This is a genomic window from Mucilaginibacter sp. UYNi724 (genome assembly GCF_054057495.1).
This window is the reverse complement of the sequence record NZ_JBSRZI010000012.1, coordinates 57,672-115,342: the sequence shown is the minus strand read 5'-3', so window position 1 is coordinate 115,342 and position 57,671 is coordinate 57,672. Positions and strand designations below refer to the sequence as shown.

Genomic DNA, 57,671 nt, shown 5'->3' with positions numbered 1-57,671 from the left:
CCTATTTTAAAATCATCAAACGGTGCCACAATAGCAGCCATTGTAAAATATGGCAAGGGAACCGTTTTTGCCGTTGGCGACCCCTGGCTTTACAACGAATACGTAAACGGACGCCTGCCCGCAGAGTTCGATAATGACAAGGCGGCTACAGACCTTGCTACATTCCTTTTATCTCACAACCAATCTAACCAATAAACCAGTGTTAACTAAACCCCAGAAAACCAATGACGAAGAAAAGCCCAGGAAGCCAGTGATATAATTCACCGCTGATGCCATACCCCGGCAGCCTTTAAAAAAATCAGATAACCCTTATCGGAAGCAAAAATTTGCGGTGCAATACACGCAGGGGATTCCTTTTGCCAATTTTTTTGAAAACTTAATTCTTAGCATATAAATATGAAGAATAGACCTCTACAAAAAACACTAAAAAAGTACGCTGTTTTCACCACTATCTCCTTATTGGTGGTAGCCGGGAACACCTATGCGCACAGCACTAAAGCCCGCCCGGATTGGAAAGCAAGATCTGCAAAAGCGGTGATAAAAAATAACCCCGATGCAACCCAGGCTAAAATCGCAGGCACCGTTACCGACGAGCGGAACCTGCCATTGCCCGGCGTAAGCGTACGTATAAAAGGTACAACAATAGGTATCACTACAGATGCTAACGGTAAATACTCGTTAGAAGCCAACGAAGGCGCTGTATTGGTATTCACATTTATCGGTTACAACCCAAAAGAAGTAACCGTTAGTGCCGCTACCGAATACAATGTGCAATTATTGCCAAACTCGCGCGATTTAAGCGAAGTGGTGGTTATTGGCTATGGCACACGTGCTGTAAAAGATGTAACCGGCGCAATTACCAGCGTAAAGGCAGATAAATTTGAGAACGATAATCCAACCAGCGTAACCGACGTGTTGCGTGGCGCGGTACCAGGCATCTCGGTGGGGCTAAATACTTCTGCCAAAGGTGGCGGCGCCGGCGACCTGCAAATTAGGGGTAAGGCCAGCTTATCGGGTAACGTATCTCCATTGATAGTTTTGGATGGGGTGATCTTTTTTGGTGACCTTGCCGATATTAACCCAAATGACATTGACAGGGTAGATGTGCTGCGCGACCCAAGTGCTTTGGCTGTTTATGGTGCGCAATCTGCCGGTGGTGTGGTTGCCATTACCACTAAAAAAGGTAAAACAGGTGGCCCTGTGGTTAGCATTAATGCCAATACAGGTGTTGCCCAGTTGCTGCAAAACCAGAAATTTTACCAGGGCGAGGATTTCCTCCACTGGCGGTCTGATGTGCAGCGGAGTGCAAACTCATCTAAACCAGGCTATTTCTACAGCGACCCTAGAAACCTGCCATCGGGTGTAACGCTCGACCAGTTTTTATCGGGTGCTACCGGCGATCCTGTTGATATTTACCTGCAGCGCCTTGGTTTGTTCCCTAACGAGATAACAAATTACAAAGCGGGTAAAGTTACCGATTGGTCTAAACTGATCTTTAGGGATGGCGTCCGCCAGGATTACACCGCGAGTTTATCGGGCAAAACAGATAAGGTTAGCTACTACTTTTCGGGCAACTTCACCAAAAACCAAAACTTGATACAAGGTGGCGATTACAACAATACCCGTTTCCGTGTTAATCTGGAAGGAAAAGCCGCCAGCTTTTTAACCGTAGGTGTTAACGCGCAGTACGCGGTACGCGATGAAAGCCATTCCAGCAACCCATTCAATGTTTCGGGGTATGACCTTAACGAGGCCGATTGGGGGCAGATCATCCAGTCATCGCCTTATGGTGATGTTTACAAGCCAGACGGCAGCTTAACCCGTATAGCTACTGATGACAGCGGTTTAAATCAACGTAACCCGTTTTTAGGTAACCGTTACAATAGTAATGTTTACACGCAGAATGTGTTATTTACAACCCTGTTTACCAAGGTAGACCTTCCGTTTGGGTTTAAATACACGCTGAACTTTTCGCCACAATTCGAATCGTACAAAAACTTCTTCTTCAGGCCAGGCGCAAACCCTAACGAGATAGCGGTGAACGGGCTTACCGGTACAGCTTACCGCTCTATGGAGCAACGCTACAGGTATAACCTCGATAATATTTTAACCTGGAACAAAACCTTTGGTATCCACACTTTTGATGCAACATTCCTGTTAAATAAAGAAAAATACCAAACCTGGTACACCCGTACCAATAACTCGCAATTTAGCCCAAGCGATGTTTTAGGTTACCACAACATTGGCGGCGGTACATTACCTGTAGAAAGCAGCGATGACCGCATTTACAACGCCGACGCGATAATGGGGCGTATCAACTACAACCTGTTAGGTAAATATAATTTTACGTTTACTGCCCGCCGGGATGGTTTCTCGCCGTTCGGTTTAAAAAGGCCGCGCCAAAACTACCAGGATGCAGCCGTAGCGTGGACATTCAGCGAGGAAAGCTTCTTTAAAACAGATTTCTTTAAATGGCTTAACTATGGTAAACTGCGCTTTGGTTACGGTACCAACGGTAACCGTTTAGTTAGCGGTACTGCCGACCCAAGCCTTGCTTTAGCTGTTATCAGTGGTAACAAATACCCAACTGTTGGCCCGGATGGCACAGTGGTAAATAACAACAGCATCTTAATTACATCATTACAAAACAACGACCTTACCTGGGAGCGTACAACCGGCCCTAACTTAGGTTTAGATTTTGGTTTCTTCAATAATCGCCTTAGCGGCTCGATAGATGTTTACAACCGTAAAACAACCGGCCTTATCGTAAAACGCGAGTTGCTGCAATTGCAGGGCCTGGCTACCTCAAACCTGTACACCAATATTGGCGAGGTTAATAACAAGGGTATAGAGGTATTGATAGAAGGTAAGATAATCCAGAACAGGAACTTTAACTGGAGCGCTACCGGTACATTCTATTTAAACCGTAACAAGATCAAACACCTTTATGGCGAGTACAAAACAAAAGATGCTAATGGTAACGACATCACCAAAGAGAACGACGACCGTGGTAACGGCTGGTTTGTAGGCCACGATATTGATGCCGTTTGGGATTACAAGATCCAGGGGGTATGGCAAACGCCGGAACTTGACGAAGCCAAAAAATATGGTGCCGTACCGGGCGACTTTAAGTTGCAGGACATGAACGGCGACTTTAAATTTACCAACGATGATAAGGTTTTCCTGGGTTCTACAGCGCCAAGGTTCAACTGGTCGTTACGTAACGATTTCAACTTTTTTAAGCATTTCGATTTTTCGTTCATGCTGGTATCAAGCATTGGCCAGTTAAAGCAGTTTAACCAGGCAACCAATAACGCGGGCAGCGTAGGCTACGGCCGCATGAACTCGTACGTATTACCATACTGGACACCTGATAACCCTATTAATGATTACGCCCGCCTAAACTCAGGCTCATCGGGTACAACCATTAATGTATGGCGCAAAGCATCGTTTGTAAGGCTGCAAACCGTATCGTTAGGGTACACATTTGCCCCGGCTTTGATCAAACGCGTTGGCATGAGCAGCGCTAAGCTTTTCGTAAACGCTACCAACGTGGCCGTAGCATCCGACTGGCCATTGTGGGACCCACAAAACAGCGGCCCAACCCCAAGATTTTTGGCCGCAGGTATCAGTGTCACTTTTTAAGTTTAAAGGAAATTCAGATAGAACATGAAAAAGATCAATAAAAATATAATAGCCGTGTTTGCCGTAACTGCCATGCTTGCGGCCGGCGGCTGTACCAAGCGAAGCGACCTGTTTCCCGAGGCGCCATCAAAATTTACACCAGGCAATACTTTAACTAACCCGGGCGCATTCAGGGCATTGCTGCTTAATTTAAACCTGGGCATCAGGTTCGAGTTCTTCGGCGATTCGGCACCAATGCTTACCGAGTCGATATTTACGGATGCCGCAGTAGAAGGTACCACCGATAAAACCACCCCGGCGCAGGACCTAAACATCCGCATTACGCCAACCGCTAACTTAAATAGCGACGACTTTAACAAAATAGGCCGTTATTGGCAGGTTTGGTGGCAGGGTGTGCACGATGCAAACGTTATCATCACCAGAATAAATGATGTTACCTGGCCATCTGATGATGACAAGAACAAAGTTTTAGCCGGCGCTTATTTTCACCGTGCCTACCGGTATTACCGCTTAGTGCACGAGTTTGGTGATGTGCCGTTGCTACTTAAGGAAGAGACTATCGTAAACACCGCTTTCGTAAGCACGCAACGCATCGTGATCCTTAAAAAGATGAAAACCGACCTCGAATTTGCGATAACCAAACTGGTAGACAATGGCAACAAAGGCGAACCATCCAAAGGTGCTGCTGCCCACTTGCTAACCAAAATTAACCTGGCTTTAGGTTTGTTTGATGATGCCATCGCATCTGCGAACATTGCCATAAACGGCCCGTACGCCTTAATGACAAACCGCTTTGGTATTGTTGCAGGCGATGCTACCAAAAATGTTGTTTGGGACCTGCACCGCCCCGAGAATAAGGCTATCGCTTCAAACACCGAAGCACTTTACGTGGTGATAGACCGCGAAGCCTTAGAGGGCGCTACCACAAACGGCTCGCAGGTGATGCGTAACTGTGTGCCTATGTGGCATAATGGAACCATCCTTACACCGGGCGCGCTAAAACCGGGCATCTCTGATAAAATTATAGAGGAATTCCCGCTTACACTTTTGTATGGCCGTGGTATTGGCCGTATGCGCGGTACACCGTACGCTACCAAATACATCTGGACGGACAATACCGACTTACGCCATGTAAAAGGCATGTGGGCAGATATGACCGACCTGGTTTACAACCAACCGGGGCTTAAAACATCCGACCCTGCCTGGTACGGTAAAAACCTGGAGCAATATACTGCCGCAAATGTAAACCAGCGTTTCCTGAATGGTGCGAAAGATACTATCCGCGCGTGGTTTGGCTGGCCGCACTACAAAGTGTTTATAGGCTCTGGCAAAACAGCGGTCGACAAATGGTGGAGCCCGCCACGTGGTACCAATACAGATTGGTATGTGTTCCGTTTGGCAGAAACCTACCTGTTACGTGCCGAAGCTTACTGGTGGAAAGGCCAAACCGCCTTGGCAATGGCTGATATTAACAAAGTAAGGGCACGTGCAAATGCCGCATTGCTTACCGATGACAGCAAGGTAAACATAGGCACCATACTGGATGAGCGCCAACGCGAACTTTACTGGGAAGAGCCGCGTAAAACCGAGCTTACTCGTATCGCCTTCATTTTTGCCCAAACCGGTAAAGCGGCGTACAATGGTAAAACTTACCAGGTGGGCACGTTTGCTACCAATAACTTTTTTTACGACAGGATAATGGAGAAGAACGATTTCTACAAAAATCCTAATGTTACAACCAACTCCGGCAACCACTATACCATTTCGCCTTATCACGTTTTGTGGCCGATACCTCAATCAGAGATCGACCTGAACATTAACGGGCATATCAATCAAAACAAAGGTTATTCGGGTTCCGAAAATAATGTTCCCCCTTTAGATAAAATAGTTGAGTAAGTTTTAGTACAATAATTTGAGTGAACCAGGCCCGTAATTATGGGCTTGGTTTAATTTATTTACCCCGCCCTTATGAAAAAGACACTATCCATTTTATTTTGCCTGCTTGCTGTTCAATTAAGTTTTAGCAAGGTTTATAAAGTAAAGTCGCCGGACGGGTTTACAAAGGCCGCGGCTACAGTTGTACCCGGCGATGAAATAGTGATCGCAAATGGAATTTATACCAATTGGGCGGTTACCATTAACGCCAATGGAACGGCAGATAAACCGGTTATCATCCGGGCGGAGAGCAAGGATAAGGTGATATTCTCGGGTGAGGTACATCAATCAATATTTCATATTTTGGGGAGTTGCATTTTATTGAAAGGGTTAAAGTTTGAGGATTGCCAGCTATTTAAAAACCAGGGGAAAGATGTTGTGCTGATCCAGCTGAATGCCACCAAAAACTGCCGGGTAACTGATTGTTTTTTTACGAAGATCAGCGTCAATAGTCAGTTTATGCCGATAGTGGTGATCTCCGGTGATGGGGATAATAACCGGATTGACCATAGCCGGTTCATCAGCAACAAAAACAACATGGATGTGCAGGTGAGGGTTGGTAAAGCGACCATGCCGCTGCACTCGCTGGTAGATCATAACACCTTTATGAATAAGGACAGCGTTACCTGGAAAGGCAACAACGGCGGCGAGTGTGTACAAATAGGGCAGGACCCCATCCTGCTGGGTAACTGCTACGCCTATGCTACCGTTCGGGACAACCGTTTTTATCCGTTGCAACGGCGAGCCCGAGGTGGTCAGCAACAAGGCATCGGGTAATAAATACATCAATAACTACTTTGAAAATTGCCACGGCGAACTGGTAATGCGTGGCGGGCACGAATGCCTGGTTGATAGTAACCGGTTTAAGGGCGGTATTGGCGGCATCAGGGTAAACGGTACGGGGCATACCATCAGCAATAACAACTTTAAAAATCTCCCCATCGCCATCAGGCTAATGTATGGCATGGCGAAGGGTAAGATAGATACCGGCTTTTATATCGCCGCCAGTGATTGCAAGGTAAAAAACAACAGCATCAGCCATTGCAATACAGGCATACTGATAGGCGGCGCCAAAAACGCCAACTGGACGGGTAAGTTTGATACCAAACGCTATCCATCGCGCACCGTGCAGGATATTGCACCCTACAATAATGAGTTATTGAACAATATCATCGCCGATACAAAAACACCGATAGTGCAATAAATAACGGTATCACTTCATGATTTTTACCTGCGGGTTTTTAAAGTGTAACAGACAGTTATGTAATTAATGGCAAGCAACCTTTATGGTGAAAATAACCAACCATAGTTATACTTCGTCGGGGATGAATGGTATCGGTTGCGACCTGTCGAAAGGTATATAAACGCGCACCCAGGGGGCGTCATCTATCAGTTTCCATTTATGGGCGGTGCCTGTGGTATCCATTGCTATTAAAATTTCGCCTGGTTTTAAAATGAATGTTTCGCCGGGCATAGTTTCAAACTCCAGCGTGCCAGATAGGGTGATTACGTACTGGTCGGCAGGGGCGTTGTGCCAGTCGTAAAACGAATGCGGCGGGGACTCCTTAAACCTAATGGCCGATGCCTGGTTTAAAACGCCCTCGGTTATAGTGCCTGTTTGGATATGCGAGTGGCCGTCGTCGCCGGTGTATAATTTATAAGCTTTTATCATTTGTGTGCAGATGGCAGCTAAGCTAAATATTTGCGCTTAAATAAATATACAAGTATGCAGGTATTAGATACAGATGATAATATCTATAAAAACCATCTGCCAAAATGTATGTTACCGATATATGAATAATTTTTTTAGAGGAATAATAGCTGCCTGGGGCGCTAAAAAGCTGGGCGGCGGTTGCCTGTCAACCATTGTTATATTTATTGTGATATACACCTTGCTGGGCAAATGCGGTAACCAACCTGCACGCGCTTCAGTTGTGCCCGTTAAAGCACACGTGCAGGCAATAAGGTAATAAAAAAGGCAAATGAGAATAATCATTTGCCTTTTTTGTTATGCTAACTGCTTTATAAAGCGGCATCCAATGCCTGTTTAAAATCTTCTAACAGATCTTCGCGATCCTCGATACCGACAGATAGGCGGATCATCCCTTCTGGGATCCCCATTTCGGCGCGTTTATCAGCCCCAAGTTCAAAAAATATGGTTTGCGCAACGGGAATGGCCAGTGTGCGGGTATCACCAAGGTTACTGCTTTTTATCACCACCTGCAGGCGGTTCAAAAACGCGAAAATATCAACGCCATCCTTCAACGCGAAACTCATTAGCCCGCCATGGTAGCGGAAAAGTTTTTTAGAAAGTTCGTGCTGCGGGTGGTCCTTTAATCCCGGGTAGTAAACCTTATCAACCAGCGGGTGGCCCTGTAGGTATTCGGCTAAAGCACCTGCGTTGCCACAAGCACGTTCAAGTCTTAAAGCAAGGGTTTCGGCACCTACCGATATACTGTGTGCTGCTTCCGGGGCAAGTGTGCCGCCACCATCGCGCAGGCCGCGTTTACGAATTTGGGTAATGCCCTGCATATCCGGTTTTATTTGTTCGCGGATGATAGGGGCAATGCCGGGATAGTTAGCCCAATCGTATAAGCCCGTATCGGTAACGCTGCCGCCAAGCGCGTTGCCATGGCCGCCAATATATTTGGTTAACGAGTTGATCACCAATGATGCCTTAACCGTAACTGGCTGAAAGATGTATGGCGAGGTCATGGTGTTATCCACTACGTAAATATATCCTTTATCGGCACATAGGTCGCCAATGTTCGCAAGGTCGGCAATTTGGGTGGCGGGATTAGCAATGGTTTCTACCATTACCATGCAGGTATTATCCTTGCAGGCCGCTTTTACTTCATCTACTGATGTAGCATCCACAAAAGAAATATCAAGTCCAATTTCTGTAAACGTTTGCAGCACACTGCGGGTATTGCCAAACAGGTAGCTGCTTGCAACAATATGGCTGCCCTGTTTCACCAGGGCAAAAACGGTTGCCATAATAGCCGCCATCCCGGTAGCAAAACTTACAGACGCTAAGCCGCCTTCCATCATGGTTACCTTGCTTTCTAAAGCGGCGGTAGTAGGGTTGCCCTGCCTTGAATAGGCAAAGCCTTTTGCTTTATTCTGAAAAACATCCACAAGGCCCTGCACATCATCAAAACCCCAGGTAACCGCGGTATGTATGGGCTGGTGTAAAGCGCCAAATTCCGGCTTACGAAGGCGGTCGGCATGTAACAGGGTGGTTGTAAATCCTTTTTGCTTTGTCATGATGGATGGAAAAAGATAATATTTCGCAATTATAGCCATCTGAGCCTGAAAATCCAAAGCGAAAGGTTATATCGTGGCAAAAGTTGAGGGTTGAATTACAATTGCATTCTGCCCACCTTAAAAGGATTTCTTAACTTCGCGGCACATTTATACCTGCCCCATGAAAAAGTTATTGCTGCTTATACCTGTATTGTTTGTGCTTGCCTGTAAGCAAAACCCGGCCGATACGGTTGAAGGTAAAAAACTAAATAAACTGGCGCAGGATTATGTAACCCTTGGCCTTACCATTGGGCAGTACGACGGCGATTTTGTGGATGCTTACTACGGCCCCGATTCGCTTAAACCAAAAGAAATTACGGATAAAACCTTCCCGCGGGATAGCATCCTGGCTAACATTAACAGCCTGATGAACGATATTAAGGTAGTTGCTGACAGGTCGACCGTTGATTCAAATAAGATCCGCGCTAACTGGATGTACAATCAGCTGATCGCCTTCGGCCGCCGTGTTAGGATCTACGGGGGCGAATACCGTTCGTTTGACGAGGAATCGCGCGAGTTGTTTGGTGTTGCGGCGCCATCTTATGCCGAAGAATTTTTTAAGGCCGATATAGATAAACTGGATAGCATGCTGCCGGGTAATGGCAACCTTAACGACAGGTTTCAGAAACTGGCAAACAAATTTATCATCCCCAAAGATAAACTGGATGCGGTAATGAAGGCCGCCATTGCCGAAGCGCGTAAACGTACCCTTGCCCACTACAAACTGCCCGCCGGCGAAAACTTTACACTTGAGTTTGTGACCAATAAACCCTGGAACGGCTACAACTGGTACAAAGGCAAATATCAAAGTGTGGTACAAATTAACACTGACCTGAAGATATTTATTGACCGCGCCATTGACGTAGGCAGCCACGAAAGTTACCCCGGCCACCACGTGTACAATATGCTGCTGGAAAAAAACCTCTATCACGACAGGGGATGGGTGGAGGTCTCACTTTACCCGTTGTTTAGCCCGCGATCGCTTATTGCCGAGGGAAGCGCAAATTATGGCATCGAGGTTGCCTTCCCCGGCGATGATAAAGTGAAATTTGCTAAGACTACCTTGTTGCCGCTTGCCGGTTTAGATACCGCGGGGATAGATATGTATTTTAAGGCATTGGCGATAAAAGGCCGCTTAAACTATGCCCGTAACGAGGCCGCCCGCGGCTTGATAAACGAAACCATGAGCGAAAGCAAAGCGCGCAGCTACCTGAGGAAATACTGTTTGATGAATGATGAAACAGCCGATAAATCTATCAGCTTTATCAAAAAATACCGCAGCTACGTTATAAACTACAACTACGGGCAGGACCTGGTTAAAGGCTATATTGAACACAACGGCGGCACTGCAAAAGATACCGCCAAACGCTGGGAACTGTTTGGCCATTTATTAAGCAACCCGGTTAGTCCGGCAGATTTGGTGAAGAAGTAATTTCAGTCCGCATAATTCGTATATACAATAATTTTATCTTCTCTTTTTGATACCAAGTATAAGACGTATCCAAGATAACCATGGCCAAAATCTTCTAAATAATATAGGTAGTCATTTTCGTATATAAAATGCAGTGCGTGATCTATATTGCCATTTAAATTTATAGGTGCTGGTTTAAAGTAGTGTTGTTTTAAGATATTCTTTTTATCAGCAGGCGTAATGTCGGCTACCATATAAAAATATTGGGACTCACGTACATCAGATATCATTTCAAATTTCGAGATGCCTGTTAGTTTAATAAACAGCTGTTTGTCTTGATAATTTAAATGAGCCTTGTTACAAAAGTATAAGACAGTGATGCCCAAAACAACGCCTAATAATAGCTTTAACTTTTTCATGGATTTTGGCTAAAATTCCCCGCTTGAGCCGCCACCGCCGCCCGAGCCACCGCCAAAGCGGTTGGTTTGGTGTAGTGCATGGGTTGGCAAGTGTGATGTTGCCTGGCCCACTATCAGCCCTTCTATATTTAGTTTGTCCATCTCGCTAAGTTCTTCGGGTTCGGCGTAGGTAATGCCGTTGCGTGGTGTTTTTAAATATTTGATGATAGTGTACGATGCAGCCAGCAGTATCATCCCCGCAAGGGTAAGCATTACCTCGATAGGTAGTAAATGGTAATAGTTGCGGAAGGTGGCTATAGAGGCTCCCGCCAAAATCATCCCCATCCGTAAAAACGTAGCACTTTTTTTACGGATTCCAATGAGTACGTAAGCAACCGGCACCAGCATAGTCCACAGCCAGAAGATAAAACCGAACGGGATGCTTGTGTGGCTATCGTCTAGGTTGTTAAGCATGTTATTCAAGCGGTTCACCACAAAGTAATTGCCTGCCGCGTAAAGCGTTATCAGGCTGATAATTTCGGCACCGGCAATACAGTTTTTATAATTAATGCATTTCGGATCATCGCTCAAACGGGTCAGTAAATAATATACGCCGCCCGCGGCTATCATCATTATAAAAGGCATGGTTGCCAGCCCCAAAGGCCCTGCCTTTGCCCAGGCAAAGTACACCACCGCGAAAAATGAAGCACAGGCGGTTAAGGTGGTAAGCATGTCTGCAAAACGCAGGGTTAAGTAAACGCACATCAGGCAGATAAGTATAGCGCATAACAGGTTATCGCCAGCGGAATAATACATCTTAGAGATCATCCATATTAAGCCACCGCCAAATAAACAAGCCGAGTAATACAGCAGTGCGTTATCTACACCCGAATGGAGGTAGCTTCTTTCTCGTACAAAAAATTCTAAAGCCGCATAACAAACTATCCCCAAAAAGATAGGCCAGCCCGGCGATTCGATCATGTGCGTGCTTAAACCAAGCAGGCTTAAAAGCCCCGTGCCGAATGAAGCGATTATCAGTGTAAGGATGAACAACCCCACGCGGATCACCAATCGTGGTAAATAAAAATAATAGGGGTGTGCCGACCTGATAGCTGTAAATTCTTCGGGAGTTATGCTGCCGTTCCTCAGATCGGTTTTTAGCAGATCGACAACCCGCATGTTGTGCAGCCACTCTTTGTTATAGATGATCATCGGCTTTAATTTTTTTGTTAACATATGCAATAAGATATATTAATGCCACGGCGGATAAAATAAAGAGTATCAACAGTAACTCGAATGTGCCTTCGCGGGCATCGTTACTAACCACCAACTTTACAAATAAGCAGCAGGCAGCAAAGTAGCCATACAAAATACTTAACAATACAAAGTAAAAGGAATGCTCTTTAAACCCATCCAGGTAAATATAGGCTACCAGTGCAAATACTGCCAACAGCCATAAGTAACTGTTGCCGCTGTTGTAATATTCAAAAAAACCGGCTAGTAGGGCTATAAATGTAACGTGTACGCCATAGTGGTGATAAGTAAATTTGAAGTGTTTTTTGATCTGGAACCGGCCTGTGCAATAAGCGGCAGCCAACAATATCGCCCCGAAAAGCACGTAGGTAAAAATGATCTCTCTGCTGTTAAATGTACCGTAGGCAAGCAGCGTTTTTGGTGTAACTGATACGCCCATCCATAAAGCTAAACTGGCTATGGCCATGCTCAGGATGCCTAAATGATCGAAATAGTAGGCGATGAAGAACAGGGCTACCATAGGAATAAAAGTTGCCAGGCCGTAATTGGTGCCAAATACATTGTATTGAAATTGCAGGTAACCCACAAATGTAGCCATGCTGATACTCCCCAGCAGCAAAACATAATCGAACCCCGTGTTTGGCGCTTTTACCTTGCCCTTGCTAAACGGCAGCTTGTTTTTGATGCAATAGGCAAAGCACCCTATGCACAGCAAAGCGATAAACGCTAAAATTACCTGGTGCCCAATGGTATCGATGTTTTTATAAACAAGTGTGCCTAATCCGCCGCTTAGCAGCATAACACCCAGGTAAAGCAGTATTTTTAATTCCCAGTGTACAGAGAATAACCGGGTGGCGTGTTTTTCCTTTATCTTTTCGAACGAGGCATCGCTTAGGTAGCCATCGGCATGTAATTTATTGTAGATGTGTTGTTCCAATAGGTGTTGTGTGAGGTTTTTGCTTTATAAAGATAGCAAAGTAAACTTCGCCGCCAACAAAAAAGGGGCTAAGCATTTAAAAATGCCCGGCCCCTCACACTTAACTAAAACAAAGGTTATTGTAATTTTATTTCTACGCGGCGGTTTAATGCACGGCCCGCTTCTGTCGTGTTGGATTCTATAGGTTTGCTCTCACCATAGCCTTTTGTAGCAATGTTATCGGCACTTACACCGGTATTAACCAGGTAAGTTTTTACCGCGTTCGCGCGCTCTACAGACAGGAACATGTTATGCTCATCGGTGCCTTCGGCAGATGAGTTACCGTTCAGTATGAATTTTACAGAGGCGTCTTTTTTCATTTCGGCAGCAGCCTTATCTAATGCAGGGTAAGCGTCAGTTTTTAATATACCCGAGTTAAACTCGAACTGGATGTTTTTAAAATTATAGTCGGGTTTTTCAACAGGGGCAGGTGGCGGTGTTGGTGCCGGCGGCGCAGGTGGCGGTGTAGGCGCAGGTGTTGGCCTTGTTTCTGCTACCGGCTCGGGTGCTTTAACAATTGGCTTTTTTGCCTTACACGCCGGTAACACAGCTATGGCAGTTACAATTACTATGGGCAAATAAAATGTCCTTAAAAACTTCATGTTTTGTTGGTTTGGTAATTATAAAAAACGTTTTCGGCGTGCCGATATTGTAAATGTATCAATAATGGGCACATGGCAAAGCCAAAATTTATCATAAAAACCTATAGTTTATTTATTTGGTGCGCAACGAAAATAACGCATCGCACAAGGTAAATGGTTTATGCCCTTAACCCTGGTACCCAATTTTCCAAAACTTTTTTGACCCTGTACTATGAGTTAATACACCCTGTGGTTGTGAAGAAACGGCTTAATTATACGTGGTTTACCTTTAGCTGATAGCACCCTGTATAAAGGGTTGTTAAACCCTGTACAAGCCTGCCTATTATCCGTTGCTTTACATCGATATCAATAGTTCTTATTTCATGAAAAAACTACAGCCCCTGGTTTAGCCCATGTGTGTATAATAAGCTATTGTCGCCGGGCTTGCTTGCAAAGGCAGTTCGCGCGCCTTTTGTTAATGCTGCCCGCCCGCCTTTGCTGGTTTGCACTGCTTTAGTTGTTGCAGATAGTATCAATGTGTGCTTAAGACTTCAATCGACCTCAAAAACGATATTGGTGAAAATAGCACATTACTTACCTGTAAACCCGGACAGGGCTATTACGAGTAATATTGTAAACAAAAAGGTAATCTATACGCTTACGGCCAATTCATCCAGCCCGGCCGGTAACCCCCAGCTAATTGGTGTGCTGCTTTTGCCTGCTAATCTTTTGTACACTTTATAAGCCTTGAGCGATACTGAAGTTTTTACGGGGTAGGTGATACTTAACCATTATTAAAAATTAAGCTGCCTGTAGTTTACTGATCGCTTTGTCCTGGGATTTAGCCATCAATATTACCATGCATATCGCACCTATCATGGCGTATAACATATCCGACTGGGTATCCCAAACATAGCCTTGCGTACCCAGGAATGAATCGCCGGATTGGCCCGACGCGACCGATACAAACCACTCCAAAAATTCGTACAACACACTTATGGTTGTGCAAACGCACACGGTTAAAAAAGCCATCCAGTTTCTTTTTTGTATTACGCCAAGGCGGATGAAAAGTTCGCGGGTTATCATAGCAGGCACAAAGCCCTGGGTAAAGTGGCCTACTTTATCGTAATTGTTACGTACCTGGTGAAAGGTATCGCGCAGCCAGTTAAAGGCCGGTACTTCTGCATAGGTGTAATGGCCGCCAATGAATAGCACATAGCAGTGCAACAGGATAAAAACATAGGTAAGATAATAAACCGAAAACGCTTGTAGGTAAGCGCCAGCACTATAAACCCAAGTATCGCCGGGAACACTTCCAATATCCATGTGAAATAATCGTGCGGGTTTATGGCCGAAATTAGGAGGCCTGCAAAGAAAAGTATTACCAGTAATACATGTTTATTCATATCCCAATATGGTGTTTAAATTTAACATTATACATAGTCGCCGCAATAGGTGAATTTGTTAATAATGAGTACCTTAGATTTTAAATGAAAGCTTTAAAATTATCGTTGTTTGTATTGTTGCTTACAGGGCTATTTACCGCCTGTAAAAAAGATGGTATTAATTACGACGGTTACACGCCAAACCTGCCAGCTGCAGGCAATGGTGGGACCGAACCTGGCAGCGGGAACGGCAATGTAGGTTTGGCAGAGTATTATTTTAAAGGTAAAATAAATAATATACAGCTTACCTGGCCTGTAGACGAGCCGCGCGCCCACTGGGCAGAGGGTATAACCAACAATACAACAATAAATGGAGATGTTATTACGGGTTCATACGGCGGGTCGATAACAAATGCGGAGGTGTTTATGGTTAACGAGCCCCGCATTACGTTTTACTTCCAAACCTTTCATTATGTAGGGTTTGATGACCGGGAATTGGCGTTTGAGAATTTTGTTAAAACAGGCGAGCAGGTTTTTGCGCCAAGCGGCAATTCAAATATTGGCACTAAAGATATTTTTGTACAATATATAGACAAGAATAAAGTGGAGTACACTACCGAAGGCTTCCAGACTAACAGTTTTTTAAACGTAATATCCAGAACTATTATACCCGCCCAACCCGGTGTACCCGAACGGATAAAAATAAAGCTTAACTTCCAATGTACCCTGCGCCCTAAAAGTGGTATAGGCCCGGCTATGCAGTTAACCGATGGAGAAGCTGTGATTTATATACAGCTGGATTAACAAAGGTAGATCTATTAGGTAACCTTTTCTTAAGGGCAATGGCGTGTTCACGTTCACGGCCATGAACGCTCGTGAACATTCTGTAAATAATTGATTATTAACGATATAAAGAAAAATACATTTTAGTTTTTATTTAAATGCTTGGAATACAGCTTGATATGTTAAATAGAAGTTTTCAACTTCAGCCAAGCGCTGCAAAACGACTTTTTCGCCCCTGAAACGACTTTTTTTGCACCTGATAATTAGTTCCATGTTACATCAGGGATGGAAACTTCGAGCAGTGGGAGTGGATTTTGGAGTATCCTTACGGGCCGGGCTACCTGTTCATACGTCTGCAGGCCTTATGTGCCGGGCGGGTATCCACTGCTATCCCTCACGGAGAGAAAAATCACAGTGTTAATTGTCAATCCTGTTTTCAATTCGTGAACCTGCCTGAACATCACACTGTGAGTATTTAATTTATTGACTAATAGCCTATTGTATTATGTAATCATATTCATGGCGATATGAGCTTAATATATAATTCAAAACTAATCTTCATCACTAATTACTTGGTCCGCCCAACTTCTCAATATTTCGTCAGTAACATTCAAAGTGTTTTCAGAGTTTACGTATATATTGTAAGGCGGCATGAAATGGGTATCATAGCTACTCCAATTCACTCGTAAATATTTAGCACCTAAGAATTTGAGTGATCGACCTTTTAACTGTAACGTGATCTCCCTGTTTGCTTGCTTTAAATCCCGGATGAAACTGGGAACCACCAAGATGAGAGATGCTGCAAACTCTTGTAAATTATCTTTTTTTTGATTGAGATAAGTGTCATATCCGAGTTGTACAATGGGACTTTCCAAGTTTACAATTTCATCAAATTTGGTCGCACAAAGGTAAGTTTTGTCCAAGCCGGTGAATTTAAGGCATCTGCAGTTGCTGTGCGCAGCTCTGATTTTAATATCGTTAGGTCGTTCTAAAGGTTCAAAGTCGTTTCTCAGCATCAAGACGAGGTCGTCATTCAGTAATTGGATTTGGCAAAGCCCGGTTAAAATGTTTTGAACCCAATAAGTCCAGTCAATAGGTGTGTTCTCAGTTTTATTAAATTTGGTAATATTTTCCGGAAGTTCGATGATATGATTTTTTTTATCATAAGTTTCTACAAATATGGTATCATCTGCAATTCTTACAATATTAATATCGGATATCTTAATCCAGGAGCCTTCGCTGGTAGGAAGCGAAAGATATCGTTTAATAGAATGGGAAAATACGTTATGTGGTGAGCCTCTGTAAATAAGCAAAAGTTGCCAGAATAATTCAGACGATTTTGTTTCCTGAAGGACTTGCTCCCAAAGATCGCCACTGCCAAGACTTAAAAAATACTGCAAACGGCGCCAGCCTGAAGGTTGGTTGAATAGACCGCTACTTTCCGGTTGCTCCCTCGCAGGAGTGATTTCTGGCTTAATATCACCTCTGACATCTATTGTAAAAGGATGTTCACTATGAACCATCGGATTCCGCCATCCTAAATCCATCATTTCATATCGCTCATGGAAAGATCGTCCGGGAGCCCCGCTGATTAGTATGCCGTCTAGGCAGACTGAATGTTCTTCTCTAAAATGATGGCCGAATTTATGAAATTCTCCGGTTGACTTAGTTTGAAGGGCTATTCGCAGAGGTTTATCTTTAAAATCATTGTCTCCGGCGATAATCCATTTAGCTTCATCGTTTTCCAGACAAAGTTTACCATCAGAGTCAATCAGAAAACTTTGGCGCAAATAACCATATAAATTCGGATTAATCGTTCTAAGGTCTATTTCGTATGTTCTGATTGCAGCGACTTTCCGTTCTTCTAAAAAGGTTGTTTTTTTGTCGATGATAGGCTCAATACTAACGGTGCCCCTAATGGAAGGAATATCACATTTTGCTTCAACAAGAAAATCGTTTGCCAAAACATAACCGTTAAGAACAAGAAGTAAGCGAATATTATCGGAATAGCTATCGTAAATTAAGGGGCGCTCACGGTTATACACTTTAATGGTCGTTCCAATTGGTTGATTTCCTTGACCTTCACGTATGACCATTAACCCCCCCAATCCATTGATTTCGATATTAAGCGGTTTTCCTAATTCTTTACCAGCGCCATAATCTTTTCTAGTAAAGATTTCGATGCGGTCGCCAATCATAAAACAGGACATAAATCCAATACCGAATTGGGAGCATGGTTCAAAATCTACGCCCTTTTCTTTTAGTCGCAATCGATGCCGCTGGAATTCCGGGGAGCGGTAATAGCTTCGGCCGACTTTGCCGAAAAATTTGGAAATGACTTCCACATCCATACCGCAGCCATTGTCCACACATTCAACGATGTGCTCACCGTTTTGGTCAATATAATGATGAAAAAAAACTTTACCCTGATCCCATGTCAGCCCATCCTTTTGAAAATTAGCTTTCCGTAGTCTCAGCGCATCAAGAGAGTTTTGTAAAAGTTCTCGTATAAATAGGGACGGGCTTTTATATAGATTATTGGTCATTAATAGTTTGACCACTTCATCCCGGGACAAGCTAAATTCTATATCATTAAAAATATATTTATTGCCCTTGGCCGTTAATCTATCTCTGTTTGTTTTCTCCGGAATATTTAATTGGTAACCGATAATGTCTTTTGGGGAATTTCTGATCAGTTTGTGCGCCACTGTCAACTCATAGTCGATCCAATCCAAAAAATTCCGTGCAGATTTTTCATAAACCGGATGTTCAAAAGCCATTGTGAAGCGAATCATATTCGGCGAAATCTCCCAGCCCTGAACACTTCGGTGTTTCTGCCATTCGATTACACTCACAGGACTTGTAAAATGGATGGATCTGAATAAAACGTCCGGTGTACGGTCTGCATCAAAATCCAGGATATCAGCGAGCCGTAAAACGACCGCTACAAACGCGGTATTTACTCTATAAGTGCCGATATTTTCATCAAAGTTTAAACCATTTTCCGGCGTAATCCATTCGCAGGACTGGGTATGTGACAGACAAATCACCCCCAATATGTGGCTCAAATTCATGCCACCTATTTCCAGCCGCTTATCTTGGGCATAAGTTTCGTTTATCAAATCAAAGGAGCGCTGACCATGATTTACACGCAGGTAATCCGTTAGCATAGCGGCTTCTAGGGAATGAACAATTTTGGAAACACGAGCGGCTTCTGCCGGTGATATCGTGCGATCTTCCGCCTGTGATTTAGTTTCGAAATAATTGGGATGATCTATAAACCAATTTTCTTTGAAAATAGTGAATTGATCATCCTTTTCAATCTCTGCAAATTCTATATCCGAAAAAAGCATGCCTTGATCGTGAAAAAAAGCCGATAAAATAAGCAACGTGATTTCAACATCATTTAACTGCTGAATTGAACGTCCGATAACCAGTGACATTAATTGTGTAACCCTTAAAAAATGTGTCTGATCGTGAAGCGTAAATTCAGGAAAATATTTAGGAATTAATTTTGCCCGGCTGCAAGCTTCATCACAGACCGTGACAATATTAGCTATCAGTACCTCCGTATCCAGATTATGTCGTTTTATTAATTCCTGATATAAAAGGGTTTCACGAAGGTGGTTAACTGGCAATACTTTACTCATAACATAGTTTGAAACATTAACGCTAGCTCCAAACTACGTCAAGTAGTTAAACTTACAGTAAAACTCTAATGTTAACAATAATTTATCAGATAAATTGGATTAAGTTGACCTTCGCTACTGTAAGTGTCCTCACTTGTAGTTCGGAATAACAGGCTCGCCTTCTAAGAATTGCTTGGTTCCTCGGAAAGAAGATGCGGAAGAAGCCGGCGACCTTAATCTTCCGGCTTCTCCCTCGCGTCCGCCATCCTTACTATCCTCGGCTCAAACTTAGCCAATACCTCTACGAGGTCATGCTGCGCGGCCATTACAGCATGGATATCCTTGTAGGCCATTGGCGCTTCGTCCATATCGCTGCCCATTAGGGTAATACGTTTATCAATTAAATTGGCAGCAATAACTTCCTTATCTAATACCTTAAAAGCCGCGCTTCGGCTCATGGCACGGCCCGCACCGTGGCTGGCGGAGTTAATGCTGGCAGCGTCGCCTTTGCCACGGACTAAAAACCCAGGCGTGCTCATGCTGCCGGGGATAATACCTAACACGCCTTCGCCCGCCGGGGTGGCGCCTTTACGGTGCACCATTACTTCGGTACCATCGGCCAATTGCTCTTTCCAGGCAAAGTTGTGGTGGTTCTCAATCATGCTTATAGGTTTAACACCTAAGGCACGGGCTATTTTGTTGTGGATCTCGTGATGGTTTGCACTGGCGTATTCTCCGGCAAGGTTCATGGCTATCCAGTATTCCTGTCCTTCGTCTTTGTCCAGATCTAACCAGGCTAAATGCTTGGCTTCGGCAGGGAGTTTGGTTTTGGTCATGGCTATTTTGCTGTAATGGTTAGCCACCGTTCCGCCAAACCCACGTGAGCCGGAGTGCGATAGCAAAGCCAAATATTTACCTGCAGGGATGTCGGTCAAAGCACCATCAGCAATGGTCAGTTCGCCCCATTCTACAAAGTGGTTTCCGGTTCCGCTGGTACCTAATTGCGCATAGGCTTTGTCTTTAAGCGAACGGATGATCTTAGTTTCGTTCCAGGTCTTGCTGTCAAACAGCGAACTATCAAAGTACGATTTGGTGGTGCAACCCATCCCAAAGTAGGTGTTATCAACCAATATATTCTTCAGCTTGTCGGTTTCGGTATCAATAGCCTCAGCCGGCAAATCGAAAATGCTTAAACACATACGGCAGGCAATATCCACACCCACAGCAAAGGGAATAATGGTATTTGCCGTAGTTGCCAATACTCCGCCAATAGGCAATCCGTAACCTTGATGTGCATCCGGCATTAACGCACCGGCAACCGCAATAGGTAATTGTATGGCAGTACGCATTTGTGTTAAGGCGCCTACCTCTATATTTTCTAATCCCCATACCGGGAATTCGGCTATTTCTTCTTTCAGCTTAAAATTGGTGCGGGCTTGTTTTACAAATTTTCCTTCTTTACGCAGTGCAATTACGTCTTCGGCCAGGTTTTTAAACTTGCCGGCTTTTTTTAAGGCATAGGGCATAGGGTCGTCAATTAAAGCTTCCAAATTAGCAAGGATATTGGCTTTGTCCATCACGCCATGTTTTAGCAAACCATTAGCAACGCGACTAAAGTTTACTAATACATCTACCTCGTTAATGCCTAATGCCTTTAACTCGTTGTTGCTCACTTTTTCTTTTGCTGACCCGGTTGCAATTTCGGGTGTGTTTTGCTTTCTCATATAGCTAAGCTTGTAATTTACCAATTTAAATGTCTCCGGGCCAAAACCCCTCTCCCCGGATCGGGAGAGGGGGCGTTTGTGAACGCGTTCAGCCTTTCGACAATACAAAGAGAAACATTAAGTGCGCAGTGTATTTGCGCAGTAAAAAATAATTTATAAATTCATCAAAAATATTTTCACACCACTTAGTTGACTCACCCGGTCGGCGCTGCGCTGGACCACCCTCTCTTCGCCTATGGCGGAAAGAGGGTAGGGGAAAGAAAGCCCTCTTTCCGCGGAACGCGAAGAGAGGGCAGACGAGTGAAACGATGTCGGGTGAGTAAATAAATAATGCTTATAATACCGCTATGCCTGTTAACCGAAACGCCCTGATCCGCTACCGCACTATTGACCAGTGCCTGCAAAACAGAAGAAGGAAATGGACGCTGGATGATCTGATAGATGCCTGCGGCGATGCTATTTACGAATACCAGGGCATTGATACCGGGGTGAGCCGCCGCACTGTACAGGCCGATATGGAAATGATGCGCAGCAATAAGCTGGGCTACGAAGCCCCTATTGTAGTGGTTGATAAAAAGTATTACACCTATAGCGATAAGAATTATAGTATTACCAACAGTCCGCTAAACCAGCAGGACATGGAGGTACTTAGTGAGGTATCGGGCTTGCTGAAACAGTTTAAAGGTTTTAACCATTTTACTGACCTGAACGAAATGGTGAGTAAGCTGGAAGATAAGATCTACTCGCAAAAAACGCAAAGTACTCCCGTAATTGATTTTGAGAAGAACGATAACTTGAAAGGTTTGGAATGGATAGAAGTGATCCGCAAGTATATCGTGGCTAAAAAGACGATGTGCGTAACCTACCAATCATTCAAAGCGCGCGAGGCCAGTACTTTTTGCTTTAGCGGCTATTTGCTAAAGGAATACCGCAATCGCTGGTTTGTACTTGGGGTATCGCACCAGCGCTATAAACCGTTGCTTAATTTGGCGTTGGATAGGATCCAGACCATTACCGCGCATGACGAGGATTATATTGAGAATACTACTATCGATTTTTCAACTTATTATAACGACGTAATAGGCGTAACAAAATCGCCCGGGCAGCGCGATGTGGAAGTAGTGTTTTGGATTGATTCTAAAAACGCGCCGTACGTAATTACCAAGCCTTTGCACCATACCCAAAAGTTATTGAGTGAGGATGATAACGGCAAAATATTCAGCATCCGTGTAATTATGAATTTTGAGTTGGAGCGTGAGTTGTTAGGCTTCGGTGCAAAGCTTCGTGTGCTTGGGCCAAAGATATTGGTAAAACAAATAAAAAAACAGCTGAATGAAACGTTGGAAAGCTATAAACAACCTAAAGACCAGGTTTCATAACATCGCGTTGTTATTAACCCGCCTGGTAAAGGTATGAGTAATTAAACAGACTGTTGTATAACACAAACAGCCTTAGCATATACTAAGGCTGTTTTAAAGTCTTTGATGGCGTCCTGCAGTTCCGTGTCGCTACAATTGTTATCGTCAACGTTGTAATAGGAGCTCACGATATGCCGTTTAAAAGGGGCTTACAAAAATTGGGCGCTTGGTACGTTGCTTCAATTGATGTAAATTTTAATCAAGCAGCGTCCAGGTACGTTTAGATTGTACCGTTTGTACAATCTGCTGTTCCGCAACTACAATGTTTTCTTTACGCTGGCCTATATATTCCAATGTGCTTAGTTTATTCCACAACGCGATAATTACCCTTAAAAACTCATCTACAGTTACCATTGATGAGCGTATATCATGGTGATTATAAACAACCTCAATTAAACGCGCCAACAACTCCTCAAAGTTACCCGGGGTTACATCTTTCCATTCGTAAAAGTATTTTAGCAGTTCTTCGCGCTCGGCCCCGGCAATGCTTTTTACCGTGCTGAAAAATATGTGCGCCATTTCTGAAAAATACCCTATTAGCACCAATGGCGGTTGTTGGAACGCCACATTACGGTACGAAAAGTAAATTCGGGCTATATAATCCAACATTTTATCACAAAGTAATTTAACGTTACGGCCTATCGGCGATATGGTGTCTTTTGACGTTATCTTATCTATAATCCGGAATGATAACAACTGAAACTCGTTAAGTTGGTTGCTAAAGGCTTCGTAATATTTAACCAGGTCCTGGTGGCTTAATATTGCCGCGCAAGGCGGTATGTAATCTGTAATTAACTGTATGCCCGATGCACTTCGGTTAAGCTTGCCAACCTCCAGGTAGTGGTTGTTTTTGGCACTTATTTGCGCGGCAGGCAGTATAGTTATTCCGTAAAAGCTATCTACCTCGGGGTACCTCACAGGATTTTCATCTGCATCGGGTTTGCCTACGGCTACGCGGTCGTGCGGGTTAACCGTTAGTATAATGAAAAAAGTTTCTATAGCATCTGTAGGAGCATCCTGGGTAAAGTAATGGTTAAACTCCAGCTCCTGTCCAAGCATGCCCGGCGAAATATGAATGCGGTACCCTTCTGATGTTATGGCGTTGCATTGCCTCACCTTAACCTGTATGTGGTTTGAGGCACGCTCGGTTATTTGTATATCAAGGGAAGTGTTTTCGCCGTTGAAGGGGGCAAGCAGCCCAAAATTATTGCTGTTGAGCATAATAGAATTGCTATCCCTAACAATATCTTGTACAAAATTATCTGTTTGTACAAAATGCCCGCTGGAGATCTTCATCCCATCAACCCAATTAACTGATCTATATTTTGGTGGTATATACATGTTGTACTTACTTTAAATTATAAATAAACGGCTTTATCGCCAACGCGGTCGGGCTCGGCCACAACTTCAGATACGCGTTTGGCAAATATAGCGTAGGTTTCTGTGATGTTATTTTGCTCGATATCCAACTCGGGATCTATAAAGTGCCTTTGTTTAAAAAAGGAAGGTTTGATATAAAAGATCCATTTATAACTTACGGCATTACCCCGTTTATATTGGATAGGGTTATCAGGAAACTTTAGGTTATAATCGTCAATAAATTTTTGGAACCACAGCCCAAAGTTCATGTTACGCGGGGCTTTTGCTTTAACCTTTAGCGGTTCGGCGTCGTCGGTGTTTTTATAAAGGTTAACCTCTAACACCAACAGGCGGTTAAAATCGAGGTGCTCCATGCTAATGTCGGCCGGTACAACCGGGTACTGCCACACTTTGTAAATTTCCAGCGGGATGTTCAGGAAAGCAATATAAGCCCACCAAAACAGCACCGGCAGCAAAAAAACAAATACCGATGTTGCTGCCCATAAACCGTAATGAAGATTGTTAAGCCAATCGAACCCGAGTTTAAATAGGAAGATGCCCAGCAAGCAGGATATTAAACTGCATATAAAAAAGAATCCGCGTCGTTCTAACAGTTCGTTTTCGTAATAGATGCCTGCCATCCAAACAAATAAAATACCAATTGTTAAATAGTAAAGCTGGCAAATAATATATCCCCAGGGCATAAATTGCATATCCAGGAAACCCAATAAACCGGGTAGCCCTAACACAATGCCTGTAAGTAGTAGTATTACAATAAGTTTTTTATTATTGAGTAGCTTATTCTTCTTGTTGATAATGGTCATGATAGCGGTGGCTATCACAAAAATTACCGGGAATAGGAGGTAACGGATAAAAAAGGATTTAACGTCCATAAAAGTTATAGGTTCGGTATCAAAAAACAGTTCTAAAAATAAAAATGAACTTTCTTTAATCAATTACCATTAATTGGGGTTATTGTTTTATAAAGCAGCACAAATTAAGCTAAAATGATAATAAAACAACCAAACCAACTCGATACAGATTATAAGGCGGTAACCCTTGCCGCCGAACTTATTGAGCAAGGCCTTGTTAGTGCCGATGGTGTTATTATTTTACCTGTTGGCCCTCAGCAGCGCGCCTACGCAAAAGAAATAAACGAGGTGGTAAATTACACTTCGGTGTATCGAAACCGCGAAATGCTGGCTATACACATTAACAGGGAAGGGCTGTATGATATGCTGCCCGAAGGGTTGTTTCATCAGCCGCCGGCATCAAGCGTAATGATCACCGAGCAGGCGATGATCAAAGATATTAATATCCGCCGCGAAGAAGAGAAACAAGCCCGCGCTTTTTTTGCACCCTTAGAAGCCGAGCTGTACCATATCCGCACCATTGTTGAACTTTACGAAAGCAGGCTTGATAAAAAAAGCACCTACCACGAGTTGGTAAATATATTCCTGAAGGAGTGGGAGGAGTTTAGATGCTTTAATAATGAGCAGATGGTGATACTGATGCATGTATTACCTGTGATACATGAGCAACGCAATAACCTCACGTTCATTAGTAATATCCTCAGCATTATGTTTAAGGTTGATATTGATCTGCAATACCGGTTAAGCACTGATACCTCGCCATCAAAAGAAGTACAGGCTTTAGAAACTAAACTTGGCGCGGGCGTTTTAGGTGTAAATTTTATTGCCGGGTTAGTTATTGAAGAGGAGGAAGAACTTGTTATAAATATTGGCCCCCTCACTGCCGGCCAAATGCTTATGTTTTTACCGGGTACACAGTTTGCCGGGGCTCTTGATGTTTTGCTATCGTACTTTATTCCGTTGTCAACAACCATTAATACAAACTATCTTGTTGGCCCCGAAAACCAGAAAATGGTACTGGGCTTTGGCGACGAAAATGCCTGCCTTGGGTTTACTACATACCTGGGCGCTTAATTAGCTCCTATAAATAACCGGTAATTTGCATTTATAACACTACGGCTTGTCAATTTAGATTTTAGCAGGGTAAGCAATGTGTCCCAATCATTTGTTGCCAGTTGCAAATTCGCAGCGGGCTCTAAAAATATATCTACTGTTTTTTGAAACCCTTCTTTAGGGTTGGCAGATACCATGATGCCTTTGCCAATTTTTACATTGGTTATTTTATTGCCAAGTTCGTAATAACAGTAGCTCACCAGATCGGCCTGGGTAACAATCCTGTCTTTGGTAGTAAGCCCATATTTATAGGCCTGGATCCGTTCTGTTGCGCCAAGGCTATTGCGGCCGCCAATTGTGCCGGTCATCAGGCGCAGGCTATCGGCTTTTATTTTAATATTTTCGAACTGTACCAGGCGCGACCCACGGCGGATGTGATTAGCATTATCTGCCAGTGTTGTCCAATATTGCAGGTAAAGCATGCTTGCCTTAGCGCCCGGTTTTACAATGAGATAATTGTTTAATTCGCTCCCTGTTTCTGCCTGTTTCGATTTTTTTTCTATCAGCGCCAGGTTTTGCTCAAGCGTTTTTAGGATGTTGTTCAAAAAGTCGCTGCCATAGCTGGCAAAGGCGGCTTTTTCATCGCGCAGTAATTCAAATAGGTACTCTATCAATTGTTGGGCGTTACGCGGGTCAAAGCGCTCCGCCCCACCGTTACGTATTGTGTAACTACCTTCAAAACTTTGTGTGGCTTGTGTATAGGGAATTTCACTGTAGTAAACACTGCGGTCGTCATAAAGCTCTTTAACCGACAGGAAATGATCATCTGCCGATACTTTTATTGGGATAATGTTATTCACTTCCCGCAGGCGATACTTTTGCTCGTGCCGCCTGCGGTTTACCACCGGTAAGCAATTTAACGATACCTGTAACTCATCTATTACCGCGGGTGATATTGCCGCCGGGAAGGTTAACTTAAGCCACACGCATGGTTTAAGTTTAGCCAGGTCATTAGTATTAAACTGCCCTGCAAATTCTTCCGGGAAGGCCTGCTTTTGGCCATCAATATTTGTTAGCGATGCATCGGTTAATGATATAAAACGGGTAGAATAATACTCTTTAATATCGCGCGTTATGAGGTTAATTACGTTTTGCTCGTAAAATACCGGCCTGTTAGCCACCTCCGCGTCTTCTTTATAAATGAGGCCGGGTTGTGTTTGCAATTCGGTTTTGCCACTATAACATTTTACAACCGATAATAATTTATAAAAATCATTATTGGCAGAGTATTCGGGCCATTCAAAAAACAGGGAAATATTTTGTAAATCATTAAGGGCAGGCGCACAATCTATACCCAGCCAAAGCGTATTGGGCTCGTTGATCAGATCGGAAGGGGCAGTTAAGACGGTGTTTTTGTGCATGGCCTCATCGTTTTCGTACACATTGCGGCCATTGGCTGTGTAACGTATGGCAGCGTTAAACACTTCCAGTTCGCCAGCCGGCGAAAAAAATACCTGTAACTCTTCTGCCTTTGTGTTTTCTTTAGTTGCCGGTCGTTTATAAATAAAATGATTGTTGGGGTTTATCACCTCTTTGGCCTCTATTGGCTGTGCCTTGATCACCGCATGGGCAGGTAGTGCCGATGTCAAATAATCTGAAGCAAGTATGCGGGATATTTTGCTGAGCACCCGGTTTTCCAGGTTTTTTACATCGTTAGATACATTAAACAGTTCGCTGCTTAGGGCTTCTATCAGCAGCTTTACCATGGGGTCTATATCATTGATATTGGTTGTGCCCCAATAATCCATGGCATTGCGCAGCATGCGTGTACGGATATCCTCTTTACTGTTAAAAAAAATGTTGCTCATATATTGCTTAGGCTGATAAAGGACTTAGGTATAACGATGTCGAAAAGGTGTAGTTTTCGCCGGTTTGCTGCATTTTTCCGCTCACCACAATCTCAACCCTTTTTTTTATCTCGCTTACGTTACGTAAGGGGTAAAATTTATTTACTTCTTTTATTCGCACATCAAGGTTTACATCGTAAATGCGCTGCTCATATTGTTTTATTGATCGTAAAAGAGACTGCCTCAGCTTTTCTTCCCACATACTTTCGCTAATAATCAGCTCAAAATCAAGGTCCCATATCTCGCAACCAAAGTCTGGTTTGTACCGGTGTTCGCCATACCTGGTAAAAATAATCAGCTCGATGTACTGCGAAATTGAAGCCCCAACATCTTGCTTTTCAAGGTCTTGCCCTTGAAAAATTTGGTTTAAGCGAAATGGTTTTTTGTAAAGCGGACTTGCCATTCTTTTAGTTAAATACCTAACTGTGAGTTTATTTTGTACTTACTGTAAACAAAAGTTTTCTTAAATAGTTGTATAAACATTCGTGCAGGTTGAAAAGCTGTCGATTTAGCAATGAATCGATACTTTATCCGGGAGTTATTTTTCCTCAATAATAACCGGTTTGTGCTGGGTGGTATAAATTTTACTAAACCGTTTATTGATACTTATTAATGAAGCCAGTTAACAATAATGATCTACGCCGGTCCTATATCACTTTCATCCTATATTTTGCTACCACTGTAGCGTTTACGATCCTCATCGTGTTTTTTTATTTTTTTACAGCCAACCGCGAGGTGGTGCTGCTTAACGAAAGAGTAAAAGAGTCTGATAAGCTGGTGGCTATCCGTGCCGATATTAACAATAATTTCGATCTGATTTTGCAGCGCATGCAGCAGCTATCGCAATTCACCAAAATGAATTCGGAAGAATTGAACAACCAAAGCTTGCTGCTTAATGATATCCAGGAAGCAAACCTTAGGATCCAGGGCAAATTACAGGAAAACACCACCGGTTTAAAAAGCTTTGAGCTTTACAAAAAATTGAGCGATAATATATCCGTTGCCGCAAATATTAAAGATTCGTTGTTTACCACGCGTTTCCAGATAGAGAGCCTTCGCTCGCAATTGGCGGCGTGCAACAGAACCAACACCAGTGCAGTTAACAGAATTAAAGGACGATTTGGCCGCTAATACATATGATGAAGTTTAGTATAAAAGAAAAGCGCGAGAAGTTTTTATTTTTTACAGCCCTGTTCCTGTTTACCGTAGGCTTGTTATGCACTGCTATTTTTTACAATAACCAGGATAATAGCAATATATCTAAAGAAGACTATGCAAAAAGGATTACCGAAGAAGACCGTTTTGAAGGTATGGTGGCCGAAGCAATGCCTGGTATAGACACCACATACTCGCGCATTGTGAAGTTTAACCCCGATGTGCAGGCGCTATTTTTAGAGAACGATATTAAAAACGCCATAACGGCTATCCGCTCTTACTATAACAGCAGGACTTATGATACACGTTACAAGTGCTTTATATACGCTTCAAAAGTACCCGAGAGCCTTTTTTATGATAAGCGCGAGTTACGCGGCAATTATGGCGATATAAGGCGCATCAACAAGCTTTTAGACGATTGTAAACTTTCTACACGGCAATTGCAGCAAAACATGAGCGCTGCAGGCCATTAATATAAATCCTATCCGTAAAACAAAGCACCTTAACCCAATGCAAGAAGATTACAACAGCGGCCGCCCGGTTAATACCAACAGGCAAAATTACATTTTCCTTTACATTGTAGTAAGCATCCTGCTATTAGCCGGCCTTATTTTTTTATTCAAGAGCTCGCTTTTTGATAAGCGTAACGTAAACGCCAAAATTTTAAAAGACGAGATCGCCATCAATGAAGACCTCGTTTACTCAGATAATACCGAAAACGCCAAAAACTGGCAGTGGGAGTTTGGGAATGGCGATAAATCTGACAAACAAAACGGGGCATACCGCTTCAAAAAAACAGGGGCTTATATTGTAAGGTTAACGGTTGATGGCAAATTACAACAACAATTCCCTATAAATGTAAAAGATACCGTTGCCCAACTACTAAAAGACACCTCGCTTGCCGTTAATGGCCCAACCCAGGGGATAGTTAACGAAGAAGTAAGGTTAGAGGCACAAGGCAACGCCCGCATTTACGAATGGTCGTTCGGTGAAACCGGGCGCGTAGATGTTAAAGGCCCAACTGCGCTTTACACTTACCACAATGCGGGTACTTATTTTGTAAGGCTTAATGCCGATAATGGCAGCCGCCCTGTTCTGCACAAGATCCGCATCACTAATCCCGATTCTACAGTAAATGCAATTGTTGCACCCGGCGAAGGCGAGCGAAAAGTAATAGATGATATCCGTGCACACCTGCAAGCGATAGCTAATGGTGCCGATTTTAATACTCACTACTACTATTTGGTTAACAAATACTTCTGTGGCGATGAAAAGGTAACTGTAAACCTCGACTCGAACGGGGATAATAAACAAACCGATTTTTACTCTTACTGTATGCGCCTAACCTTTGGCGGCGGGGTTAGTATTGATGAAGCACAGGTTACACTTAAGCCAAAATCTACATGCTCCAGCTTGCTCACAGTTAAGCAGCATTCATCAACCTCAAACGCGGCAGCTAAACGTTCAAAATAATCAGTCTATCCTAATTATCATGAAAAACATACTATACGTTTTAACCATATTTACAACGCTGGCTGCCAGTGCGCAGTCGCCGGTATCATTTAGTAGAAAAGTACAAACGCTGCCTGTAGCGTTCGAGAAACCAAACAGCCGTACCAACATCCACGATGACGGTAAAAAATCGTCGTTACCATGGATCGTATTTTCTGACCGAGCCGAGAACTATACTTATACGGCGCCGGGCGGCTCATTGGTGATGAAGAAAATATCATTTATGCAGCCTTTTTATGTAAGCCAGGTAAAGGGCGGCTACGCTAAACTTATTAAATACGAGCCGGGCATAGTACAAGGCCGTAAGCTAACCAATAAAAAAGCAGCACAGAGTTACGGGTGGATCAGCCTTGATAAAATGTTGTTGTGGCAATCGGCTTATGTAAACCCCGCAAGTGGCTATGCCGAAAAATCGATAACCATAGCATCCGGCAAAGGCCCGTTGACTATGCCGAAAGTGTATTTTGACAGATCAGATTCGCTCTACGTATATAACTCGCCCGAATTAGAACATAAAAAAACTAAGGTAGCATTACACCAGTTGCTGTATATCTACAAAAAATCTGCTGATGGTAAAACGGTTTTGGTTGGATCAGACGGCCAGTTAATTGCCGATAGTGCATCTCGTAGCATATATGGCTGGTTACCTGCCGATGCGGTACATAGTTGGGGTAACCGATTATATATAGGCTCGGCTAAGCAGGATGGTAATTTTGATTCTGATGATTCGGTAGCCAATGTTATAAACAACGCCATAACTTATAATGGCGTGGCTACACCATTTGTGTTTGATCCCCTGATAGATCAGGATCAGCCATTATTACGCAGCTTGCCTGTATTGGGCACCAATGGCCAAACCGGTAAATTGCAGGTGGGCGTTGCTACCGATGTTTACGATAAATCTCACAACAGTATTATCAATATCAAAGGCGGGCACCTGTCTTACCAGGATTACCTGAGCATCCGCAGGAATACACACAAAATTAATATTGTATTTGTGGTAGACGGTGGTAGCTCTATGCGTAATTACTTCTCTGGCTTAACCAACACCATTCAATCGTTCGAAAACACCTTTGACCTTTACGATAAAGGGAACCAGTTAAGCTACGCCGCAGTTGTTTATCGGGGACAAACCAATTGCACCACAGGTGGCGTAGAGCATGAGTCATTTAATACGGATTACCGCAGGGTGGTTAAGTTTTTAGATAAACAGGCGTCTATAACATCGGCATGTTCGCCGGCGCCAAATAGCCAGCCTGTTTTTGATGGTTTACGCAGCGCGTTAAATATGTTTAAAGCGCGCAAGGACGAAACTAACCTTATTGTATTAATAGGTAGTACAGGTAACGCATCTGCCGATGATATAGCTGATCTGTCGTACCAAATGGCGGCTTCGGATGCACGTTTGCTGGCCATTCAATTATATAGCGACTACAACCCTATTTACAACGATTTTGTAATACAATCACGTAAGCTGGTATCGCAATCTGCCACGTTATTGGCCGATAATAAAAAGAAACGCATGGTTATTGGCGAGGGCCTTACCAGCACACAGCAATTTAATGTATCGCTGTCTGATACCGTCTCTTTCTACCTTGATTATCCAAAGAACAGCATTATACAGGGTGCAGTGATTTTCCCGCCCAAAGGTGTGGTTAAAACTAACCAGGCTATGGTTATCGCGGTTAAACGCCTTATGGCCGAAACCCAGTTAGATATTAAAACCCAAACCCACTCATTAGACAGCGTGTTTAGGTTAACAGGCCGCGAGCATCGGTTTGTACAACCGGTAGTTACATCGCAATTTACCGCACCTGTGCCCGATAGCCTTGGCGACGATATGCCTCACAACGCCTTTAAATACTTTTTGCAAGCCAACTTACCCGCCGATGTGGTAAAAACAAACCCAAGCCAATTGCAATATTTGGTAATATTAAACGATGCCGAGTACAAGCAAATGACGGACATCTTATCAATGATGATAGGTGAGAACTTACAGCAGGATGCCGGTAATTATCGCAGCCAGTTGTACAAAAACTACGTCAACATTGTACGCAGTTACATGGGGTTAAAAGATTTTCCTAAATCAGCGATCCGCGATATGCTGATAACCGATTACATCACCAAAACTACCGGGCTTGTTGTACCAACTAATAAAAGCCTTGGGCAGTTTAGGGTAAAAGATATTAAGGATACCGATAAAATGCCACAAGGGCAGTTTGAGGCTTATATCAATTATCTTATAAAATGCCGCAATACAATTAAACAACAGGCATTGCTGCAACAGCACTTTGTATCAAACGGCCAAATTTATTATTACGTAACCCAGGCAAACTGGAACAACTAATCAACACAAACCAATGAGTGTAATAAGTTTAAGCGATTCGGTAAAAACAGGGGTAAGGGTTGCACAATCTTTAGCCAAAGAATACCATCATAAAGAGTTTGGCCCCGCGCATTTATTAAAAGGGTTGATGCACCAGGAAGTAGGGCTACGCAATTTTCTTACATCGATAGATAAGGATGCAGCCTACATCAGCGATTGGGCCGATGTGAGGATGGAGGAATATCCCAGATCTATAACGGTGCCCGATGAAATGCTTGGCAACGATGCCGTTAAACTAACTTTTGAAGAAGCCGATAACGTACGTGTAAAACTTGGCCTTGATGCTATTACACCTATTTGCGTGCTTATCGCGTTAAGCAAGCCTAATGTAGGGTTTGATGCCGGGCAGCTAAAATCATTCCCGGTAAAAGAGAAAGAACTGCTGGATGTTTACATACAGGACGAAGGTGTACAAAATGCTATCGCTCCACCAACTACGGGTGGTGATGGCGGCAATGGCGGTGGTAAATCTACCGGCGCATTAATGAAGTATTGTATTGACCGTACCGATCTTGCACGCCAGGGGAAAATTGACCCCATTATAGGCCGCGACAAGGAAACGCGGATGATCATGGAGATATTGAGCCGCCGCACCAAGCCAAACGTAATTATTACAGGCGATGCCGGTGTAGGTAAAACCGCATTGGTAGATGGCTTTGCTTTGGATATCGTGAATAACCAGGTGCCGCAATCTTTACTGAATGTAAGTTTGTTTGAACTGGATTTAGGATCGCTTATTGCGGGGGCATCTTATAAAGGCGAGATAGAAGACCGCCTTAAAAATATCCTGAAAGAAATAAAGCAGTTTGATAAGGCTATTTTGTTTATAGACGAGATTCATACCCTGCTGGATAATAAAGGCCCTATTGGTGGAGGTGTGGGTAACCTGCTTAAACCAGAACTTGCCCGCGGCGAGATAACCGTTATTGGTGCTACTACCATTGATGAATATCGAAAAATAATTGAGCCGGAGCAGGCTTTTAGTCGCCGGTTTGAGGTGTTGCAGGTAAATGAGCCTGATATTGATACCGCCATAAAAATGCTTGAAAAGCTGGTGCCTTATTACGAGGAGCATCACGGCTTGAAAATAAATAATGAAGCGGTAAAGGATTGCGTGAGGCTTGCCAAACGCTATATGAAGGACCGCCGCCTGCCCGACTCTGCATTTGATCTGATGGACCGTACCATGGCCGCCATAAGGCTTATGAACGATACATCGGACATGACCCTGGCCGAGTTGCAAGAGAAATTTACCGAACTCAAAAACGCGGAAATTGAAGCCGACAGCATCGTAGCCGATTACAAATGGCTTTACAATATAATGCAGAATAAAACCAGCGCTGTGCTTTTGGGCAAGCTGGAAGATGATACCCAGGTAAGCGCATTTGAAACGGCTGATGAGTATATCGAATACTTTAACCGTAACCTTCCATTGCTGGAAACACTTGCAAAGGATAAAACCAGCGAAGTAGATAAGCACGATATTGCCGCCATTATTTCTTATAAAACTGGTATCCCGATGGGTAAGATCCAGGCGCAGGAAAAAGAAAGGCTTTTAAACATGGAAAGCTTTTTGAAAAAACGCGTTGTGGGGCAGGATCAGGCATTGAAGGCCGTCTCTGATGCCATACTGGAATCACGCAGCGGGCTTAATAAAAAAGGGCAGCCAATCGGTTCCTTCTTTTTACTTGGCCCAACGGGCACAGGTAAAACAGAACTTGCCAAATCAATAGCCGACTTTTTGTTTAACGATGAAAAGGCGATGATAAGGTTTGATATGTCGGAATTTAAGGAAGAGCATTCTGCGGCTTTGCTATATGGCGCGCCTCCCGGTTATGTAGGATATGAAGAAGGTGGTTTGCTGGTAAATAAAATAAGGCAACAACCTTATTCGGTAGTATTGTTTGATGAGATTGAAAAGGCGCATCCATCCGTATTTGATATTTTTCTGCAGATATTAGACGAAGGCCATCTGCACGACAGGCTGGGTAAAGAGGGCGATTTTTCTAATTCGTTGGTGCTGTTTACCTCTAACATTGGCAGCGAGTGGCTTGCCGAACAATTAAACCAGGGTAATTTGCCAACATCTAACCAGTTTATGGAAGTGATGAGTAAGCATTTCAGGCCCGAGTTTTTGGCAAGGCTTTCAGAGATTGTTCCGTTTAAACCAATATCCGAAGAAAATGTAGTCAGGATCTTCGATATCCAATTGAAGAGCCTTATCGAACCTTTAGAGAAGATGGGTATTGGATTCGCTATAACGGATGATGCCAAAACAATGCTGGCTATGGATGGCTTTACGCCAAAATATGGTGCAAGGCAGTTGTCGGGTGTTATCCGTAACCGGTTAAGGCGCCCAATCTCCCGATATATAATTTCGGGCGAATTAAAAAAGGGTCAAACCATCAGTATCACTAAAAAAGAGGATTCGGACCAATTGGAATGGACTATTAATTAAATGTTAAAGTATTAAATAACAACTTGTTTAATAAAACAATTTGTTACAAAAACACATTGTAGTAATAAATTGAAGCATCTACACTTATCCCATACCTATGTATAACTACGAAATAGGAGGAAACGAAACGAAAGTTGACACCTCAGAAGCATTTGGTGAGATATCTCCCAATAAAACATTGTTTATTCAGAAACTAACCGATAATGAGCCGTTACGCCCCGAGAAAGTAGAAGGCTTGAAAACTGTGGAGGAGGTTTTTGAACATTATAAACCAAATGTAAACATCGCGCTTACTAAGCAAGATGGATCAACCATATCTGAAAACCTTAAGTTTCAGAACCTAAGCGATTTTGGCGTGAAAAAAGTTGTGCAGCAAAGTAGCTACCTGCGCAAGCTTAACATTGAGCGCGAGATGCACATGAATATCATTAAGCAGCTTAAAACAAACAAAACATTAAAGACCACGCTTGACAATGACGAAACAAGGGCTGCATTTATCAGCGCACTTAAAAGTTTTGTAAAAGAGCTTGAACAATAATTGAAGATACATAACCTTAACCAGTTAATACAAAAGCATTATGGCAACACCAAACGAGCAAGCCAGTAACGAAGCATCATCGGCACAGGGTTTTAAAACAGCGGAAAAAACTGTTGAGAAAGACCTTAACCTAAACCAAAGCCTTGAAAAATTATCAAGGGTTGGCGGTTTCGACCTATTGGAAACTACAATAGATGGCCTACAAAACTTAAACCCTGAACGTAAAGCGCGTAAACAGATATTTTTGACAGATGATGAAAAGAAACTGGAACGCGAAGAGCTTAAACAAAAGCTTAGCCAATGGATAGAAGCCCTTGAAACAGGCGGCAACGTTAGCGAAATGGTTACAAACAGTACCGAAAAGCTGCAATTAGCCGAAGAGAACCTGAATACCAATATCCACGATGCACTTGAAAGCACACGTGACCTGGAGCAGGCCTACCGCTCGTTACAATTATTTTATAAAAACACCGAGTCGGACAAGGTGAAGAATTTAGTGATCATGAACGCGTCGTTAGATCAGTTGAAAGAATTGGATAACCCACGCTTTATTGATTACGTAGGCAGCGAGCTTAAACAAAACTACGATAGGTTGGATCTGCGGAAAAACTACTCTATAATGGTTATCCCCGGTTACCTGGGGTCGAACAAGGTGGTCGAAAAATGGTCAAAGATAGCTTTCGAGAACAAAGTAATGCTGGTGACTGACTTTGCTGACTTGGAACAACCGGATGATGTGATAGACCTGTTTACATCTGCTAACCTAACCGGTGGCGATGCCTTCAAGTCTAACACGATCATGACGTGTAACTGGATGGTTGGCCGTGGTAAAGTAGCCGAGGTAGGCGAAGAGGATGACCTTTACGTACCGGGCTCATCTGCATTGGCGGGTAAAATGTATTACACGTTAATGTCGCAGGTTACCGCGGGTAAAAAACACGGTGCCGTAAACGAAGTAGATGGCGTGCGTTTCGACCTGAAGAAAAGCGAGATCTCTCACCTGGAACGTATTGGCTTGGTGCCAATGGTTAACGAGTATGGTAAAGTAATGGCGTTTTCTGCCAAAACTTTATTTAATGGCGATAATATTGGCTTACAAACCTACTCGGTAGTGCGTGTATTTGATTACATCACCAAAGTATTGTTTGACTTTTTGAACCGCCGTGCATTTGAGAACTGGAACTCTAAAACAGAGCAGGACCTGCGTTCTCAGATAGTTAAGTTTTTGGATAATATCCAGGGGCCCGATCGTTTGATAGAACGTTTCAAGATCATAAAATTTGAACGTGATGAGGTACAGAAAGACAGGATCCACCTGGATATCAATATCACTCCTTACTTCCCTGCAAAAAGTTTTGTGGTTAAGTTAGACGGCCATAAAGGTGAAGATGCCAGTGCCACCTGGAACACCGAATACAAACAACAATAATATTTATATAATATTTGTTTATGCCCCGCCTGTAATAAAGGCGGGGCATTTTAATTTAATGTTAGGTTAAGTTTAAATATTACTGCACATGTAATTAATTACTGCTTACTTTTGTGGCAGCAAATGAAGCATGTTGTTATTATAAACGCGGATGTAAATAAGGGCGAAACCACACAGGCCCTTATTAATGCCTACAGGCACGGAGCCGAAGGTGGGCAGGCGTCTGTAAAAGATATTGTAATTGCCGACCTTAAATTTAACCCTAATAAGCAGCTGCCGGGCAGTATTGGCGGGTTGGAGGCGGATTTAACGGATGCTGTTGTTAAGTTGATGTGGGCCAGCCATATTGTGGTATTTTGCCCTGTATTTAAAGATTCTATCAATTTTAAAATAAAAGGTTTCTTTGACCGCATTTTTATGCCTGACCAGGTATTTGTGGTAAACCAGCCAAAATTTAGTAATGATTTTCGCGGCCGCTCCGCACGTATCGTATCTATCCTGGATGAGGCTGCCTGGGCCGATTGGCAAGAAACACAACGCGCTACTTATCTTTCTATTAAACGATCTGTTTTAGAAAAATGTAATATTAAACCGGTGCATACAAGTGCTATTGGCCATATCTATTCCCTTGAAAATCAATACGCTCAAAAGTGGCTTAAGAAACTTTATAGCTTCGGTATCAAGCTGATATAGATAATTATAGGTTGATTTATTATTTCTCGAAACAATATATAATCTCATCTGTAGTTAATATATAAAAACCGATGGTCGGTTTTATTAATAATAACCTTTAAAATTTATCGTTATGGCTTTCAAAGCAAGATTAAATTTTTCGGGCAAAGAGTACGATGTACTTAATTGCTCGTATGCCCTAAACAGAGATGTTGATTCAAAAGGACGCCCGTCATCAGGTGTTTACGGTGGTACTATCGATGTAGAGATTGAGTCGACCGAAGACACGTCGATTATTGAATCAATGGTTAACAATCAGTACAAACCCGTTACAGGAACGTTGCTGGTAAAAAAATCTGACGAAGATTCTAAAATGAAAGAACTATCCTTTGAGGACGGTTACATTGTGAAGTATTCTGAAGGCTTAAACATTGTTGGTGATACACCAATGACCTACAAGTTTACCATATCTGCCCGCAAGTTAAAACTTGGTAATGCAGAGCATGTTAACGACTGGCCGGGACGCGCCAACTAATTCCATCTTATTTTAATTAATTGAGTTTACGCTTTGCCGAAATGGCTTAAGGGTGCCTCTGATTGTTACACAACAAAATTTATTATCATGGCTTTTAAAGCAAGAATTAACATAGGCTCGAAAGAGTTTGACGTGCTGCAGTGCAGCTACGCGCTAAGCAGAGATGTTGACGCGAAAGGTCGCCCATCATCAGGTGTTTATGGTGGTACCATCCAGGTTGAAGTAGAATCAACCGAAGATACTTCGGTTATCGAATCGATGGTGAACAACCAATACAAACCATTAAGTGGTACCATCACCTTCAAAAAATCTGAAGAGGATGCCAAAATGAAAGAACTAACTTTTGAAGATGGTTATATCATCCAATATAACGAAGGTATTTCTATAGTTGGGAACGCACCTATGACCCTTAGTTTCGTATTGTCTGCCCGCAAGCTTAAAATTGGCAATGCCGAGCACGAGAACGACTGGCCGAAATAGGCGTTAGCCGAACTCGCAAATACCAAGATACGGAGGAGATAGAAGAGTATCTTCTCCGTTTTTTTTAATCCGGTCAGCTTCTTTTTTAATCTACCTAATGAAAAAAAAGAAAAGAATAATTAAGCACGGTTCGCCTACCATTCGCAAAAAAGTTAAGTCTGTAGCCCCTACAGCTATGGAATACATATTGCTTTTTAACACGTGCGAGATCAAGAAAGAAAAGGTAGCTGCAATTGATAAAATAATTGACGAAAAAATAGTTGTTAACCGGGCACGGTACGAGGGGGTGTCAAGCCTGGTAAAAGGAGGGGGTATCAATACTTCGTTTTTAAATAAACAACCTCTGTTTCAGTCATCCTATACACCATTTTTTAACAGGTTCCCGTTAGCTGCCGATTCGGCTTCTGCAGCAGCTCCGATTGCCGACTCTACATCTACCGCATTGCCGATAGATACCACGGCTTTAAGAGTGTTAACTACACCGTTAACGCCATTTAGTTTACCCAAGCCATCAATGGGCTTAAACTTTAACCAAAAGTACGATCTGCTCACAGGCAAGTACGTTGATAATAACGATCCGTTTGGATTGAACCGTGATATTTTTGGCGGTACAAACTTTTTTGCAGGCTCATCGGTACCGTGGTATTTTATAGCTTGCGTGCATTACATGGAGTGCAACTTTAGTTTTAAACACCATTTGCATAACGGCGATCCTTTAACCGGTTATACCGTACATGTACCGGCCAACAGGCCTAAGGTAGGGCACGCGCCTCCCTTTAAATTTGAAGAAAGTGCGGTAGATGCTATCAAGCTGATGAAATATGACCAGGTTACCAACTGGAGTTTATCATTCATATTGCTCAAGCTTGAAGGATACAATGGTTTTGGTTATAACAGAAAGGGTATCCATACTCCTTACTTGTGGAGCTACTCTAACCATTATACCAAAGGTAAGTACGTAAAAGATGGCGTTTACGATGCCAATGCAGTATCCAGCCAGTTAGGTGCAGCGGTTATATTAAAACGAATGGAACAAAGGGCATTGATCAGTATTCCCAGGAATTAGAATGAAGCAGCTATTTAAATATATAAAGTTTATAACTATTAGCTTGTTGCTACCGGCGGTTTATGCATGTAATGGCAGCGCGGCAGGAAATAGGCAGGCCGATTCTGCAACGGATATTAAAACAAAAGATACCGTTTCCGCAGCTACGGGCACGCAAAATAAAGTGGCTGACGAGCAGCAATTCAGGTTGTTTTTTAAGGCTTTCAAAGATGCTGTTAAAGCTAACAATAAAGCACAGCTTGTAAAAATGTTCAGTTTTCCACTGCAAACTTTACCGCAGTGGACAAATGATGAATTAAAAAGTAACCCTGTTAATGTTAACGACGGCTTGATAACCGGTCATGATTTTTCACAGTATTACAATGATATTTTCACTAAAGACGCGCTTAAACTGATACCTGCAAGTAAAGAGAATGACCTATCTGAAATTGATAAAACAACTGCCGAAAATTATTACCTCACTTTAAAAGAAGCTACTGATAAAGGCAGTACATTATACGAGTTAGAAAAACAATACACCGAAGGTAACGGCAAAGAAACTTCTTTCGGGTTTGTTTTTGGTAAAGTAAAAGGTGCTTATAAAGTTATAAGCTACTATAGGCCATGGCCATTAAAATAATAACACTAAGCCGCACAAAATGGATAGCAAGATAAAAGTACATATTAGCATAGAGGGTACGCAAATTGCGCACTTTTCATCTTTTACACTGGAGCAACGTTTTAACGAACACCATACCTTTCAGTTGCGGTTTAACCACGACCAGATCGAGAATACCAACAATGTAACACTCGAGAAGTCAAAAGAATTTATTGGTAAAAATCTTACGGTGCAGTTTGGCCGAACCGAAGATGCCGACCACCAGTTTACCGGCAAAATTACCCGGGTAGAGATAGCGCAGAGCCACGGCTTTCAGGGAGATATTGTAATTAGTGGCTTTAGCCCGAGCATCCTGATAGATCGCGGTGCCGATTTAGGTTCATATTTGGACAAAGATCTTAAAACCATTTTACAGCAGGCCACAGCCGACGCCCCGCAAAATGACCTGAGTTTTAACATCGCGCCAACATACACATCGCCAATTGACTATTTGATCCAATATCGCGAAAGTGATTTTGAGTTTATAAACCGCCTATCGGCAGAATACCACGAGTGGTTTTACTACGATGGCACAAAACTGAATTTTGGCAAACCTACCAAACTGGAGGAGATAACCCTGATATATGGTAGGGATCTGCACAGCATCCAGTACGGTATGCAAATCTCGCCGCTTAGTTATCAAAAATTCTCGTACAATTCCGTACAGGATCAGTTGTTGACATCTAAACCGTCGGGCACGAGTAACGGCTCGGCCGATCTTTCGCATGCTATCGCGGCCTCTAATCAAGTTTACAGTAAACAATACAACGAGCCACTTGATGTAAGGGTGAACTCGCAAAAAGATATAGATACGTTTGTAAACGATGAGCATAAAGCGATAGTATCCGAATTGTTGAGCATTATGGGCAATGGCGATAATCCGCAGGTTGCCTTGGGTAAGGTGGTAAACATCAGTACCAGTATGCGCGGGCAAATCGGTTTCGAGGTGCAAGATTTTGGTAAGTTTTTGGTAACGGCCGTTTATCACCAGTTGGATGGGGTGGGGCACTATCAAAACACTTTTGAAGGTGTATCTGCCGATAGTGAAAAGCTATTGGTTAAGAACGCGCAAAAACCAAATCCCGATATGCAGTTGGCCACCGTGTTAGAAAACGACGACCCTAAAAAGCAAGGCCGGGTTAAAGTGCAATTTAAATGGAAATGTACTGCTAACGACCCTACCGAATGGCTGCGTGTAATGAGCCCCAACGCAGGGAGCGGAGATACAGGAAAAAATCGCGGTTTTTTAGTGGTACCCGAAAAAGGCGACCAGGTGATTGTAGATTTTGAAGAAGGTAACATCGCCAGGCCTGTAATATTAGGTAGTGTATACCATAGTAATAATGTAGATAGCGGCGGCTTTAGCAATAGTAATCTAAAAGGGATGACCTCGCGCAAAGGCAGCCATTTAAGTTTTGACGACGCAGCACATGCGCTCACATTGGCTACATCAGCGGCTAACGTTGTTAATGTGCACGAGGGCGATGGATCCGTACAAACAACTGCGGCACAAACCATCAGCCATAAAACAGGAAGCAACTTTATTGAAGTGAAAAATAAAGATGGTTCTATTACGCTGAAATCTGATAAAGTAATTACCTTTCAAAGCGGCGATAGCTCCATTACGCTTAACACAAATGGAACAATCAGTATAAAAGGTAAAATATTTAACGTAGAAGCCGATAACAACCACATCAAGGGTGAAAGCAAGATTGATGGCGGTAATGTATTTATTAATTAATTAGCGTTAATGTATTATGTGGAGCTTACTTAATAAAGAAGAAAACAAAGTAGATATCTTAAAAACAGGCGTAGCACAAAAATATATATGCACTATCGACAGCGACATACAAATTGGTACCATGAACGTTGTTACCACAACTGAATGCCGGTGGGTAGTAACCGTTAAGAATATAACAGAGCAAGAATATCGTTTAGAGATTTTAACGCTTGATAATCATATTATATCAACTAATAATCCATCAGTACATGACGTGGCCGCGTTAAACAACCTTTTTAAGGAAATTTATAACGAACTGGATGTAACAGTTAACAAAAAAGGCCATGTGTATGCTATAAATAACCTGGTGCAAATCAAAGATAAGTGGTTGAGGGTACGTGGTCAGCTTAAAGCCTTAACCGCCAACGAAGAAAGCATAGCCAGTGTGATACGGTTAAATGACGATATTTTTGATAACAATGCTAATTTAATGCACACCATAAAGGCCATGGAGTTTTTCGAGATTTTCTTTAATGGGATATATGAAGAAAGCATACCCTATTCCGGCAGGTTTACACGCAGAAGTAAATTCCAAGCAGCTGATATTGATTGGGCAATACGTTACAACTTTGAAAGCAGTGATAATAAGACGGTGGTTTTTGAGGGTGAAAATGATAAACGGCCCAATGCAGATTGGCTTCGTAACGCATATGGCCATTTTACTTTTTTAGAACCAGCTACACTGGTGCCTGTTATTAGTTGTAAAGGAAAATATCAAATTGATCCCGAAACCGGGATGGTTGCCAAAGCATCATACTATACAGAGGAAGTAGTACATGTGCAATTATTATTTAACAAAATTAAATATACGCTAACTCAATATTAATCTGTTTTTTGCAATCATGTATTCAGAAAAAACGTTACATATATTTAGACAGAACGGATGGTTTGAAGGCCGACGTATCAAGCTTGACAAGTTTACCCACGTATTATCAGGGTATAATGATGAGTTTGACTTAACGGGTGCCGCCGCCAGTTTATATCAGGAGTTGGGTGAGCTCAGTTTCTCGTTTTATAACGCCCGTAATAATCGGGTAGAAGAGATCGTATTTGATGTGGAGGAGGCGGTATCGGTTCTGTTTCCTGGTGACATAAAGGAGGATTACCTGTCTTTAACTAATAGCAAGGTGCTTACGCCTATTGCTTATTGGAATAATTCGGCCGGGATTATTATGGCAGATGAAAAAGCACGAATCTATTTGGGCGTGGATGATTATTTTGAATGCCTGGGCCAGACACCTGAGGAAGCGTTTGACAAAATTTTTAACAGCCAGGCCGGGCAGCCTGTAAATCAGGAAAGGTTGTAAAATGAAACACAATAGCACAGAAGTTTTAGAGGCCTCAAAAGAGATGCTTAAAAGGTTAAAGATCAAATATGAAACCATTAAGGTGCAGGAATTTAAGCCAAATGCTAAAATAGAAGAAACAGGTCAGATTGTTAACTTATGGGTGGTTAATTACACATATACGGTATTTGAAGAGGAATCGGCATTTGTTTATATTGATGATACTGACCTTAAGCTGATTTATGTACTCACCAAACATGGCTATATAACAGATTGATCACGAAAGGATATTTATGAGCAAGTTTCTGAACGAGGGCGATTTTTTTATGTGCACCGGGGGGATGATGCCTGCTAAGATGAAGAGCGGGCAGGTAACCACAAGCAAAAAATCAGCTGTAAAATATATCCGGATAACGGATGTGCAAACAACGTCATTTGGCGACTTTGTTTGCAAAAAATTAATGTTACTTATGGCAGTAGCGGCAGTTCTTTTTGCTTTGCTTTGCGCGGTAACAGGCGGTGCTGCTTTAATAGCAGCCGCGGCAATAGGTGGTGCGGTAGGCGCTGCGGCAGGAGCACTTATTTGCGGCACTAAGGCTGCGGCCGCCCGTAAATGGTTAATGCCTAAACAGCAAGTTTATATCAACGGGCAGTTGGCATTAACAGATAGCTCATATATGACATGTACCGCCGTAGGTACCGAGCAAATCCGGCTGGCCCCTCACATTAAAAATTGGTGGCAGGCCATCGCTGTAGGGGTTACCAACTTTGCTGGCGAAATGTTTAAATGCATTATGGTGGGCGCGGCTGCTGCCGGTGGTATTGTTTTACTTACCGAAGGTGCGGGTGCCTTTTTATCTAACGTGGCAGCAAATTATTTACTCACCTGGACCTCAGGCTGGGGCCTTGCCTTGCGTGGCGGCATTGGTGCCATGGGTGCCGTACAAAGTAAGTATGTAGGTGGTGACAGTACTGGGGATGCTTTACTGCACGGTGCGCAAGGCTCGGCTTATGGTATGGAACAGGGAACGGCTCAAAGTATGGGTAATATTGCCACTGGTCAGGGTAAACCAGAAGATTACGCAGCATTGTTAGCCTGGGGAGCGCCGATAGCACCTGAAGCTAAAAAAGGGCCCGTTGATCCTGATGCTATGGCTGGCAATCCATGGGAAGGCAAACCACAAAGTGGTAAAACCGGTTTCCTGGAGAGTAAGCGAATGAGCCGTTCAGAGTTAACGGAATATAAGGAAGGCTTAAAAGATCAGGGTATCGGTTTTGAAGTCGATAAAAACGGTCGCTTGCCCGATAATGTGCGTGCTGGATTTGATAATCAAAATGGCAAAGTTTACTTACGAAAAGGAGCTACTAATTACGAAGCGTTTCATGAGGCACAGCATGCCAAGCAATGGAGGGAACTGGGTAAAGATGCTTATATGAAACAAAGCAGGGCTGAGCGTGAACAATATGTTTACGACCAGATCGTGAAAAACAAAGGCCAGTTTAGTGATGCCGAATTGAATCATGCCCGTAATTATATCAATAGCGAACGTTCAAAAGCGGGATTACCCCCTGTGCTGAATGCCATGGAAGGTGGTACACCCAAAAAAGGTGAGAATGGTGATTTGTTTGAAGATCCGACTGTAGTAAAAAATGAGGCTGAAAACGTAAAGGCGAATGATGAGATTGGCGCCAAACCGGAAGAATTTAAAGTTGGCGATGAAATAGCTGGTAAACCAATCGTGAATGTAAGGGAGGGTACAAATGGTAAGGTCGCAGTAATTGGAAGAAAAATGGCGGGACATGTTGAAGATGTAGGCGCAAACTTAGAAGGCAATGGAAAAAATGTGGAATTGTTTAACGAGCAAAACCAAAGTAATAAATTATTTAATATTGATGGAGAAACGTATACCTGGAAAGAGGTTGCCGATGATTTTGGTAATAAAGGTAAGTACGTAAGGAACGAAAAAGGGTGGATTGTTGATTCTGATCTAAAAAATACATTAATGTACAAGGCTAATGAGCAATGGGCTGGAAAGCTGGCTGCTGAAGAATATACGGTAATAGATATGGGGTATCCACCAGATGTACAATCTAATAGTGTATTTTATGATATGGAAAGAAACGTAATTTTTGGTAAATAATGTTATGAATACAATTGATATATTAATCGCAATTATTAAGCAAAATTTTAATTTTATGACTTTAAGGGGGTATTCATTTGATACATCAAAAGTTTATAATGAAAACAATGAAGCAAGAATTTTTGCAAAACTGGAAATGAAAAATGATGCTCTTAACAGGCACTTAATATTTACGATCTATCCAAGAGCTACTACCGAAATTGAAATTTACATAACTGATTGTAGTACTGACTTAAGTATGAACATCAAACATTACACCGAATTCAAAAAAGGCAACGTAGCAAAACCTACGTCAGATTTCATAGTAAATATGAACAATCCATCTTTGTCTGTAAGTGAAATATCAACATACCTACAATCATTATTTGAAACAGACCTTAAAGATGTTGTTTATGGTAAGCAATGGATTACTTTTCCTACTTATGATGCCAGGGACGAATATTGACACTAGTTTTAGTCAAAGAGAACAGACACGAGCGAAGGCTAATCAGATCAAATCTAAAACGTTAGAAATTTAAGATTTTAAAGGCCTTGGTAATTAGTGGTAAAGATAGCGGCTTAATTGTGATTATATTCCCATTTGCTGGAATCTGGGTGTCCGTAAATCAAGGTTGGATTGGCAATTTTAATTACTTAAGCCATTGATAACAGTATATTCCTTGTTGCAAATCAAATGTATAATATTCAAACGCACTATGTCTAAATAATATCAATGATGTCCACCCCCAATAATTGATTCGAAAATTTACCATAGAAGTATCCGCTGCGCAAGGTATAAATGTTGTGGCATTAAAAAACTAATGAAATGAGTTGGTTAAAAAACATGGGTGGATTTATCGGATACATTTTAGGCGCTATAATAATATTGCCCGTGTTATTAATTGTTTATAATTATTTTTTTATTAACAAGAATGATGTTTCGAAGTACCTTGCTGTTTATCTAAAAAATTCAACAGAGGTTAAAGTGCAGGTTCCGGCGTATGATAAGAGTAGTTTACCTAATGATGATATCTATACAACAAAATCTTACACCACATCTATGCAAGCAAAAAACATGGGCAGGGATGGCAGTAAGAAATCAAGAATATATTACAGGTTAATATTGGATGGTAACACTAACAAGTATTACCAGGTAACCATGTTTGACCTTACTAACGGCTTTTTTGGCGCTATTGACAATAATACAATTTATGCTAAAGTAAATAAAGATCATTTTGCGAACATAAAATATGGTACTAAAGGTAACCCAATCTTAGCATTCAGCGTGCGCGGCGCAAATAAGCCACTTACCGAACTCCGTGCCACCGAAGGCAACCCTGGGGGCGTCGAGATAAATATAGATACTCCCCCCGAACAATACCAATACAATGCTTTTACGTATTTAACCTATGCGGTGACCAGATCCGGGAAGTCTACAAACCGATCATCTTCAGCGAGCAATTTGTAAGCATCAGTGGAACACGAAGCCCTGTATGGTGGTAAGGTAAGGAGGCTGATTGTGGTTACGGCCGTATCTCCGGCTCGTACCCGGTAATAACGTTTAATAAAATTTTGACCGCTTTTCATCTCTTTATTCAGCGGGTGGCCAGGATTTCATTTGCAGGAAAAAGCTTTGCTTCCAATTCTACATCCTTTTGATAAATATCCGGGTAGGTGATTAGTTCGCCCTCCTTTATTGCACAAGTCAGGTACACGATTGTTATCGGCAGGGGTTTGCCAAGCATGAAAACTTCACGCTGATATTTTTTCATGGCTTTTGGTAATGATTTGGCCGATTTGGGCTGGCCGTCATTCGTTAACACCAATTGTCCCAACTTTTCTGCGTCGTCGAGCCAAACGCAACCTGTGGTTATTGCCCTGTTATCCTGATCAAAGAATGCTTTCCGGGGCATGTCATGCAGATCGATACGGTAAGGATTACTAAAGCGGAAAACCAGCCGGCCCAAGGCGGCATCATGTCCGGAAGCATGACGGAGATTATAGTTATTTGGATGCTGTGTAACAGCCAAAATGCTTTTGGAGTTGATTACAATGTAGCGGCCGCTTTTGTCATAAAGTGCATACTTATTCTTTTTCAAAAAAGCCGTGTCGCGAATGGCGGCTGGCAGCAGTTCGTTGATAAAGCGCTCCCTGGGCACAACAACGTCAGGCGCCGTCGTCAGATAGGTGATCCTGCCACTCAGTTCGGGGGTATGGTTAACTTTACTGCCGACAGCTACCCGGAAGGTATAATCGTTATCATGCTCATGATATTGTAGCGCATAAGCCGGCAGATTAATGGGTATATAATTGCCCTCTTCTAAATTCTGCCAGCGAAGACGCTCCATATTGATGGCAATAAGCCGGATCTCCCGGTTACTCACCTCATAATTGTCCCCGGCATACTGACCTTCCAACAGCCGCATACGCCGCTGAAGCTCACGGTAAGCTTTAGTCACCGGCTGTGCTTTTTCTGCGTTTGCCCAAAAGTCGTAGGCCCGTTTTTCATGAATTGCCACTAAAATAGCGCTGTCCGCATGAAACCCTTTAAAATCATTTCCGTCGATCACCGCAGTTGTATTGCGTGGATTGAATTTACCATAGTGCAAGTGGTTTAAGAAAGTGATCATTGCATCAGTTAGTACGATTTCCAGCCGTGCCCTTTCGTTAACGCCGGCGTTAGCGGGCGTATCCAGTGCCTGGTGCATCCTATTATAAGTTAGCTCTGCCGGGTGATAGTCACCGGGCGAAAGGCCATATTGAAGCACACAATCGAGCATCATCATCACCTGCCACGCCGGTCCTTCTCCATTTTGGGATTTCATCCAGATAGGTTGCTTTCCATTTTGTTGGTAAAGTCGTTTTACAGTACCCGGAAAATGCAGGAGGCCCGGCTCCCCATTATCAAGCAGCCGGGTAATTTCTTTGGCAATCAGGCTATCTTTGGTGTTTGCTGCTGCTGACTGGAAGGGGGGAAGCAGTACATAACAAATACAGGTTATCACAAAAATATTTTTCATTGCATGTCCTTGTTAATGAGTTTGATAGTATAGCACAATAGTAAGCACTTTGGCCAGGAAATACATTGATGGGCAGCACGCCAAAATGTGATACTGGTCAAGTTTGAATGATAAGCCGGCCAGGCGGTAAGGCTATTATTGAAAGATGCCATTGACAATGGCGAGAATAAAAGATTAAAGCAGAATGTGAAACTGATAGATGCTGCAAATAATAAATTTTTAAAATGCAGTCTGTTTTTAACAGTTTAAATAATTGGGTTGTCAACTAAAGAGGCGATAAAGTAGGCGCCAAAAGCAATAACTTTGGTTTAAACCCAAAAAAGCACGAGGATACAACCAACAACCATTTTAGGTTGCAGATTTGATGAAACATTATTGTAAGTAAAAATGAATATTAAAAAGATGGACAGAAAAAGGCACTGATTGCCAAAAACGGATTTAAATGCGTAGTGCCCTAAGTACCTTTATCTCTGGTAACCCCAAAAGAGATTCGCCAGATTCGACAAATCCCGCAACAACTTTCATGTTTTAAACTTAAATTTAATTTCTCTTTTCACTGAATCTTCGATACGAATATCAAGCAGGATCAGATTAGCAGGAATAATGTGGATATGTTGTGCGGCCCCGCCTGTATTTGATAACAAGACGTCATAACGCTTCTAAAGTAGGCGGGATATTTTAATTTAGTAAAACCAACGCCTTTTTCACCAGACTTAGACCGTGCGGCGAATAGGGCAAAGCGAGGGCAAACCGGTGTCCGTGTGCATCCATTTTTAAGAGCGTTTTTTTGAGGATGTTGACTACTTTATCGTCATCGTGTTTGGGGTAAAAGTCTTCGTACTGAAACTCAAGGAATACCAGGCAAAGCGCGTTCTCCATCGTTTGTACATCGGCATCTGCCTTTATCCTCTTTTTCAGTATTATTTGTTCCACCCGGTCCATTTCTGGCTGGTTATAGCCCAATTGCTGCAAGATATTCGTTGCAATTTGTGCGTGGTGTTTAGCCAGGCCGCTGCGCCATTTCAGGTAAGCTTCCCTACCTTCGGGGTAGCTTTCCCTGGGAATTTCCCATCTGCCGATATGCTGGCTGCGCGAGGCGAGGAGTAATTCTTCATCGGCACCGGGCTCAAGTTTTATCACCCATTCGTATAATTTCAGGGCGAAAAAATATTCTCTCGGGTAGCTAATACCACCCCAATCAAAAGTGTTCGGGTCGGTTTTATTATGGTTGTCAAATTGCTCAAAAGCAGCGGCTATTTTGTCCATGGGTACAAATTAAGCATTCCTTATACGTTAACCAAAAATGTTGGTTTTTTCTACCGCTAAAAAGTCGCCTTTTGGCGCTTCGCAAACGGGGCAGGTGTAATGCGGAATATCTTCAAAAGCGGTTTGCACTACTATGCCATTATCCGGCTCGCCGTATTGCTCGTCATAAACAGTGAGGCAATATTTGCATTGGTAAAGGCTTGGTTTGGCATTAAGGTTTATTGCCTCCTCCATTTCGGGTTCAAGTTCGGGCATGGTGGTTCCGCTATGGCTTAAAATATGATAGTATTGCCCACAAAGAGCAATCAGGCATTCCGCCAATTCGTTGCGTGGCACTTCGCTTTTAAATAAAACGAGGTCTTTATAATTGGGGTTAAAATCGCGGGAGTGCAAAACATCAAACACACCCTCTGCCTGTTTGCGAATAATAACGGAGCCGGAAAGCCCCGTCTTGGGCTGCATTTTTATGGCGAAGCAAAGCCGATAAGTGCGCAAGTCGTGCTCTTCAAAAATGCGCACCAAATCTTTTTTAAGCACCAGGCTCTCATTGTAAAGGTTTTCGGTTTGCCAGTTTAACTCGTTGGCAGCATGCCTTATGTTGATCTGGTATTTATTCAGCACAGCGCCCCAATCTTTACGATTAGCATCGCTTATCCCTTTTACAATTAACGATTTCCACGGCGTGGTGTACAATTGCCCCACGCGGGTGCTAATGCATAGTTCGCAAATGTCCTTCAGGAAGGAAATGGAAAAAAGTTCATTCCGGCGGTAAATGCCCAACCAATATTTGTTATTGATGTATTGATTAAAGCCTTCATAATACGGCAAATAAAAATCGGGTAGTTTAAGCGTCTCAGTAATAGCTTGTTCGCTAAAGCTGTTGTTCGCGGTTACCATCTCATAAAACGGCTGCGGGTTTACCTCGGGCTGGTCATAAAAAAGGTGCTTGTTCTCGAAAATTATTTCTTCGGCTACCTTACTAATTTCAGGAATATCGGCTGAATAAACCAGGCTGGGCCAGCAATAGATATAGTTTGTTTTTGGGAAACGGATATAAAAATACCAGTAATTGCTCACTGGCGAACTAATGAAATTCATGTTGCCGCTAAAAAACAGCACAAAGGTTTGGTTACAATCTACCAGGTTTATTTTGAGCCGCGGCTTGTGGCTAAACATGTCGAAAATATCCTTGTAAACACCTTCCTTCAGCCAGCTTTCGGTATTGAAAATAGCATCCGTTACGTAAGAACTGATGATATTGGGGAAATTGTCGGTATCTACTTCGTAGCTTAGTTCGGCTTGCATCATATCCATTTCCAAACCGTCCAGCAGATCGGCAGAAATGTCAAAATATAACTGCTGCCGATTGCCTATACTGATATCCGTTGCGCCGGCTTTAGCCGCAATTATAAGTATCTCGAACATATCCCCGGCAGATACTACCCCGCCGGGCAGGTTTACTTTTACACAATAGGTGGTTGCTGTAGTTGTCATCTTGCTTTTAATTGGCTATGGCGTTGCTTAAACGCTCTTCTAATATTCTCTTTACCTCGGGCCGGCACGATCCGCAACCCGTGCCCGCACCCGTGCTATTACACAAATCCTTCAAATTACTACAGCCCGATGCTATCTTGTTAAGAATGTTTCCGCTGCCTACATTATTGCAACTGCAAACCAGTTTGCCTAAAACAGGCTCCGCCTTGCTCACTCCGCGCAGTAGCTGCAGGCGCTTATCGCTTAGCTCGGTTTTATTGGCTATCAATTCTTTAAACTCCAGCATTTCACTTTTATCACCAATTAAAATGGCGCCCACCAACCTGTCTGCATGTATGATGCACTTTTTGTAATAGCGCTTGGCCTTATCAATAAAAACAATTTCTTCATAACCGGGGCTATCCGGGCATTCGGACAAGCCAATGCTGCATAGGTCAAAACCACTTACTTTTATAATATTCATAAACACACTGCCTTTGTAATAGCTGGCAATGTCGCCGTTCATGTACTTGGCCATTACCTCCGCCTGTTGTTCGGCGGCTGCGGTAATGCCATAGAGCGTGCCTTCAAACTCGGCAATTTCGCCTACGGCATAGATATCCGGGTCGCTGGTTTGCATACGTTCATTTACAACCACGCCGCGCTTGCATTCCAGGCCTATCTCCTTAGCCAGTTCTAAATTTGGCGTTGTACCTACAGCCAATATCATCGCGTTGCAATCAATTTTGCGGCCGCTTTTTAATACGATGCCAGTTAGCTTGGTGCGGCCGTAAAAAAGCTGCACTTCATCGTCGTAAAAAATATCGCATCCCTGGTCTACCATTTCCTCATGCAGCAACTGGCTGCCCAGCGTATCTAACTGGCGGTTTAAAAACCTGGATACACGCTGCACAATGGTTATTTTAACACCAATTTCACGAAGCGATGCAGCCATCTCCAAACCCAGCAAACCACCGCCAACTATCACCACATGCGCTTTAGCGGGGATGAATTTTTTAAAGTTATCCGCGTCGTTACGGCTGCGCATAGTGAATATACCGGGCAAAGCAGGCACGTTTTTAGGCATGGTTGCCCTACTACCGGTCGCCATCAGCAATATATCGTAACCGGTTTTTATTCCACGAGAATCTGTTACCTGCTTATTCACGCGGTCTATTCTTTCTATACTTACCCCGCGTAAAAGCTTAATATTATACCCAGGCTCTTCCTCGTCGTTCATTTTTACAAGTTGCTCCCAACGTTGCTCGCCGCTGATGTAATCGGGCAGCATTACGCGGTTGTAAAAAGGGTGGTTCTCTTTGCTAAAAATAGTTATCTGGTCATCGGCGTTTAGTTCCCGGTACGATTTTACGAAGCCATACGCGCCCGCACCTGCCCCTATCACCACTATCCTTTGAAAAGGCTTTTTATACTTTTCAATTTTTACGGCGCAGTATTTAAAGTCTGGTTCTTTTGAAATAGGATCTAACCGTGCGCTGGTAACGTTATTGGCGCGGTTAAGGTCGTTGTTTAATATTTTGCCCCAGTGCATGGGTAAAAACACCACGCCCGGTTTTATTTGTGTCGATAATTTGGCTTGTACCCTAACATCGCCGCGTTTGGATGTAACGGATACCATGTCGCCTTCGCTGATGGCTAAGCTTTCGGCATCAGCGGGGTGAACCTCTAAAAAAGCCTGTTTATAATGCTGCGTCAGCTTATTCACCTTGGCGGTTTTGCTCATGGTGTGCCATTGGTCACGAATGCGGCCTGTGGTAAGGATGAAGGGGTAATCGCCATCCGGTTTCTCGCTTGTCAGTAAATCGCTAACGGCACTTATCAATGCTTTTTTTGATTTTGTGTAAAAAACGTTATCGGTAAACAGCCTTGGCGTGCCCTGCTGTTTGCTTTTTTTACGATAAGGCCATTGCACCGTTTTTAGCTCCTTTAAAACAGCATAGTTTAAGCTGCTGATATCGATATTGGTTTTAGCCGTTAGCCTGGCGTGCTCAGCATAAATACCAGCAGCGTTTTCAAAATCGAACCCCTTGTAACCCATTTTGCGGGCAAAGCGGCAAATGATCTCTGCATCGGGCAAGGCCTCGCCGGGTGGCTCAATTATTTTGTTTAAATAACTAATGCGCCTTTCTGAATTGGTCATGGTACCTTCTTTTTCGGCCCAAGCTGCTGCGGGCAGTATTACATCGGCGTAAGCCAAAGTTTCGGGTTTGTTGCTTATTTCCTGCACCACCACAAATTTGGCTTTCTTTAAAGCTTCCTCAGCCAGGCGTACATTGGGCAGGCTGGTTAAGGGGTTGGTACACATTATCCATATCGCCTTTAACCGCCCATCGTTTAAAGCATCAAACATCTCCGTGGCGGTAAGCCCCGGTTTTGGCTGGATAACGCCACCACCCCAAAACTGCTGTACTTCTTCGCGGTGCAGCGGGTTACTTAACTCACGGTGCGCCGGGAGTAAATTGGCTAATCCCCCGGCTTCCCTGCCGCCCATAGCATTGGGCTGCCCCGTAAGCGAAAATGGCCCCGAACCGGGTTTACCGATGTGGCCCGTAATTAAATTGAGATTGATTAGGCTAAGGTTTTTATTTACCCCAATGGCGCTTTGGTTTAGCCCCATTGTCCACATGGTGATAAAGCCTTTTGCCTCGCCTATGTATTTTGCCGCCAGGCGTATGCCTGCTTCAGTAAGCCCGCATATGCGGGCGGCTTCGGCAAGGGTACGCTCAAAAACAACGGACCTGTATTGTTCAAATCCTTCGGTGTGGCCCCTGATAAAATCAATGTCTATATCATCGTTCTCTATCAGCAGCCTGCCTATGGCATGGTTCAAGGTCACATCCGTACCCGGGTTTATTTGCAGATGCAGGTCGGCAATGGCGCAGGTATCCGTTACGCGCGGGTCAACTACGATGATTTTGGTGCCGGGATTGGCAGCTTTATGTTCCTCTACCCTGCGCCAAAGTATAGGGTGACACCATGCCGGGTTGCCGCCGGTTACAAAAAAGCAATCTGCCAGTTCAATATCATCATAACATATCGGCACGGCATCTTCGCCCAAAGCAATTTTGTAGGCCGCCACCGCGCTGCTCATACACAAGCGCGAGTTGGTATCAATATTATTGCTCCCAATAAATCCCTTCATCAGCTTATTCATCACGTAATATTCTTCGGTAAGGCATTGCCCTGAGGCATAAAACGCTACCGAATCGGGCCCGTATTTTTCTATAAAAGTTTTAAACACGGCTGCTGTGCGTTCCAGGGCTGTGTCCCAGCTTACCTGTTGCATGGGCATATTTTTATTGTAGCGCATCTGCGGGTGCAGCAGGCGGTCGCTTTTATCATTAACCGTGTAATGCAGGTTTAAGCCCTTGCTGCAAAGCATCCCTTTATTTACTGGGTGCGTTTCATCGCCCAGCAAGGTAATGCTGCCATCGCGTTCTTTGTTAACTACAATACCGCAGCCAACGCCGCAATAGCAGCATACTGTTGTTAAGTTATTTATTGATGCTTTTGGGCTCATTTGCTTATGCCATATGCTGCTCTGCCAGTTCCTGTTCAACAGTTACCCTGGCTGTTGACAGTTGCTTATAAAAATTAGTTGCCAATACAATTACCGAAACTGCTATTACCGTATAACCTATGTAGGTGAATGCCTGCACATAAGTAATTGTGCTTGATTTGAACAGGAAGCCGAACAGCATGCCGCCAAGGTTGCCACCGGCACCTACTACACCGCTCACCAGCCCCACATTTTTTGCGTTTACAAATGGCACAATACCATAAGTGGCGCCATTAGCCATTTTTAGGAACAGCGCAAAGGTTAGCATAGAAACGATTGCCATAAACAGGCTGCCCGATTGTGCGAACAGGATAAGCCCCCCACCTTCCAGCAATAACACACCTGCAAGCAGCAAGCCTTTACCACGCATGCCGAATTTTGCGCCAACCTTATCAGATACGATACCGCCAAGGGCACGGGCAAATAAATTCATAAAGCCAAATATGCCCGCCCAAAAACCGGCCTGGCTTTGCGATAGGTGAAAAGAATCTACAAAGTGCAGCGATGCTACGTTATCAAAGGTTATCTCCATACCAAAGCACATGGCATAGGCAAGGGTTAAGGCCCAAATACGGCGGTCGGCCAGTACCGGCCAGTCCGTTTTCGCAGATTTTGGGTGCGTTTCGCCTATTTCATCGTAATTGCCGTTCGGGGTATCTTTGGTATATTTTGAATATAAAAAGGCGATAACCAGCATCATCACACCGGGCACTATCATGGCGTAGCGCCACGCCTCGGCTGTGGTGTAACCAAAGCCAACAATAGCCGCAAATATTAATGGCATTACCATATTGGTTACGCCGCCGCCCAGGTTGCCCCAGCCGCCGGTAACCGCATTTGCGGTGCCTTTTATGTTGGGCGCAAACATCATAGAAGTGTGGAACTGCGTAATCACGAACGATGCCCCAATAACTCCAATAGCTAAACGGAACAACAAAAATGTTGTGTAATCATGTGCCAGCCCCACAAAAAACACGGGTAACGAGCCTACAAGCAATAGTCTAATGGCCGTTTTACGCGGGCCCCAGGTATCGCATAGGCGGCCGATGATGAGCCTGGCTATGATGGTGGCTGATACCGAAGCAATTATAATATTACCTACCTGCCCTTTTGTTAAATGGAGTTCGGCACGTATAGTTGGCATTAGGGGCGCCAGGCCGAACCAGCCAAAAAAGCACACAAAAAACATGAGCCAGGTTATATGGAAGGTGCGCATTTGCACGCCTTTTATAGAAAATATATTCAGTTTAGTAAGTTGAGTTTGCATGTGGTAAGATTTTATTTTGTGAGAAAATCTGGTTTAATATTGAGTTGCAGGTAAGCCCATACCGGGTGTAGCCCTGCACTGCCGGGCGCTATATTTTTGGCATATTCCATGCTGCGGGTAGCAGCCATATAGGATAAGCCAAGCCCCAGATCGCTAAACTTGTTGAGTTTATATCCTGTTGTGAGGTCGAATTCGGTGCCGAGGTATTTACTTACCGGCGCTCCGTTTATATCTTTTTGATCTTGCGCAAGCATAAAATAATGGTTAGCCAGCTCGGTAGTGAAGCGTTTGTTGGCAGATGCATATTTTATTTTAAGGTACGGGTTGCTTAAACCGCCGGTGGGCGAACCGCTTACCGCATAAAAATAATCCATGTATCCCCAAAACTTATGCGGCGTACCGTACAATGGGTCGAACCGGTGGTTGGTTGCAGATGCCGAATACGCATCATTGCCTGATAGGTAGTCCCAGCCCGCCGTATAACTCACACTACCCGGTTTGTACGTTGCAGATGTAGTAACAGTGTAGGCATTTAGTTTAAGCCCATCCTTATCATGCCCGCCCTGGTAATAATAGCCCGCTGTAAACCCAAATTGGTTTTTACTGCCCAGCACCGGGTTAACTAATAGGCCTGTGGTAAAGCGTGAGTTTACGCCGGTTTGGTTAAAACGTTTACCGTAGATGTAGCCTACATCGGCACCCGAAACGTTCTTTACAGAATCTAATATATACTTGCCAAACTGGTCTGCAAGGAACAAGCCCGACACCTTAGTTTTATTAAACTTTTTGGCGATGTATAAATACTGTAAGGCTTTATAATTTTGATTTAAGGCATTAGTCCCCGGTGAATTTAAAAATGCCGGACTACCATTCCTGGCGCTTATACCCGTACTATTTACCAACGGGATTAAGCCTGCAGGCGTATTAGCCAAATTGCCCTTACTATCTTTTACCGTTGCCGGGATATTGGCCGGTGTATAGTAGGTGCCGTTATAATTGATGGCTTCGCTGTTTTGGTTATATGCTGCACCGAAATCAACCTGCCAGTTGTTTTGAATCAACTTCAGCACAATGGCATCGTGCCGGCGGCCCTGTTGCAACCAATCGGAGTTGCCTAATAAGCGCTCATCATCATAAACCAGTTCCTGCCGGCCTACTTTTATACCAAAGTAATCTACCGGGGATGATTTAAAAGAAGTGTCTTTTTTATTAGAGAGGATAAGTTCTGCCCAGGCTTCGTGCAAACTAAGTTTATTACCATCAGCTATGGTTATGGTAGATGCATCCTGCCCCCATAGCCTTACATCCTGTATAGCGGTATGGAAAACTACCCTGCTCGATTTAAAGTCGAAGACAAGGCGGGTACGCTGTGAAA

49 protein-coding genes (2 of these 49 cut by a window edge) are annotated in these 57,671 nt (G+C 43.2%); 30 read left to right on the top strand and 19 right to left on the bottom strand.

Annotated features, from left to right (window positions below; genetic code table 11):
* The 5 genes from ACVW0P_RS16895 to ACVW0P_RS16875 form a co-directional block, all read left to right on the top strand.
* Positions 1–195: the 3' portion of a DUF4350 domain-containing protein gene (locus tag ACVW0P_RS16895; protein ID WP_457133110.1), read on the top strand. Its footprint begins 597 nt before the window's first position; only the last 195 of its 792 coding nucleotides appear in the window; its start codon lies off the left edge, out of view; the stop codon is at positions 193–195.
* 201 nt (positions 196–396) lie between these two features.
* Positions 397–3,645 (top strand): SusC/RagA family TonB-linked outer membrane protein, encoded by a 3,249-nt coding sequence (locus ACVW0P_RS16890; protein WP_457133109.1) that lies wholly within the window; start codon positions 397–399, stop codon positions 3,643–3,645.
* A 24-nt stretch (positions 3,646–3,669) separates the two neighbouring features.
* Positions 3,670–5,541, top strand: coding sequence for a RagB/SusD family nutrient uptake outer membrane protein (locus tag ACVW0P_RS16885; RefSeq protein WP_457133108.1), 1,872 nt, complete (start codon positions 3,670–3,672; stop codon positions 5,539–5,541).
* 72 nt (positions 5,542–5,613) lie between these two features.
* On the top strand, positions 5,614–6,357 hold the full coding sequence (locus ACVW0P_RS16880) for a chondroitinase-B domain-containing protein (protein WP_457133107.1): 744 nt from the start codon (positions 5,614–5,616) through the stop codon (positions 6,355–6,357).
* Positions 6,281–6,784, top strand: a complete 504-nt coding sequence (locus ACVW0P_RS16875; protein WP_457133106.1) for a chondroitinase-B domain-containing protein — start codon at positions 6,281–6,283, stop codon at positions 6,782–6,784. Before ACVW0P_RS16880 ends, ACVW0P_RS16875 begins: the two co-directional genes overlap by 77 nt.
* Before the next feature lie 105 nt (positions 6,785–6,889).
* Here the strand turns inward: ACVW0P_RS16875 and ACVW0P_RS16870 are convergent, their stop codons facing one another.
* Positions 6,890–7,252, bottom strand: coding sequence for a hypothetical protein (locus ACVW0P_RS16870; RefSeq protein WP_457133105.1), 363 nt, complete (start codon positions 7,250–7,252; stop codon positions 6,890–6,892).
* A gap of 121 nt (positions 7,253–7,373) precedes the next feature.
* Between ACVW0P_RS16870 and ACVW0P_RS16865 the strand changes: the two genes are divergently transcribed.
* Positions 7,374–7,550, top strand: coding sequence for a hypothetical protein (locus ACVW0P_RS16865; RefSeq protein ID WP_354431571.1), 177 nt, complete (start codon positions 7,374–7,376; stop codon positions 7,548–7,550).
* 52 nt (positions 7,551–7,602) lie between these two features.
* Here ACVW0P_RS16865 and ACVW0P_RS16860 read toward each other — a convergent pair whose 3' ends face one another.
* Entirely contained in the window at positions 7,603–8,847 is a 1,245-nt protein-coding gene (locus tag ACVW0P_RS16860; RefSeq protein WP_457133104.1) for a cystathionine gamma-synthase family protein, read from the bottom strand.
* A gap of 160 nt (positions 8,848–9,007) precedes the next feature.
* On the opposite strand from ACVW0P_RS16860, the gene ACVW0P_RS16855 reads away from it, so the two are divergent.
* Entirely contained in the window at positions 9,008–10,318 is a 1,311-nt protein-coding gene (locus ACVW0P_RS16855; protein ID WP_457133103.1) for a hypothetical protein, read from the top strand.
* 2 nt (positions 10,319–10,320) lie between these two features.
* Here the strand turns inward: ACVW0P_RS16855 and ACVW0P_RS16850 are convergent, their stop codons facing one another.
* From ACVW0P_RS16850 to ACVW0P_RS16835, 4 genes are all read right to left on the bottom strand, one after another.
* Positions 10,321–10,716, bottom strand: a complete 396-nt coding sequence (locus ACVW0P_RS16850) for a hypothetical protein (protein ID WP_457133102.1) — start codon at positions 10,714–10,716, stop codon at positions 10,321–10,323.
* A gap of 9 nt (positions 10,717–10,725) precedes the next feature.
* On the bottom strand, positions 10,726–11,931 hold the full coding sequence (locus ACVW0P_RS16845; protein WP_457133101.1) for a hypothetical protein: 1,206 nt from the start codon (positions 11,929–11,931) through the stop codon (positions 10,726–10,728).
* On the bottom strand, positions 11,894–12,886 hold the full coding sequence (locus ACVW0P_RS16840) for a DUF2157 domain-containing protein (RefSeq protein WP_457133100.1): 993 nt from the start codon (positions 12,884–12,886) through the stop codon (positions 11,894–11,896). The genes ACVW0P_RS16845 and ACVW0P_RS16840 overlap by 38 nt, the downstream gene beginning before the upstream one ends.
* A gap of 116 nt (positions 12,887–13,002) precedes the next feature.
* A complete protein-coding gene (locus tag ACVW0P_RS16835; RefSeq protein ID WP_457133099.1) occupies positions 13,003–13,527 on the bottom strand; it encodes an OmpA family protein in 525 nt (174 codons plus the stop codon).
* Positions 13,528–13,923: 396 nt separating this feature from the next.
* Between ACVW0P_RS16835 and ACVW0P_RS16830 the strand changes: the two genes are divergently transcribed.
* Complete coding sequence (locus tag ACVW0P_RS16830) at positions 13,924–14,250, top strand: hypothetical protein (RefSeq protein WP_457133098.1); 327 nt, start codon at positions 13,924–13,926, stop codon at positions 14,248–14,250.
* Positions 14,251–14,307: 57 nt separating this feature from the next.
* Here the strand turns inward: ACVW0P_RS16830 and ACVW0P_RS16825 are convergent, their stop codons facing one another.
* Positions 14,308–14,832 (bottom strand): DUF2238 domain-containing protein, encoded by a 525-nt coding sequence (locus tag ACVW0P_RS16825; RefSeq protein WP_457133097.1) that lies wholly within the window; start codon positions 14,830–14,832, stop codon positions 14,308–14,310.
* Between the two features lie 164 nt (positions 14,833–14,996).
* Here ACVW0P_RS16825 and ACVW0P_RS16820 point away from each other — a divergent pair, with 164 nt between their 5' ends.
* Positions 14,997–15,695, top strand: coding sequence for a hypothetical protein (locus tag ACVW0P_RS16820; protein WP_457133096.1), 699 nt, complete (start codon positions 14,997–14,999; stop codon positions 15,693–15,695).
* A 530-nt stretch (positions 15,696–16,225) separates the two neighbouring features.
* On the opposite strand, the gene ACVW0P_RS16815 is transcribed toward ACVW0P_RS16820, so the two are convergent.
* Together ACVW0P_RS16815 and ACVW0P_RS16810 are read right to left on the bottom strand one after the other, a co-directional pair.
* On the bottom strand, positions 16,226–19,324 hold the full coding sequence (locus tag ACVW0P_RS16815) for an HD domain-containing protein (RefSeq protein WP_457133095.1): 3,099 nt from the start codon (positions 19,322–19,324) through the stop codon (positions 16,226–16,228).
* A gap of 212 nt (positions 19,325–19,536) precedes the next feature.
* Positions 19,537–21,027, bottom strand: a complete 1,491-nt coding sequence (locus ACVW0P_RS16810) for an RtcB family protein (protein ID WP_457133094.1) — start codon at positions 21,025–21,027, stop codon at positions 19,537–19,539.
* Between the two features lie 347 nt (positions 21,028–21,374).
* Between ACVW0P_RS16810 and ACVW0P_RS16805 the strand changes: the two genes are divergently transcribed.
* A complete protein-coding gene (locus tag ACVW0P_RS16805; protein ID WP_457133093.1) occupies positions 21,375–22,406 on the top strand; it encodes a helix-turn-helix transcriptional regulator in 1,032 nt (343 codons plus the stop codon).
* A 234-nt stretch (positions 22,407–22,640) separates the two neighbouring features.
* On the opposite strand, the gene ACVW0P_RS16800 is transcribed toward ACVW0P_RS16805, so the two are convergent.
* A complete protein-coding gene (locus tag ACVW0P_RS16800; protein ID WP_457133092.1) occupies positions 22,641–23,786 on the bottom strand; it encodes a hypothetical protein in 1,146 nt (381 codons plus the stop codon).
* A 17-nt stretch (positions 23,787–23,803) separates the two neighbouring features.
* Complete coding sequence (locus ACVW0P_RS16795) at positions 23,804–24,697, bottom strand: TssN family type VI secretion system protein (protein WP_457133091.1); 894 nt, start codon at positions 24,695–24,697, stop codon at positions 23,804–23,806.
* A gap of 114 nt (positions 24,698–24,811) precedes the next feature.
* Here ACVW0P_RS16795 and ACVW0P_RS16790 point away from each other — a divergent pair, with 114 nt between their 5' ends.
* Positions 24,812–25,750, top strand: coding sequence for a type VI secretion system baseplate subunit TssG (locus ACVW0P_RS16790; RefSeq protein ID WP_457133090.1), 939 nt, complete (start codon positions 24,812–24,814; stop codon positions 25,748–25,750).
* Here ACVW0P_RS16790 and ACVW0P_RS16785 read toward each other — a convergent pair.
* Positions 25,747–27,597, bottom strand: a complete 1,851-nt coding sequence (locus ACVW0P_RS16785; RefSeq protein ID WP_457133089.1) for a type VI secretion system baseplate subunit TssF — start codon at positions 27,595–27,597, stop codon at positions 25,747–25,749. The two genes, ACVW0P_RS16790 and ACVW0P_RS16785, sit on opposite strands and share 4 nt — an antisense overlap.
* A gap of 7 nt (positions 27,598–27,604) precedes the next feature.
* Positions 27,605–28,039 carry a GPW/gp25 family protein gene (locus tag ACVW0P_RS16780; RefSeq protein WP_457133088.1) on the bottom strand — a complete coding sequence of 145 codons (435 nt, stop codon included), beginning with the start codon at positions 28,037–28,039 and terminating at the stop codon, positions 27,605–27,607.
* Between the two features lie 209 nt (positions 28,040–28,248).
* Here ACVW0P_RS16780 and ACVW0P_RS16775 point away from each other — a divergent pair, with 209 nt between their 5' ends.
* From ACVW0P_RS16775 to ACVW0P_RS16685, 19 genes are all read left to right on the top strand, one after another.
* Positions 28,249–28,767, top strand: a complete 519-nt coding sequence (locus tag ACVW0P_RS16775; protein ID WP_457133087.1) for a hypothetical protein — start codon at positions 28,249–28,251, stop codon at positions 28,765–28,767.
* Between the two features lie 5 nt (positions 28,768–28,772).
* Complete coding sequence (gene tssO / locus ACVW0P_RS16770; protein WP_354431546.1) at positions 28,773–29,264, top strand: type VI secretion system TssO; 492 nt, start codon at positions 28,773–28,775, stop codon at positions 29,262–29,264.
* Between the two features lie 37 nt (positions 29,265–29,301).
* Complete coding sequence (locus tag ACVW0P_RS16765) at positions 29,302–30,264, top strand: PKD domain-containing protein (RefSeq protein WP_354431545.1); 963 nt, start codon at positions 29,302–29,304, stop codon at positions 30,262–30,264.
* Positions 30,265–30,283: 19 nt separating this feature from the next.
* Positions 30,284–32,650: a type VI secretion system protein TssR domain-containing protein gene (gene tssR, locus ACVW0P_RS16760; protein WP_457133086.1), complete on the top strand. Its 2,367-nt coding sequence runs from the start codon at positions 30,284–30,286 to the stop codon at positions 32,648–32,650.
* Positions 32,651–32,663: 13 nt separating this feature from the next.
* Positions 32,664–35,147 (top strand): ATP-dependent Clp protease ATP-binding subunit, encoded by a 2,484-nt coding sequence (locus ACVW0P_RS16755; RefSeq protein ID WP_457133085.1) that lies wholly within the window; start codon positions 32,664–32,666, stop codon positions 35,145–35,147.
* A gap of 97 nt (positions 35,148–35,244) precedes the next feature.
* The gene (locus ACVW0P_RS16750) at positions 35,245–35,685 is read left to right on the top strand and encodes a type VI secretion system contractile sheath small subunit (protein ID WP_354431542.1); all 441 of its coding nucleotides are present in this window, start codon (positions 35,245–35,247) and stop codon (positions 35,683–35,685) included.
* Between the two features lie 40 nt (positions 35,686–35,725).
* Positions 35,726–37,114, top strand: coding sequence for a DUF5458 family protein (locus tag ACVW0P_RS16745; RefSeq protein WP_457133084.1), 1,389 nt, complete (start codon positions 35,726–35,728; stop codon positions 37,112–37,114).
* Positions 37,115–37,237: 123 nt separating this feature from the next.
* Positions 37,238–37,807 (top strand): NAD(P)H-dependent oxidoreductase, encoded by a 570-nt coding sequence (locus tag ACVW0P_RS16740; protein WP_354431540.1) that lies wholly within the window; start codon positions 37,238–37,240, stop codon positions 37,805–37,807.
* A gap of 112 nt (positions 37,808–37,919) precedes the next feature.
* Positions 37,920–38,321: a type VI secretion system tube protein TssD gene (gene tssD / locus ACVW0P_RS16735; RefSeq protein WP_354431539.1), complete on the top strand. Its 402-nt coding sequence runs from the start codon at positions 37,920–37,922 to the stop codon at positions 38,319–38,321.
* An 87-nt stretch (positions 38,322–38,408) separates the two neighbouring features.
* Positions 38,409–38,801 carry a type VI secretion system tube protein TssD gene (tssD, locus tag ACVW0P_RS16730; RefSeq protein ID WP_354431538.1) on the top strand — a complete coding sequence of 131 codons (393 nt, stop codon included), beginning with the start codon at positions 38,409–38,411 and terminating at the stop codon, positions 38,799–38,801.
* Positions 38,802–38,898: 97 nt separating this feature from the next.
* On the top strand, positions 38,899–39,867 hold the full coding sequence (locus ACVW0P_RS16725; RefSeq protein WP_457133083.1) for a hypothetical protein: 969 nt from the start codon (positions 38,899–38,901) through the stop codon (positions 39,865–39,867).
* Between the two features lies 1 nt (position 39,868).
* Positions 39,869–40,486: a hypothetical protein gene (locus tag ACVW0P_RS16720; protein WP_457133082.1), complete on the top strand. Its 618-nt coding sequence runs from the start codon at positions 39,869–39,871 to the stop codon at positions 40,484–40,486.
* A 19-nt stretch (positions 40,487–40,505) separates the two neighbouring features.
* The gene (locus tag ACVW0P_RS16715) at positions 40,506–42,245 is read left to right on the top strand and encodes a type VI secretion system Vgr family protein (RefSeq protein WP_457133081.1); all 1,740 of its coding nucleotides are present in this window, start codon (positions 40,506–40,508) and stop codon (positions 42,243–42,245) included.
* A 16-nt stretch (positions 42,246–42,261) separates the two neighbouring features.
* Positions 42,262–43,110 carry a hypothetical protein gene (locus ACVW0P_RS16710; protein ID WP_457133080.1) on the top strand — a complete coding sequence of 283 codons (849 nt, stop codon included), beginning with the start codon at positions 42,262–42,264 and terminating at the stop codon, positions 43,108–43,110.
* Positions 43,111–43,126: 16 nt separating this feature from the next.
* A complete protein-coding gene (locus tag ACVW0P_RS16705; protein WP_457133079.1) occupies positions 43,127–43,591 on the top strand; it encodes an SUKH-3 domain-containing protein in 465 nt (154 codons plus the stop codon).
* A gap of 1 nt (position 43,592) precedes the next feature.
* Positions 43,593–43,847: a hypothetical protein gene (locus ACVW0P_RS16700; RefSeq protein ID WP_457133078.1), complete on the top strand. Its 255-nt coding sequence runs from the start codon at positions 43,593–43,595 to the stop codon at positions 43,845–43,847.
* A 16-nt stretch (positions 43,848–43,863) separates the two neighbouring features.
* Positions 43,864–45,711, top strand: a complete 1,848-nt coding sequence (locus ACVW0P_RS16695) for a zincin-like metallopeptidase toxin domain-containing protein (RefSeq protein ID WP_457133077.1) — start codon at positions 43,864–43,866, stop codon at positions 45,709–45,711.
* A gap of 4 nt (positions 45,712–45,715) precedes the next feature.
* On the top strand, positions 45,716–46,156 hold the full coding sequence (locus tag ACVW0P_RS16690) for a hypothetical protein (protein WP_354431530.1): 441 nt from the start codon (positions 45,716–45,718) through the stop codon (positions 46,154–46,156).
* Between the two features lie 360 nt (positions 46,157–46,516).
* Entirely contained in the window at positions 46,517–47,158 is a 642-nt protein-coding gene (locus ACVW0P_RS16685) for a hypothetical protein (protein WP_457133076.1), read from the top strand.
* A gap of 127 nt (positions 47,159–47,285) precedes the next feature.
* On the opposite strand, the gene ACVW0P_RS16680 is transcribed toward ACVW0P_RS16685, so the two are convergent.
* The 6 genes from ACVW0P_RS16680 to ACVW0P_RS16655 form a co-directional block, all read right to left on the bottom strand.
* Complete coding sequence (locus tag ACVW0P_RS16680) at positions 47,286–48,710, bottom strand: L,D-transpeptidase scaffold domain-containing protein (protein ID WP_457133075.1); 1,425 nt, start codon at positions 48,708–48,710, stop codon at positions 47,286–47,288.
* A gap of 678 nt (positions 48,711–49,388) precedes the next feature.
* Positions 49,389–49,976 (bottom strand): DUF4202 domain-containing protein, encoded by a 588-nt coding sequence (locus tag ACVW0P_RS16675; RefSeq protein WP_457133074.1) that lies wholly within the window; start codon positions 49,974–49,976, stop codon positions 49,389–49,391.
* Between the two features lie 27 nt (positions 49,977–50,003).
* The gene (locus ACVW0P_RS16670; RefSeq protein WP_457133073.1) at positions 50,004–51,470 is read right to left on the bottom strand and encodes a rubredoxin; all 1,467 of its coding nucleotides are present in this window, start codon (positions 51,468–51,470) and stop codon (positions 50,004–50,006) included.
* Between the two features lie 7 nt (positions 51,471–51,477).
* On the bottom strand, positions 51,478–54,990 hold the full coding sequence (locus ACVW0P_RS16665) for a molybdopterin-dependent oxidoreductase (protein ID WP_457133072.1): 3,513 nt from the start codon (positions 54,988–54,990) through the stop codon (positions 51,478–51,480).
* Positions 54,991–54,994: 4 nt separating this feature from the next.
* Positions 54,995–56,296, bottom strand: coding sequence for an MFS transporter (locus tag ACVW0P_RS16660; protein ID WP_457133071.1), 1,302 nt, complete (start codon positions 56,294–56,296; stop codon positions 54,995–54,997).
* Between the two features lie 11 nt (positions 56,297–56,307).
* On the bottom strand, positions 56,308–57,671 hold the 3' portion of the coding sequence (locus ACVW0P_RS16655) for an alginate export family protein (protein WP_457133070.1). It continues 178 nt past the right edge of the window; the window shows 1,364 of its 1,542 coding nt (coding positions 179–1,542); the start codon falls outside the window, past its right edge — the gene reads right to left on this strand; it ends in the stop codon at positions 56,308–56,310.

Excerpts from the sequence above, each read along its gene's own strand:
- ACVW0P_RS16890 (WP_457133109.1), top strand. The coding sequence starts at position 397 with ATGAAGAATAGACCTCTACAAAAAACACTAAAAAAGTACGCTGTTTTC.
- ACVW0P_RS16885 (WP_457133108.1), top strand. The coding sequence starts at position 3,670 with ATGAAAAAGATCAATAAAAATATAATAGCCGTGTTTGCCGTAACTGCC.
- ACVW0P_RS16880 (WP_457133107.1), top strand. The coding sequence starts at position 5,614 with ATGAAAAAGACACTATCCATTTTATTTTGCCTGCTTGCTGTTCAATTA.
- ACVW0P_RS16875 (WP_457133106.1), top strand. The coding sequence starts at position 6,281 with ATGCTACCGTTCGGGACAACCGTTTTTATCCGTTGCAACGGCGAGCCC.
- ACVW0P_RS16870 (WP_457133105.1), bottom strand. The coding sequence starts at position 7,252 with ATGATAAAAGCTTATAAATTATACACCGGCGACGACGGCCACTCGCAT.
- ACVW0P_RS16865 (WP_354431571.1), top strand. The coding sequence starts at position 7,374 with ATGAATAATTTTTTTAGAGGAATAATAGCTGCCTGGGGCGCTAAAAAG.
- ACVW0P_RS16860 (WP_457133104.1), bottom strand. The coding sequence starts at position 8,847 with ATGACAAAGCAAAAAGGATTTACAACCACCCTGTTACATGCCGACCGC.
- ACVW0P_RS16855 (WP_457133103.1), top strand. The coding sequence starts at position 9,008 with ATGAAAAAGTTATTGCTGCTTATACCTGTATTGTTTGTGCTTGCCTGT.
- ACVW0P_RS16850 (WP_457133102.1), bottom strand. The coding sequence starts at position 10,716 with ATGAAAAAGTTAAAGCTATTATTAGGCGTTGTTTTGGGCATCACTGTC.
- ACVW0P_RS16845 (WP_457133101.1), bottom strand. The coding sequence starts at position 11,931 with ATGTTAACAAAAAAATTAAAGCCGATGATCATCTATAACAAAGAGTGG.
- ACVW0P_RS16835 (WP_457133099.1), bottom strand. The coding sequence starts at position 13,527 with ATGAAGTTTTTAAGGACATTTTATTTGCCCATAGTAATTGTAACTGCC.
- ACVW0P_RS16825 (WP_457133097.1), bottom strand. The coding sequence starts at position 14,832 with ATGGATATTGGAAGTGTTCCCGGCGATACTTGGGTTTATAGTGCTGGC.
- ACVW0P_RS16820 (WP_457133096.1), top strand. The coding sequence starts at position 14,997 with ATGAAAGCTTTAAAATTATCGTTGTTTGTATTGTTGCTTACAGGGCTA.
- ACVW0P_RS16815 (WP_457133095.1), bottom strand. The coding sequence starts at position 19,324 with ATGAGTAAAGTATTGCCAGTTAACCACCTTCGTGAAACCCTTTTATAT.
- ACVW0P_RS16810 (WP_457133094.1), bottom strand. The coding sequence starts at position 21,027 with ATGAGAAAGCAAAACACACCCGAAATTGCAACCGGGTCAGCAAAAGAA.
- ACVW0P_RS16805 (WP_457133093.1), top strand. The coding sequence starts at position 21,375 with ATGCCTGTTAACCGAAACGCCCTGATCCGCTACCGCACTATTGACCAG.
- ACVW0P_RS16800 (WP_457133092.1), bottom strand. The coding sequence starts at position 23,786 with ATGTATATACCACCAAAATATAGATCAGTTAATTGGGTTGATGGGATG.
- ACVW0P_RS16795 (WP_457133091.1), bottom strand. The coding sequence starts at position 24,697 with ATGGACGTTAAATCCTTTTTTATCCGTTACCTCCTATTCCCGGTAATT.
- ACVW0P_RS16790 (WP_457133090.1), top strand. The coding sequence starts at position 24,812 with ATGATAATAAAACAACCAAACCAACTCGATACAGATTATAAGGCGGTA.
- ACVW0P_RS16785 (WP_457133089.1), bottom strand. The coding sequence starts at position 27,597 with ATGAGCAACATTTTTTTTAACAGTAAAGAGGATATCCGTACACGCATG.
- ACVW0P_RS16780 (WP_457133088.1), bottom strand. The coding sequence starts at position 28,039 with ATGGCAAGTCCGCTTTACAAAAAACCATTTCGCTTAAACCAAATTTTT.
- ACVW0P_RS16775 (WP_457133087.1), top strand. The coding sequence starts at position 28,249 with ATGAAGCCAGTTAACAATAATGATCTACGCCGGTCCTATATCACTTTC.
- tssO (WP_354431546.1), top strand. The coding sequence starts at position 28,773 with ATGATGAAGTTTAGTATAAAAGAAAAGCGCGAGAAGTTTTTATTTTTT.
- ACVW0P_RS16765 (WP_354431545.1), top strand. The coding sequence starts at position 29,302 with ATGCAAGAAGATTACAACAGCGGCCGCCCGGTTAATACCAACAGGCAA.
- tssR (WP_457133086.1), top strand. The coding sequence starts at position 30,284 with ATGAAAAACATACTATACGTTTTAACCATATTTACAACGCTGGCTGCC.
- ACVW0P_RS16755 (WP_457133085.1), top strand. The coding sequence starts at position 32,664 with ATGAGTGTAATAAGTTTAAGCGATTCGGTAAAAACAGGGGTAAGGGTT.
- ACVW0P_RS16750 (WP_354431542.1), top strand. The coding sequence starts at position 35,245 with ATGTATAACTACGAAATAGGAGGAAACGAAACGAAAGTTGACACCTCA.
- ACVW0P_RS16745 (WP_457133084.1), top strand. The coding sequence starts at position 35,726 with ATGGCAACACCAAACGAGCAAGCCAGTAACGAAGCATCATCGGCACAG.
- ACVW0P_RS16740 (WP_354431540.1), top strand. The coding sequence starts at position 37,238 with ATGAAGCATGTTGTTATTATAAACGCGGATGTAAATAAGGGCGAAACC.
- tssD (WP_354431539.1), top strand. The coding sequence starts at position 37,920 with ATGGCTTTCAAAGCAAGATTAAATTTTTCGGGCAAAGAGTACGATGTA.
- tssD (WP_354431538.1), top strand. The coding sequence starts at position 38,409 with ATGGCTTTTAAAGCAAGAATTAACATAGGCTCGAAAGAGTTTGACGTG.
- ACVW0P_RS16725 (WP_457133083.1), top strand. The coding sequence starts at position 38,899 with ATGAAAAAAAAGAAAAGAATAATTAAGCACGGTTCGCCTACCATTCGC.
- ACVW0P_RS16720 (WP_457133082.1), top strand. The coding sequence starts at position 39,869 with ATGAAGCAGCTATTTAAATATATAAAGTTTATAACTATTAGCTTGTTG.
- ACVW0P_RS16715 (WP_457133081.1), top strand. The coding sequence starts at position 40,506 with ATGGATAGCAAGATAAAAGTACATATTAGCATAGAGGGTACGCAAATT.
- ACVW0P_RS16710 (WP_457133080.1), top strand. The coding sequence starts at position 42,262 with ATGTGGAGCTTACTTAATAAAGAAGAAAACAAAGTAGATATCTTAAAA.
- ACVW0P_RS16705 (WP_457133079.1), top strand. The coding sequence starts at position 43,127 with ATGTATTCAGAAAAAACGTTACATATATTTAGACAGAACGGATGGTTT.
- ACVW0P_RS16700 (WP_457133078.1), top strand. The coding sequence starts at position 43,593 with ATGAAACACAATAGCACAGAAGTTTTAGAGGCCTCAAAAGAGATGCTT.
- ACVW0P_RS16695 (WP_457133077.1), top strand. The coding sequence starts at position 43,864 with ATGAGCAAGTTTCTGAACGAGGGCGATTTTTTTATGTGCACCGGGGGG.
- ACVW0P_RS16690 (WP_354431530.1), top strand. The coding sequence starts at position 45,716 with ATGAATACAATTGATATATTAATCGCAATTATTAAGCAAAATTTTAAT.
- ACVW0P_RS16685 (WP_457133076.1), top strand. The coding sequence starts at position 46,517 with ATGAGTTGGTTAAAAAACATGGGTGGATTTATCGGATACATTTTAGGC.
- ACVW0P_RS16680 (WP_457133075.1), bottom strand. The coding sequence starts at position 48,710 with ATGAAAAATATTTTTGTGATAACCTGTATTTGTTATGTACTGCTTCCC.
- ACVW0P_RS16675 (WP_457133074.1), bottom strand. The coding sequence starts at position 49,976 with ATGGACAAAATAGCCGCTGCTTTTGAGCAATTTGACAACCATAATAAA.
- ACVW0P_RS16670 (WP_457133073.1), bottom strand. The coding sequence starts at position 51,470 with ATGACAACTACAGCAACCACCTATTGTGTAAAAGTAAACCTGCCCGGC.
- ACVW0P_RS16665 (WP_457133072.1), bottom strand. The coding sequence starts at position 54,990 with ATGAGCCCAAAAGCATCAATAAATAACTTAACAACAGTATGCTGCTAT.
- ACVW0P_RS16660 (WP_457133071.1), bottom strand. The coding sequence starts at position 56,296 with ATGCAAACTCAACTTACTAAACTGAATATATTTTCTATAAAAGGCGTG.